This is a genomic window from Geodermatophilus telluris (assembly GCF_900102745.1).
Taxonomy (GTDB): Bacteria; Actinomycetota; Actinomycetes; order Mycobacteriales; family Geodermatophilaceae; genus Geodermatophilus; species Geodermatophilus telluris.
Map to the genome: position 1 here is coordinate 1 of NZ_FMZF01000009.1, position 56,153 is coordinate 56,153.

Consider the following 56,153-nt stretch of genomic DNA (forward strand, 5'->3'; position numbering starts at 1 on the left):
GGTGTGGTGCCGCTCGCACAGCAGCGCGGAGTTCTGCAGGTTGGTCTCGCCGCCGTCGAGCCAGTGCACGAGGTGGTGCACCTCCGCCCACCAGGTCGGCGCGTGGCAGCCGGCGAAGACGCAGCCGCCGTCACGGAGTTCGACGGCGCGGCGGAGGTGGCGGTCGGCCAGGCGCTGTTCGCGGCCGAGGTCGAGCGGTGCGCCGTCGGGGCCGAACACGACGCGGGAGACGGTGCTGTCGCAGGCCAGCCAGCGGGCTCTCGCGGCGGAGATCACCGCGCCGAACCCCATCCGCGCGGCCTCGGGGCCGGTGGCGGTGCCGGCGAGGTCGTCGAGGTCGATGACGACGGCCAGGTGCGCCTTGACGGTGCGCAGCGTGGGCAGGCGGCCGGCGGCCAGGCTGGTGTCGCACAGCTGCACCAGCGCATCGCCGAGCCGCTGCGCGCGGCTGCGCTCGTGCCCGGCGGGGCGGTCGGCCTGCACGAAGGACTCCAGCGCGGCCTGCAGCTTCTCCCCGCCCACCGCGTCGAGCTCGAAGCGCCCACTCAGAGTGCCGTCGGCGTGCTTGGCCAGGCTCAGCCGGCGCCCCTCGGTCGGATCGGGCTCCGGGCCGTCGGGATCGAGCCGGCTCAGGTAGTGCCGCACCGCGTGCACGAAGTCGGTGTGCGGCTGCTCCACGGCCAGCCCGGTGAGCACCGCGTCGACCTCGCCGAGCTCCACGCCCTGCTCGACAGCGGCCGCCAAGCGCTCCGGCGTCAGCGCAGTGGCGGCGACCGCGACCTGCTCGGCCGACACGAGCCCGGCGTCGTGCGCCTCGGCCAGCGCCGGCAGATGCGCCAGCACCCGCCCGTTGCCCACGACCCGGGCGGCCGCGGCGGCCGATAGCCGGCAGTGCCCGCCCAGCCAGGACCGCATCGACTTCAGCCCGTCGCGCTCGGCCGCCTGGGACAGCTCGGCGTCCCGCACCCGGCGGGCCAGGGCGGCGTCGATCCGGTTGCGCTCGGCGACCAGCGCGGCGACGTCCTCCAGCACGTCACCGGTCGACCAGTCACCCGAACACATGTACGAACTCTAGCCGAGCAAGCGACCTGTCGCATCACGTATCCGCAGGTCAGACCCCTGTCCACAGATGTCACGAGCGCCTTGACGGCACCCGGCGGAGATCAGGCCTGGGTCGGGCGGCGGGAGCGGAAGTCGCCACGTCCGGTGTCGCGGCGCCAGTCGTCGAAGGACTCCCCGGTGAGCTCCTCGAGCAGCGCGACGTCGGGCAACAGCGGGCCGAGGACGGCGCGGCGCACCTCGACCGGCAGGGGCGGCCGCGGTGTGCGCCCGGCGTGCAGGGCGGCGAGCAGCGGCCGCGACACCTGCCGCCACACCTGCGGCGGGGCGTACGCGCCGAGCGCCGCGCCGGCACGGGCGACTCGGGCCAGCGCTCGGTAGCGCGGCGTGTCCGCGACGTGGGGCTTCACGTTCTCCGGCGCCACGGTGTGCGCGACCCCCGGCTCGACGCCCAGGGAGTCGCTGACCCGGTCGAGCGTCTCGCGCGGGGTGTCGACCAGCTGGCGGTACCGGAGCAGGAGCACCTGCTCCCGCGGCAGGACGGCGTACAGGTCGCGGAGCTGCTCCCCGTAGCGGCCCAGGCCCCGGTAGTGCCAGAACGGCGCCCAGCCGGCGGCGACCCGGGACTCCTCCAGCGCGACGGCGCGGGCGAAGTCGGCCTCGGGCTCCAGCCCGTCGGCGCGCAGGTGCACCCAGTTCGACCACGCCCGGTCCACCGGGTCGCGCACCACCACGACGACGCGCACCCCCGGGACGTCGGCCGCCAGCCGCCGCTGCGCCGCCCGGTCGTAGAGGTAGAAGGGCGTGCTCTCCCCGCGCACCGTCCCGGGCGGGGCGCCGTCGAACAGCCGCAGCTAGTCCTCGCGGCGCCACACCCACTCCCCCGCGCTGTGCGCGTCACCCGGCCCGCGCTGGCCGCTGCGCGGCGGCGGGCGCCCGTCGGTCAGGTAGTACTTCGGCTCCTTGACCGGCGAGAGGTACAGGCCGGGGTGGGTGGCCAGGGCCGCGTGCAGCGCCGTCGTCCCGGCCTTCGGTGCTCCGGCGATGACGAACTGCGGCAGCCAGTCGGTGTCGTCGGTCAACGGTCCCCTCCTCGTCGCGGGCGGTCCGGGGTGTACACACGGGGCACCCTCCCCCAGCACGAGATCGGAGTCCCCGCGTGACCTCGACAGCGCCGCGCCCGCCGTCGCCCGACCGGTTCTGGGCCGACGCCGAGGTCGTCGTCGAGCCCGAGGACCCGCGCCCGGGCTCGTGGGCCGGCGGGCCGTCGGCGCAGCTCGTCGACGGCACGTGGTGGCTGGCCTACCGGCTGCGCCGCCCGGTCGGCGAGGGGCGCGGCTTCGGCAACGTGGTGGCCCGCTCGGACGACGGCGTGCACTTCGAGCCGGTCGTCGCCGTCGGCAAGGAGCGCTTCGGCGCCGAGTCGCTCGAGCGCCCCGCGCTGGTGCGCACGCCCGAGGGCCGCTGGCGGCTCTACGTCAGCTGCGCCACGCCGGGCACGAAGCACTGGCGGGTCGACCTGCTGGAGGCCGCCACCGTGGAGGGGCTGGCCACCGCGGAGGCGCGCACCGTGCTGCCCGGCAGCGCCACCGCGGCGCCCAAGGACCCGGTGGTCCGCTGGGACGGCGACCAGTGGCACCTGTGGGCGTCGGTGCACCCGCTCGACGACCCCGACGCCACCGACCGGATGACCACCGAGCACGCCGTCAGCCCCGACGGCGTCGACTGGACCTGGCGCGGCACCGCGCTGACCGGCACGCCCGGCAGCTGGGACGCCCGCGGTGTGCGCCTCAGCACCGTCGTCCTCGACGGCTCGCGCACCTGGGCGCTCTACGACGGCCGGGCCACCGCGGCGGAGAACTGGGAGGAGCGCACCGGCCTGGCCGAGCACGACGGCGAGGGCGGCTTCCGCGCCGCGGCCGGCGGCCCCCACCTGCAGAGCCCGCACGCGCCGCACGGGCTGCGCTACGCCGACGTCGTCGCCCTGCCCGGCGGTGGAGCCCGCTGGTTCTACGAGGCCACCCGCGCCGACGGCGCGCACGAGCTGCGCACCGTCGTCCTGCCCGCCTGACGCGTCCGGGCACGGACCCACGGCGGCCTCCCCCGTCCAAACCACACCAAGCCGGTCGACTTGACACACTATGTCGCGCCGGGGTGACATGGGCGGGTGACACCCGCCCTGACGCTCACCCGCCGGTCCGCCGTGGACCTGCTGCGGGTGGCCAGCGCGCTGTGTCCGGCCGCCTGAGCGCCGACCCACCCCACCTCCGCGCCCCCGGGGCGCGCCCTGCTCAGGAGAACCCCCCGTGACCTCCCTGCTGTCCCCTGCCCGTGCCACCACCCGGACGACCACCCGCGCCACCGCCCGCGCCACCTCGGTCACCGCGCTCGCCGCCGCCCTGCTCGCCGCCTCCGACGAGTGGCTGCCCCGCGTCGAGTACCGCGAGGCCGGCCGCTGGACCGGCCTGCTGCCCAGCGCCGATGCCGCCGACCTCGTCGACCCGTCCCTGCACGCCGACCTCGCCGCGGCGCAGGTCTGGCTGCTCACCTGGCTGCCCGGCCAGGGCACGCCGCTGCACGACCACGGCGGCTCGGCCGGCGCCTTCGCCGTCGTCGGCGGGGTGCTCACCGAGGACGTCGTGGGCGGCCGGCCGGGCGCCGTCCGCGAGGCCGCGACCGAGCTCTGGGCCGGGCGGGTGCGCCCCTTCGGCCCGCACCACGTGCACCGGGTGACCAACCGCGGGACGCTGCCCGCCGTGAGCGTGCACGTCTACCGCCCCCGGCTGACCCGGATGACCAGCTACCGCCTCGCGGCCGGCACCCTGCTGCGCACCGCCACCGAGCAGGCCGGCGTCGACTGGTGAGCGGACCGGGACCGCGCCCGCCCGGCGCGAGGAGCGTCGACCAGCTGCTGGCCGAGGCACGCGAGCGGATCACGCGGGTCACCCCGGCGGAGGCGGCCCGCCGGGTGGCCGAGGGCGCGGTGCTCGTCGACATCCGCCCGCAGTGGCAGCGCGCGGCCGACGGCGAGGTGCCCGGCGCGGTCGTCGTCGAGCGCAACCACCTCGAGTGGCGGTTCGACCCGGAGAGCGACGCCCGGCTGCCGCAGGCCACCGGCTACGACGTCGACGTCGTGGTGCTCTGCCAGGAGGGCTACACCTCCAGCCTGGCCGCCGACGCGCTGCGCTCGCTGGGCCTGGCGCGGGCCAGCGACGTCATCGGCGGGCACCGCGCCTGGGTGGCCGACGGGCTGCCCAGCACGGGCGGCACCGGCGGGTAGACCGGTCCGGGGACGGCGGCGCGCGACGGAGGCCGCCGTCGTCCCCGCACCTCAGGTCTTGCTCTTGCCCTGCGCGCTGGAGTGCTCGTGCCGGTCGTCGCCCTTCCGGACGTGCGAGGTCTGCTTCGAGGCGCCGGTGGTCACGCCCGCCTCACTGGGTGACAGGCCCTCCTTCTTCGCCTGCCGGGCGGCGGCTCGCTGGGCGTCGGCGTCGTTGTTCTTGCTCATGCCGGGCGGTTACCCGGCGGCCGCGGCCGCCACGCCGGAGAGCACCGCGTAGGTGCGGCGGGCCATGAGCGCGGCGTCGAGGTCGCGCACCGCGCGGGCCCGGGCCCGGGCGGCGAGGCCGGCGCGCCGGGCGGGGTCGGCGAGCAGCCCGCCGATCGCCTCGGCGAGCGCGCCGGCGTCGTCCACCGGCACGACGACGAGGTCCTCCCCCGCCGTGCGGCGGACCTCCCCGACGTCGGTGCTCACGCAGGGCAGGCTCTCGGCCATCGCCTCGGCGAGGACCAGCGGCCCGGCCTCCACCCGCGAGGACACCACGAACAGGTCGAGGGAGGCGAGGAAGCCGCGGACGTCGTCGACCCAGCCCGGGAACGTGACCGGCAGGCCCGCGGCGGCCGCGCGCAGCGCCTCGCCGTCGCGCCCGGCGCCACCGACGACGGCCTCGAACGGGACGTCGACCCGGCGCAGCGCGGCCAGGAGCACGTCGAACCCCTTCTGCGCGGTCAGCCGCCCGAAGGCGCCGACCCGGGGCACCGCGTTGCCCGCCGGGCCGGCCGGGTCCGGCGGCACGTCGACGCCGTTGGGCACCACGTGCGCCCGCGCCGGGTCGACGCCGAGGTCGCCCACCAGCTGGTCGCGGCCCTCCGTCGACGGGCTGATCACGCCCGCCATCCGCCGGTACAGGCACACCAGCCGGGCGCGCTCCTCCCCCGAGCGCGTGTCGCCGACCAGGTGCAGCACGCCGACCGTGGGCGCCACCTGCTGCGCGGCCGCGACGGCGGCGGCGTTGGAGGCGGGGTCGACCAGGTTGACCACGACGACGTCGGGGCGCTGCGCGGCCAGCGCCGCCCGCGTGGCCGGCGCCGCGTCGGCGTGCCGGGTCAGCGGGACCACGGCGCGCGCGACCGGGAACGCGGCGAACCCCCCGGCCACCGGCTCGGCGCAGACCAGCGACGGCGTCGCGCCGTTCTCCCCCGCCCGGCGCAGGTGGTGGGTGAGCCACACCTCCGCGCCGCCCCACGCGCTGGAGTCGGCGACGAAGGAGACCCTCACGAGGCGGCCAGCTCGAGCGCGGCGCCGGCCACCGCGGCCGGCTCGACGGTCAGCGCGCAGCGGAACTCGATGGGGCAGGCGAGGTGCGGGCAGGGCGCGCAGGCCACGGTCGGCGTCAGCGCCCGGTGCCGCGGGCCGGGGTGCGCCCAGCGGACGGGGTCGCCGGGCAGGAACACGGTGACGCTGCGGGCGCCGACCGCGGCGGCCAGGTGTGCCGAGCCGGTGTCGTTGCCCACCAGGACGGCGCTGTCGCGCAGCAGCGCGGCCAGCGCGCCGAGGCCTGTGGCGCCGGTGAGGTCGACGGCCGGGGCGCGCATCGCGGCGACCACCCGCGCCGAGATGTCCCGCTCCGCGGCCACGCCGGTGATCACCACGGCCAGGCCCTCGGCGGCCAGCGCGTCGCCCACCGCGGCGTAGCGGCCGACCGGCCAGCGGCGGGTGGGCGCGGAGGCGCCGGGGTGCAGCACCGCGTACCGGCCGGGCTCCAGGCCGTGGGCGGCGAGGGCGGCGGCGTGCTCGGCCTCGTCGTCGGCGGTCACGGGGAAGCCCATGCCGGCGTCACCGCCGGGAGCGAGCCCGAGGTGCTCGAGCAGCGCGACGTGCCGCTGCGCCTCGTGCAGGTGCAGCGGGTAGCGCAGGTGCAGCGCCGCCGTGCCGGCCGGCGGGTCCCAGCCGGTGGGCGCGAAGCCGCCGGTGAGCCGGGCGCCGAGCGCGGCGGCGACCCGGTTGGCGGCCGGCCGGTCGCCGTAGGCCTGCAGCGCGAGGTCGAACCCGCGGTCGCGGGCCGCTGCGGTGAACGGTGCCCAGCCGGCGGCGTCGACCGGGCCGTCGGGGACGCCCGGCGCGCCGGGGAACGGCAGCAGCGCGACGGGGACGCCGAGCCGCTCCACCACCGGCGCCATCCGGCCGAAGGTCACCAGGGTCACCTCGACGTCGGGCCGGGCCGCCTGCAGCCGCCGCAGCGCCGGCACCGTGCACAGCAGGTCGCCGAGGCCGACCCGCAGCCGGACCAGCGCGAGACGGCGGACGGCGGGGTCGGCGAGCGGCGGGGTCACCCGCGCCCCCTTCCCGGGCTGTGCCGTGCCCTAACCCGTGGTGCACTACGGGTCCCGCCCCCGAGGAACCGGAGGTCCCCGCGTGCCCCGCCCCGCTCCCGACCTGCACGTGCTGCGCCTGTGCAGCGTCTTCGAACCGCCGGCCGCCCGGCGACGCTCGGGACCGGGGACCCTGCCCGGGGAGCTCGACGCCCGGGCGGCGCGCTTCGACCCCATCGGCGGCATGCAGAACCACACCGCCACGCTCACCCGCTGTCTCGACGCCCGCGGCGTGCGGCAGACGGTCGTCACCGCGCGGCTGGCCGGCCCCCGCGGGACCACGCCGCTCGGCCGCGGCGCCCGCGTCCACCGGACGGGACTGCCGGTGCCGCGGCTGCGCCAGCTGTGGGCGCTGGCCGGGCTCCCGGCGGTGCTGCGGGCCGGGCGGCGGGCGCCGGTCGACGTCGTGCACGCCCACCAGGGCGAGGACCTCGCCACCCTGCTGCTGGCCCGGCTCGCCGCGCGGGTGCACCGCTGCCCGCTCGTGGTCACCCTGCACTGCAGCGTCGGGCACACCCTCACCGGCCGCAGCCCCCGGGTGCGGCTGCTGCGGGCGCTCGGCGGCCGGGTCGAGCGCGGCGCGCTGCGGCGGGCCGACGCGGTCGTCGTCCTCACCGGACGCACCGCCGCCGCCGTGCAGGCCGACGGCGTGCCGGCCGAGCGCGTCTCGACCATCCCCTCGGGCTACGACCCCTCGCTGTTCACCGGGGACGGCGGCGACGTGTTCCCCGCGGTGGCGCGGCCGCGGATCGGCTACGTCGGCCGGCTGGCGCCGCAGAAGAGCCCCGGGACGCTGGTCGAGGCGTTCGGCCGGATGGAGGAGGAGGCCGCCCTGGTCGTCGTCGGCGACGGTCCTGACCGGGCGCTGGTGCACCGGCTGGCGGCCACCGGCCCGGCGGCCGGCCGGATCACCCTGGCCGGTTTCGTCGAGCACGCGCGGGTGCCGGCGGTGCTGGGCTCCCTCGACGTGCTCGTGCTGCCGTCGGCCTACGAGGAGATGGGCTCGGTGCTCACCGAGGCGATGGCCGCGGGCCTCCCGGTGGTCGCCAGCCGGGTCGGCGGCATCCCCGAGGTGGTGCGGCACGGCGAGACCGGCCTGCTCGTGCCGCCCGGCGACGTCGGCGCCCTGGCCGAGGCGCTCGACCGGGTCATCGGCGACCCCGCCCTGCGCGCCCGGCTGGCCGCCGGGGCGCGGGCCCGGGCGGCCGACTACTCCTGGCCGGTGCTGGCCGGCCGGGTGGCCGGCGTCTACGACCGGGTGCTCGGCGCCCCGGCGGTCGAGCGCGCGGCTGCGTGACCGCGCGGGTCGCCGTCCTGGTGCCGGTGCACGACCAGGCGGCCTTCCTGCCGCGCGCGCTGGAGTCGCTGCTCGCCCAGGAGGAGACCGGCTGGGAGGCGGTGGTCGTCGACGACGGCTCGCCCGAGCCGGTCGCCGTCCCTGCCGACCCGCGGCTGCGGCTGGTGCGCACCGCGGACAACCGCGGGCTGGGCGCGGCGCTGAACACCGCGCTGGACGCGACCACCGCACCGGTCGTGGCCCACCTGCCGGCCGACGACGTCTGGTCCCCCGCCCACCTGACCACCCTGCTCGCGGCCCTGGACGGCGGGGCGGTGCTGGCCCGCGCGGGGCTCACCGAGCCCGCCGGCACGCCCTACGCGCAGCTGGTGCAGGTGGCCCACCGGCGCACCGCCGACCGCTGGACCGAGCGCGCCGAGCTGGAGACCGACGACCTCGACCGGCTGATGTGGGCGCGGGTCGCCGCCCGCGGGACGACCGCGGACACCGGCCGGGTCACCTGCACGTGGACGCGGCACCCCGGGCAGCGGTCGCGGGCCATCCGGCCGTCGTCCGACGGCGGGCTGAACGTCTTCCGCAGCCGCTACCGGGTGGCCGGGCCGCTGCGCTTCGCCTCCACCGACGGCGGGGAGGTCGACGAGGTCGCCCGCTACGCGCGGTTCCGCGACCGCACGTACGAGGTCGCCGACGACGGCCTGTCGGTGTTGATCGCCGGCGAGCTCGCGTTCAACCCCGAGCGGGTGCTCGCGCTGGCCGAGCGCGGTCACCGGCTCAGCGGGCTCTGGACGACCGACGGGCTCGGCGACTCGACGGTCGGGCCGCTGCCGTTCGGGCACGTCGCCGACCTCGACCGCGACCGCTGGCAGGACGCCGTCCGGGACCTCGACCCCGACGTCGTCTGGGCGCAGCTCAACTGGCGGGCGGTGCCGCTGGCGCACCGGCTGCGGTCGGCGTTCCCGGACCTGCCGTTCGTCTGGCACTTCAAGGAGGCGCCGCAGCGCAGCGTCGTCCGCGGGGAGTGGCCGCTGCTGGCGGACCTGGTGTGCGGCGCCGACGCCGTGCTGCTGGCCACCGAGGAGGAGCGCGACTGGTTCGCCCTGGCGCTCTCCGGCCGGGTGGACCCCGCCCGGCTCGGCGTCCTCGACGGCGACCTGCCCCCGCGCGAGTGGCTCGACGGGCCGCCGTCCCCGCGGCTGTCGGACGCCGACGGGCAGCCGCACGCCGCCGTCGTCGGCCGGCCCGCGGGGCTGGACCTGGACTGGGTGCTGGCGCTGGCCGAGCGCGGGGTGCACACCCACCTCCACGGCCAGGTGCGCGCGCCGGGGCCCACGGGCTCGTGGACCGGCTGGCTCGACGAGGCGCTGGCCCGCGCGCCCGGGTTCGTGCACGTGCACCCGGCGGTCGGGCCGGAGGACTGGGTGCGCGAGTTGTCGCGGTACGACGCCGGCTGGCTGCACCGCTTCGACTCCGCCAACGGCGGCGACCTGCGGCGGGCGAGCTGGGACGACCTCAACTCCCCCGCCCGGCTGCCGGTGCTGCTCGCCGCCGGGCTGCCGCTGCTGCAGCAGGCCAACCCGGGGGCGCTGGTCTCGGTGGAGCGGGTGCTGCGGCAGGACGGGACGGGGCTGTTCTACCGCTGCGCCGACGACGTGGCCGCCGTGCTGCAGGAGGAGGTCGCGACGCGGGCGGGGCACGCCGCGGCGGTGGCGGCCCGCGAGGGGCACGTCTTCGACGCCCACGCCGACCGCCTCGTCGACCTCTTCCGCTCGATCACGCGGTGCTGAAGGACCCTCTGCCCCGCGCGGCCGGCGGGAGTGTCGGACCCCGGTCCTACCGTCGGCGCGTGGTGGCTGCGCTGCGGTGGGCGGTGACCGACGGGCCGGACGGCGCGTCGGCCGTCGAGCTGCCCGCGGACGCCGCCGCCGCGCGCCGGCTGGCCGAGCAGGCGCGCGGCGGGCTCTGGTGCGCTCGGGCGGCCGGGGGCTGCGGCGGTCGGCTGGTCGTCGGCGGGACGCCACCCGCGCTCCGGCACACCGGCGACGACCCGTGCGCGTTCCGCCGCCGGCCGGCGGCGGCCGGTCCCGCCTACGACCACCTGCGCTACCGGGCCCCGCTCGTGTCCTGGCTCACCGGGCAGGGCCACCGGCCGCGGGTGCTGCGGGTGCCCGACGTGGGTGGACACCCCGGCCTGCGGCTCGTCGTCGAGGCGTCGGGCGCGGTGCTGGAGGTCCAGCTCGCGCCGCTGGACGACACCGCGTGGCGCGCGCGGGACGACCGGGCCCGGCGGTCGGCCCGGTCGGTCACCTGGCTCTACGGCCCCGACGCCGACGCCGCCGCCGCCACCGAGGCCAGCGTGCGCGGCGCCGCCCTGTCGCTGCGCCGCCACGACCGCGGCCTGCTCCTCGGTGTGCGCGGCGCCGGGGACGCGGTGCGCTGGGTGCGCCCGTCCGCCTGCCGGCTCACCGCCGACGGCGTCACCGCGCCCGGCCTCGCCGACGCCCGTGCTGCGCACGCCCGGCACGCCGCCGAGCGGCAGGAGGCGGCGCGGCGCGCGGCCCGCCGCACCGAGCGGGCGCGTCCGGTGGTGGCGGAGGAGCTGCCGCTCTGGCCGCTGGCGTCGACCGCCTGACGCCAGCGCCTGACGCCGGCGTCAGGACGCCGCGCCGGTGGACTGCTCGTCGGGCTCCTGCACCGGCTGCGACTCGGGCCGGGGCTCGGGTCGTGGCTCGGGTCGTGGCTCGGGCTCCGCCGGGACGGGCCGCCGCTGCCCGTGCGGCAGCCGCGCCACCACGGCCGCGGGCAGGTGGACGTGCGGCAGGTGCAGGTGCGGCAGGTGGACGTGCGGCACGTGCGGGCGCGGCAGCCGCACCGGCGGCACGTGCGGGTGCGGCAGGCGCAGGCTCGGCAGGTGCAGCTGGGCCAGCCGGCCCGACGGCGGCGGCCGGCGGGCCAGCACCGCGGCGGCGCGGAGGCGGCGGTTGGCCTCCTCCCGCTCGCGCACCGTCGTCGGCACCGCCCGGTGGTCCCGCTCCCAGCGGGCCGTGTCGGCGCGGGCCAGCACGATCACCAGCGCCGTCGAGGCGGCGAACCCGCCGACGGCGACGACCGCCCACCACCACATGACGCCCTCCCCTGAGCGCCGTGCCGCGGTACCCGCGGCGGATGGCCACAGGGTCCACCCGGGACCGGAACCGGACAAGCCGGAGCAGCGCGCCACACCGGCGACGCGCCGCGGACGCGCCCGGGGCCCGGGGGCGGCGTCAGAACCGGAGGACCGCCTGCAGCGGCGGGGCGGGCAGCCGGCGGGCGGCGAGGTCGGCGAGCAGCGCCGGGCCGTCCTCGAGGGCCACGACGTCGGTGACCAGGTGCCGGCGGACGTCGTCGCCGCGCTCGCGGAGCAGGTCGAGCGTGGCCTCGGCCAGTGCACGGCGCGGCCAGTCGGCGGCCATGCCGCGCGGCACCCGGCTGATCTGCGCGCACACCACCGACAGGCCGTTGTGGTGGAACTCCTCGCCGAGCCGGACCGCCGCGGCGCCGGCCTGGTAGAAGCCGAGGTCGACCACGACGCCCTGCGGCCGCAGCGCCTTGAGCCCGGTGGCCAGGTCGGTGTCGTGACCGCGGCACTGCAGGACCAGGTCGGCGCCGGCGTCGCCGGGGGCGTGCCGCCAGCGGCGCTTGACCTCCGCCCAGTCGCCCGCCGCGACGGTGTCCAGGCCCAGCGCCGCGGCCGCGGCTCGCCGCCCGGGCGCGGACTCGGCGACGACGACGTCGGCGGCGCCGTGCCGGACGGCGAGCAGCGCCGAGAGCAGCCCGATGACGCCGGCGCCGGTGACCAGGACGTGCCGGTCGCGGACGCCGTCGCCGACCCCGCCGCGGGGCCCGGCGAGCTGCGCGGTGGCGTGCAGCAGGCCGTTGACGCAGATCGGGCCCATCTGCGCGAGGTAGACGCCGAGCAGCGGGTCGAGGTCGCCGGGCACCGGGACCACCGGCACCGCCGCCGGGTCCGCGCAGCGGCCGGTGCGGTGCCCGTAGGCCATCGCGACCCGGGTGCCCTCGGCGAGGTCGGGGGTGCGGCTCTCGGTGACCAGGCCGACCTCCATGTAGCCCAGCTGCCGCACCGGGTAGCCCGCGGTCGGGCCGTCGGCGGTGAACGAGCGCCGGTCGGGGTCCCAGGACAGCGCGTGGTGCGGATCGGTGCCGCGCACGATCGCCACCTCCGTGCCGGCGCTCACGCCGCTGTACTCGGTGGCCACCCAGGCCTGCCCGGGCCCCGGCGCGGGCTCGGTGTCGTCGAGCAGCGCCGGCTCCCCCGGCGCGAGGACGCCGAGGGTGCGCACCGGGCGGCCCGCCGGCCCGCCGTCCGTCGCCTCCACCTGCGCGTCCTGCCCCCCGCACGGGCCGGTCAACCCCACGGGTGACCGTCGATCCGGGCCCGCCGGTGGGAGGCTCCCCCGGTGGCACCGGGTGGCGGCTGGGCGGCGACGGCGGCCGGCGCGCTGCTGGTGGCACTGGTCCTGCGGGACGTCGTCCACACGCTGTGGCACCCCAGCGGCCGGCGGGGGCTCAGCCGGCGGCTGATGCAGGTGCTGTGGCGGGCCGGGCGGGCGGCGCGCCGCCGGTCGGGCAGCGGGTTCCTGGGCGGGCCGGTGGCGATGGTGGTCGTCGTCCTCACCTGGGTGCTGCTGCTGGTGCTCGGCTGGACGCTGGTCTACTGGCCGCACGTGCCCGGCGGCTTCGTCTACGGCAGCGGGCTGGACGTCGACCGCGCCGGGCCGCTCGACGCCGTCTACCTCTCGCTGGTGACCCTGGCGACCCTCGGCTTCGGCGACATCGTCCCGGCCAGCCCGTGGCTGCGGCTCGTCGTCCCGCTGCAGGCGCTGGTCGGCTTCGTGCTGCTGACGGCGGCGGTGACCTGGGTGCTGCAGGTCTACCCGGCGCTGAGCCGGCGGCGGGCGCTGGCGCTGCGGCTGGCCCTGCTGGGGCGCGCCGCCCTGCCGGGGGCGGCCGTCGGCGGGGGTCTGCTGCGCGAGCTGGCCGTCGACCTCGTGCAGGTGCGCGTCGACCTCACCCAGCACGCCGAGACGCACTACTTCCGCGACGTCGACCCCGAGACGACGCTGCCGCTGCAGCTGCCGGTGGCGGTGGAGCTGGCCGCGGCGGCCGCGTGCTCGCCCGACGTCCAGGTCCGGACCGCGGCCGCGCTGCTCGACCTCGCGCTCGAGGACCTCACCGGCGTGCTCGACCGGCAGTTCCTGCACCGCGGCGGGACGGTGCGCGACCGGGTGGCCGCCTACGCCGACGACCACGGCCACACCTCGGCGTGACCCTCAGCTGACGAGGGCCTGCGTCGCCGACTCCTTGAGCTTGGCGTTCGCCCAGCGCATCTGCCGCAGCGTGTCGGGGTGGCAGCGCCTGGCCAGCTCGAACAGGGCGCGCTTGCGCGCGCCCTGCGCGGCCTGGGCCAGCAGCTCCCAGTCCAGCGAGACGCCGGCGGCCTCGCGGTGCACGTGCCGCAGGTCGGCGAGCAGCAGCAGGCCGGGCTCGGACCGGTGCCGCAGCAGGTCCGCCGTGGTCTGCCGGATCGTCTCCAGGACCCCCGGGTCGTGCGGCGGCTCGGGGTCGAGGTCGACGCCGAAGTCGGCGCCGACCCGGGCCAGCTCGGTGACGTGCCGCTGCGACCAGCGGGCGACGTCCCGGGCGACGTGGAAGACCTCGTGGTCGCCCGCGTGCCGGTCGGAGACGGCGAGCAGCGTGCGCGTCAGGTGGACCTCCGCGCGGTGCAGCTCCTCGATCGCCAGTCCCAGCTTCACCGCGTCCCCCCGGTGGTCTCCTCCGCGAGCGCGGCGTCCCCGCCGCGGGTGGGCGGCACGTCGGCGGCCACGGGCCGGGACGCGGTGGTCGTCGGCGCCGGGGACGGCGTGCCGTCGGAGGCCGCCAGCCGGGTCACCGCGGCGGCCGCCGTCTTGAAGATCGGCTGCTTGGACACCGGGTCCCAGTCGGTCGGGGTCAGCTCGTTGGCGGCCCGGCCCCGCTCCCGCGCGTCGGGATCGTCCCAGTAGCCGTAGTGGAAGGGCAGGAAGAGCACGCCGGGCCGGATGCCGCAGACCCGCAGCCGCGCCTCGACCCGCCCGCGCGGCGTGCAGACCTCCAGCAGGTCGCCCTCGCCCCAGCCGCGGTCGGCGGCGTCCGAGGGTGACATCTCCACCCACACCTCCGGGGCGGCGGCCTGCAGCTGGGGCGCGCGGCCGGTCTTGGTGCGGGTGTGGAACTGGTAGATGGTCCGGCCGGTGACCAGCTGGAACGGGAACTCCTGGCCGGGCAGCTCGTGCGGGGGCACGTACTCGGCCGCCTTGAGGACCGCCCGTCCCTCGGGGTTGAGGGCCCGGTACTCGCTCTCCTCCAGCGGCGCGCCGGTGACCAGGTCGCGGCCGTAGCTCTCGCAGTGGTCGGGGGCGGCGAAGAACCGGCCGCCCTCGTACAGCCGCTCGGTGCCCTCGGGCGCCTCCTCGGTGACCGGCCACTGGATGCCGTTGCGCTCCCGCAGCTTCGCGTAGGACAGCCCGCTGTAGTCGCAGGGCCGGCCGCGGCTGCACTCCTTCCAGCCCTCGAACGCGCCCTCGGCGTCCGACCACGTCACCAGCGGGGCGCCGTCCTGGTCCTGCAGTCCCAGCCGGTGGGCGAACTCGATCAGGATGTCGAGGTCGGCGCGGGCCTCGCCGGGCGGGTCGACGGCCTTCTCCGACAGGTGCACGGTGCGGTCGACGTTGGTGAAGGTGCCCGTCTTCTCACCCCACGTGGCGGCGGGCAGGACGACGTCGGCGAGCTGCGCGGTCTCGGTGAGGAAGAGGTCCTGGACGACGAGGAACAGCCGCTCCTGGGCGAGGATCTCCCGGATCCGGCCGAGTTCGGGCAGCGAGACCGCCGGGTTGGTGGCGGTGACGTAGAGGAAGCGCAGCGAGCCCTCCTCGGCGTGCCGGAACATCTGCATCGCGTGCGTGGGCGGCGAGTAGTGCGGGATGGAGAAGGGGTCGAGGTTCCACACCCGCGCGAGGTCGGCGACCTGCTGGTCGTTGGACCAGTTGCGGAAGCCGGCCAGGTCGCCGTCGGCACCGGCCTCGCGGGTGTTCTCCGCGGTGGGCTGGCCGTTCATCTGCAGGATCCCGCACCCGGGCTTGCCGAGCATGCCGCGCACCAGGTTGAGGTTGTTGACCTGGACGGCGGCCGCGGTGGCCTGGTGGGACTGGTAGAAGCCCTGCAGCACGGTGGACAGCAGCCGCTCGGCGGTGCCGAGCACCCGGGCGGCCTCCCGCACCTGCGCAGCCGGGACGTCGCACACCTGCTCGGCGACCTCCGGCGGGTAGTCACGCACCCGGGCCTCCAGCTCCGCGAAGCCCACGGTGTGCGCGTCGACGTACTCCCGGTCGACCCAGCCGTTGCCGATGACCTCGTGCAGCAGCGCGTTCATGAGCACGACGTTGGTGCCCGGCCGCGGCGCCAGGTGCACCGTGGCGGCCCGCGCCACCGGCGTCTCCCGCGGGTCGACGCAGACCACCTGCGGCGGGTTCGGGCCGGCCAGCCGGTCCAGCACGCGGGTCCACAGCACCGACTGCGTCTCGGCCATGTTGTGCCCGAACAGCGCGATCACGTCGCAGTGGTCGACGTCGGTGTAGGAGCCGGGCTGGCCGTCGGAGCCGAAGCTCTCCTTGAGCGCCGCGGCCGCCGTTGCGGTGCACAGCCGGGTGTTGCCGTCGACGTGGTTGGTGCCGATGCCGCCGTGGGCGATCAGGCCGAGCGTGTAGTACTCCTCCAGGAACAGCTGCCCGGAGGTGTAGAAGCCGACCGCGCTGGGCCCCTGCTCGTCGAGCAGCTCCCGGCACCGGCCGGCGACGGCGCCCATCGCGGTGTCCCAGTCGGTCTCCACCAGCTCGCCGCCGCGGCGGATCAGCGGCCGCGTGAGCCGGTCCGGCGAGTTGTTGGCCTGCCAGCCGTAGAGGTCCTTCGGGCCCAGCCGGCCGTGGTTGACCCGGTCCTCGGCGCGGCCGCGGACGCCGACGATGCGGCCGTCCTTGACCGCGATGTCCAGGCCGTCGCCGTTGCTGTGCAGGATCGTCGCCGACGGCACCCAGCGGTCGACGTCCTCGGCGCTCAGCCCGTCGGCCAGGTAGGAGTCGACGCGCACCGGCCAGGTCTCCCCCGGCCCGTACGGCGTCCGCGTCCCCCACGGCTCGGCGATCCGGTCCCTCCGCACCACGTCCGCCTCCTCGCTCGGCCCCGGCCGGTACGACAGTTGCCGGATGTCAACGGTCCCGGGGACCGGGGCCCGTACCCGGCCGCTGACGTGCGCAACCGCCACCGGTACCAGGACTGCCCGGCCCCGGTACCGGGTAGCGCGCCGGGGCCCGAGGTCCTCCGGCCGCCCACGAGACACCGGACACTTGCTCTCCGTCAAGTGTTGCATCCGGCAACGGCCTGGGTACCGGTGCCCCGGCCCCAGCAGCGGGCCTCCCCGATCCGTCTCCCCCGGAGGTCCCGTGGACGTCGTCGACACCCCCACCCCCGAGCTGCAGACCATGCCGCTCGGGCTCTACGACCTGGTCACGTACTCGATCGTGGCCGCGGGCTTCGCCCTGCTCGCCTACTTCCTGTACTCGTGGACCAGCCGGGAGGAGGTGGGCGTCCGGTACCGGCCCGCGGTCCTGGCCGGGCTGTGCATCGCCGCGGTGGCCACGCTGTCCTACCTGGTGCTCTTCATCCGGTGGGACAGCGGCTTCACCCTCTCCGGCGGGGTGTTCGTGCCGGAGGCGGAGTCGGCGCGCGCGACGATCTACCCCCGCTACGTCGACTGGACCGTCACCGTCCCGCTGCTGACCGCCGAGCTGCTCGCGGTCTGCTCGCTGGCCGGCGCCCGCGCCCGCAACCTGCGCTTCTCGACGATGGCGGCGGCGTTCCTCATGATCCTGACCGGGTTCCTCGGCTCCCAGGTGCTGGCCGAGGGCCGCGACCGGACGGCGCTGGTCGTCTGGGGGCTGATCAGCACCGCGTTCTACGCCTACCTCTACGTCGCGCTGATCGGTGCGGTGCGCGCGTCGCTGCCCTCCATGAGCACCGAGGCCGGCCGCAGCCTGCGCAACGCCGCGATCGTGCTGCTGGGCACCTTCGGCGTGTACCCGCTGGTCTACGCCGTCCCGGTGTTCGTCGACGTCACCCCGGCGTGGCTGGCCGGCATGCAGGTCGCCTACTCCGCCGCCGACGTGCTGGCCAAGGTGGGCTTCGGCGTGCTGGTGCACAAGGTGGCCAAGATGCGGACCGCGGAGGACGTCGCCGCCGGGATCGACACCCACCCGGAGTCGGTGTGGGTGAGCCACGTCCACCACAGCGAGGCCGTGCTGCCCGCGACGCAGCGCGAGCGCACGCGCTTCGTGGACAACGCCGTCGACCCGGCACCGGAGTTCGCCGACCACCCGCGGCGCCCGCACGAGCACCACGAGGTCGAGCACGTGCGCGGGCTCGGCGCCGAGGACGGCCGCGTGCCGGACGCCGACGCCCGCCGCGGGGCCACCCGGGCGCCGTCCGCGCGGGCCTGAGCGTGCGGTCGCCCCTGGAGCTCCGGACGGCGGACCGGGCCGGTACCCCGTTCGCCGTCCCGGCCCGGGCCGCGACCGCCGTCTCGCTGGCCGCCGCGGGTGCGGTGGTCCTCGTCGAGGTCACCGCCGGCTGGGGGGACCTGGCCTGGCTGCCCCTCGTCGCCGGGCTGCTGCTGGGAGTTCCGCACGGCGCCGTCGACCACCTGGTGCCGGCCTACCGGTTGCGCTGGGGGCCGGCCCGGCTGGCCGCGTTCGCGCTGGGCTACGCCGTCGTCGCCGCGGCCGCCTGGCTGGTGTTCCGGGCCGCGCCGGGCCCCGCCCTCGCCGTGTTCGTGCTGCTGTCGGCGTGGCACTTCGGCACCGGCGAGACCGCCTTCGCCGACCTGCGCGCGGATCGGCCCGTGCGGCGGGCCGCGCTGCCCGGCGCGGTGCTCGGCGGCCTGGTGCTGCTGGTGCCCCTCGTGCGCGGGGCGGAGCAGGCGGCGCCGGTGGTCGCCGCGGTGGTGCCCGGCAGCGACGGCAGGCTCCCGCCGGGCGTGGGTGCGGTGGTGCTCGCCGTGGTGCTGCCCGCCGCGGCCGCCCTGGCCGTCGCCCTGCTGCTGGAGGCCCGCTGGGCGGAGGCGGCCGAGGTCGGCGCGCTCGCCGTGCTGGTGCTCACCGCCCCGCCGCTGGCGGCCTTCGGGGTGTACTTCGGCTGCTGGCACTCGGTGCGCCACACCGCCCGCGTGCTGGCCGAGGACCCGGCCAACGCCCCCGACCTGGTCGCGGGCCGGCTGGGTGCCCCCCTGCGCCGGTTCGCCGTCGCGGCCGCGCTGCCCACGGTCGCGGTGCTCGCCGTCCTCGGGCTGCTGTGGTCGGCCGCCGGCGGCTGGCGCGGCCTGCTCGCCACCGACCTGCCGCTGCTGGCCGCGCTGACCGTGCCGCACGCCCTGGTCGTCGCCTGGCTCGACCGCGCGGCTCCCGGCCCGGCCCGGCCCCGCGCCCGGGGCGGCCACGTGGCACGGTGACGGCGTGGTGAACGTCCTGTCGATCCAGTCGCACGTCGCCTACGGGCACGTGGGCAACTCCTCGGCCGTCTTCCCGCTGCAGCGCCTCGGCGTCGAGGTGTGGCCGGTGCACACCGTGCAGTTCTCCAACCACACCGGCTACGGCGCCTGGACCGGGCGGGTCTTCGACGGGCAGGCCGTCGAGGAGGTCGTCGACGGCATCGCCGACCGCGGCGTGCTGGGCACCGCCGACGCCGTCCTGTCGGGGTACCTGGGCTCGGCCGACATCGGGCACGCCGTGGTCGGCACGGTCGGCCGGGTGCGCGCGGCCAACCCCGACGCCGTCTACTGCTGCGACCCGGTCATCGGCGACGTCGGCCGCGGCGTGTTCGTCCGGCCCGGCATCGAGGAGCTCATGCGGGAGGTCGCCGTCCCGGCCGCCGACCTGGTGACCCCCAACCACTACGAGCTCGACCTGCTCGCGCAGACGACGACCCGGACGCTGGACGAGGTCAAGGGCGCCGTCGCGGCGGTGCAGGGGCTGGGCCCGCGGGTGGTGCTGACCACGTCGCTGGTGGCCGAGGACACCCCGGACGACGCCGTGGACCTGCTCGCCTCCGAGGGCGGCCGGCACTTCCGGGTGCGCACGCCGCGGCTGTCGGTGGCGGTCAACGGCGCCGGGGACGCGATCGCCGCGCTGTTCCTGGCGCACTGGCTCGACACCCGCTCGGCCGGCGAGGCCCTGGGCCGGGCCGCGGCCAGCGTGTGGGGGCTGCTGCGGCGCACCGAGGAGGCCGGCTCGCGGGAGGTCCTGCTCGTGGCCGCCCAGGACGAGTTCGTGTCGCCGTCGCGGAGCTTCCCCGTCGAGGAGGTGTGAGCTCCGTCCTCCACCCGGCGGCCCCGGGAGGAGGACCGCAGCATGGTCGGGTGAGCGTCTTCCGGACCAAGCCCGTCGAACGCCTCGGTGACGAGGGCGAGGGACCCAGCGCCGCCGGTGTGGGCCACCTGCGCAAGCGGCTGTCGGCCCGCCACCTCGTCGGCTTCGGCATCGGCGTGGTCATCGGCACCGGGATCTTCACCCTCACCGGGGTCGCCGCCCGCGACATCGCGGGGCCGGCGGTGGTGGTCTCCTTCGTCATCGCCGGCGTCGTCGCCCTGCTGGCCGCGCTCTGCTACGCCGAGCTCGCCTCCTCCGCTCCGACCGCGGGCAGCGCCTACTCCTACGCCTACGCCACGGCCGGCGAGGTGGTCGCCTGGGTGATCGGCTGGGACCTGTTCCTGGAGTTCGCGCTGGGCGCGGCGGTGGTCGCGCGCGGCTGGTCGGGCTACGTCGGCAACCTGCTCGACCTCCCGCCCTCGCTGTTCGGCGAGGAGGCGCCGGTCAACGTCGGGGCCGCGCTCATCGTGGTGGTGCTGACCGCGGTGGCGGTGCTGGGCATCCGCGAGTCGGCCCGGGTCACCGCGCTGCTCGTCGTGGTCAAGGTCGCCGTCTGCGTGTTCGTGATCGTGGCCGGCGCCTGGTTCGTGCGCGGCGCCAACCTCACCCCGTTCGTGCCCGAGGGCCGGCCGGCCGAGGGCAGCGGCGGGCTGGCCCAGCCGCTCGTCCAGGCCGTCGCCGGCATCGACCCGGTGGCGTTCGGCATCGGCGGCGTGCTCACCGCCGCGGCCGTCGTCTTCTTCTCCTACACCGGCTTCGAGGCCGTGGCGAACCTGTCGGAGGAGACCCGCCGCCCCGGCCGCGACCTGCCGCTGGGCCTGTTCGGCACCCTGGGCCTGGCCACCGTCCTCTACGTCGGCGTCTCCCTGGTGGTGGTCGGGATGGTGCCCTACGACCGGATCGACCCGGGGGCGCCGATCGCCGACGCCTTCGACCAGGTGGGCCTCGGCTGGGCGTCGGCCCTGATCTCGCTGGCCGCCGTCGCCGGGCTCACCTCGGTGATCCTCGTCGACCTGATCACCGTCGGGCGGATCGGCTTCGCGATGGGCCGCGACGGGCTGCTGCCGCAGTCGGTCGCGCGGGTGAGCCCCCGCACCGGGACGCCGGCGCGGGTGACCCTGCTGTTCGCCGTCCTCGTCCTGGCGATGGCGACGTTCGTGCCGCTGAACGCCCTGGCCGACCTGGTGAGCATCGGCACGCTGTTCGCCTTCCTGCTGGTGTCGCTCGCCGTCGTCGTGCTGCGCCGCACCCGCCCGGACATGCCCCGCCCGTTCCGGGTGCCGCTGTCCCCCGCGGTGCCGCTGCTGTCGGCGCTGGCCTGCCTGTACCTGATGCTCAACCTGAGCATCGAGACGTGGCTGCGCTTCCTCGCCTGGCTGGCCGTCGGGCTCGTCGTCTACGGGGTGTACGGCTACCGCCACTCCCGCCTGCGGGACACCGTCCGCTCCTGACCGGGCGGGGGGACGACGCGCCGTGCGGCGGTCAGCGCCGCGCCGGATCCCGTCGCAGGAGGGGCTGGTTGCGGGGAGGATGGGCACCATGACCGCAGGGGAGCGCGGGGAGCGGGCCGCGGAACGGGCCGAGGCGGCCGGCCGGCGCAGCCGCGAGCTCGCCGAGCGGCTGGCCCGGCTGAGCGCCGGCACGCTGCCCACGGAGCGCGACGCCCAGCGCGCCCGGGAGGCGGCCGAGGAGTCGGCGCAGCTGGCCGAGGAGGCCCGGCAGCGCGCGGCCACCGGCCACCGGCCACGAGAACGCCGCCCGTGCCCACGAGGAGGCGGCACGGGTGCACGAGGCGGCCGCCGACCGCGGGCTGGGGGACCCGGCCGACCACCGCCGGCGGGCGGACGGGCACCGCCGGGGAGCCGAGGCCGACCGCCGTGATGCCGAGGCGGACCGCCGCGGGGCCGACCGCCGCGAGACCGACGACCTCGAGAGCACCGAGGAGGCACCCGGTGTCCTCGACTGACCCCGCCCCCGGTACCGGCCCCTGGCCCGAGGTCCCCGCCGACCGGGTCGTCGACACCCTGGCCGACCTGTCGGTCGCCCACGAGGAGCTGCGCGTCGCCGAGGAGGAGCTGCTCGCGCAGCAGGAGGAGATCGCCCGGCTGGTCGAGCGCTACGACGCCGAGCGCCGGTGGCGCGCGCACCTGACCGCCGTCCTGCCGGTCGGGCTGTTCGTCACCGACGGCGCGGGCAAGGTGGTCGAGGCCAACCCGGCGGTCGCCGGACTGCTGGGCGTGGCCCTGCCGCGCCTGCTCGGCAAGCCGTTCACCGTGTTCCTCGCGCCGCGCGACGTGCCGGGCTTCCGGACGGCGGTGCGCGAGCTCGCCGCCGGCGTGACCGCCGAGCACCGGACGGCGGTCACCGTGCACGGCCGCGACGGCGCCCGCGCAGAGGCGGTGCTGTCCGGGGTCGCCGAGGCGACCGGCACCGGCCCGGTCCCGGCGCGCCTGCAGTGGGTGCTCACCACCGACCCGGAGGACGCCGCCCTCCTCGAGCCGCTGCCGGAGCCCGAGCCGGCGTCCCCGGGCGACGACGCGGCCCCCATCGGCATCGCCGAGGCGCTCGCCGAGCTCACCCGGCTCGCCTCCGCCGGCGCGGACCGCCGCCAGCTGCTGGGCCGCATGGCCACCCTCGCCCAGCGCGTGGTCCCCTCGTCCTGCTGGGTGAGCGTCACCATCGGCTCCCCGAGGGACCCGAAGTACATCGGCACCGACTCCACCGCGGCCCAGGAGGCCGACGGCCGCCAGATGCAGGCCGACGAGGGCCCGTGCCTGGACGCCTACACCAGCGGCGAGGTGGTCGTCAGCGGCGAGCTGCGCACCGACCCCCGCTGGCCGGTCCTGGCCCGGCTGGCCGTGGCGGGTCCGGTCCGCAGCGTGCTGGCCGTCCCGGTGGCGCTGGGCGGGGCGCCCACCGGCGTCCTCAACGTCTACTCACCGCGGGTCGACGCGTTCGGGCCGGCCGACCGGCGGGTGGCCGAACTGGTCGCCCTGGCCGCGGCCGCGGTGCTGCAGGAGGTGGCCGAGCGCGAGTCGCTGCGCCGGCTGACCTCCAACCTCGAGCAGGCGCTCGCCTCGCGCGCGGTCATCGACCAGGCCAAGGGGGTGCTCATGAGCCGGCTCGGTGTCGACGCCGACGACGCGTGGGCGCGCCTGGTGACCCTGTCCAACCGGCTCAACGTCAAGGTGCGCGACCTGGCCCGGCTGGTCGTCGAGGGCCACGCGGACGAGGTCATCGCCGCCGCGGCGCACTGACCCCGGCCGGGGTCAGCCGTCGGCCGGGTCCATCAGGACGACGGCACCGCTGCGCCGGCCGGGAGCGGGCGCGAACTCGCTGATCGTCACCCGCACCCGGACGGGGCGGCCGCGGCGGTTGACGGCCCCCAGCTCCACCGTCTCGTGGGCCGGGCCGTCACCGCCCACCTGCCGGCGCAGCATGGGGTGCAGCTGCGACACCGGCAGGCCGATGTCGAGGTTGAGCAGGTACTGCCCGACGGCCTCGTCCTCGCGCACGCCCCAGAGGTCCTCGGCCGCGGCGTTCCAGGCGAGCACCTGGAGCTCCGAGTCCACGACGACGACGCCGGCGCGGAAGCTCGACAGCACGCCGGCCATGAACTGGTTGAGGGTGGCGACCTCGTCGGTGCTGGCGCGCAGCTCCTCGTTGGTGGAGTGGAGCTCGTCGTTCATCGACTGGAGCTCCTCGTTCATCGTCTCCAGTTCCTCGTTGGTCGACTGGAGCTCCTCGTTGGTGGTCTCCAGCTCCTCGACCGTCGACTGCAGCTCCTCGTTGGTGGTCTCCAGCTCCTCGTTGGTCGACTGCAGCTCCTCGTAGGCGGTCTCCAGCTGCCGGTTGGCCGACTCCAGCTCGCGCTGCAGCCGCCGGTAGAGGGTGACGTCCTCGAAGGTGACCGTGGTGCCCAGCGGGCTGCCGTCCTCCCGGGTCAGCGGCACCACCTGGACGTCGTAGACGAGCGTCTCGGTGCCGGGCTGGTGGCGCTCGACGCCGCGCAGCCAGACGCCGCGCCGGCTGGACACCGCCTCGGCGACCGCGCCGCGCAGCTCCGCCGGCCGGTAGGAGACCTCGAGGTCCTGGAAGGGGCGGCCCACGTCGCGCTCGTCGACCCGGAACAGCCGCTGCGCCTGGTGGTTGACCACCGCCAGCCGGCCGCCGGCGTCGAGGACCAGCTGGGCGACCGGCGCCGAGAGCACCGCCTCCCGGCGCAGCCGGGCCAGGTCGCCGTGCCCGGGGTCGCCGTCGGCCTGGACCGGCGCCGGCACCGCCCTCCGCTCGGCGGCGGGGCCGCCGTCCCGCTTGCGGAAGAACCGGCGGGTGAGGTCCACCGGGGCGAACAGCTGCGCGTGGGACAACAGCATCTCGGCCTTGCCGAGGAACAGCACGCCGTGGCGGTTGAGCGCGAAGTGCAGCCGGCTGAGGATCCGGTTCTGCGTCTCGGCGTTGAAGTACATGAGGGTGTTGCGGCACAGCAGCAGGTCGACGTGCGAGATCGGGGCGTCCTGCACCAGGTCGTTGCGGCCGAAGATCACCGAGCGGCGCAGGTCCTTGCGGAAGGCGAACCGGCTGCCCTCCTGGGTGAAGTACCGCTCGGTCTCCGTGGGCGTGAGGCCGGCCATCTCTCGCTCGGTGAACAGGGCCTGCCGCGCCTGGGCCAGCGCCTCCTGGTCGACGTCGGTGGCGTAGATCTTCACCCGCTCGCGGACCTCGTCCACGCCGAGCGCCTCGGCCAGCAGCATGGCCAGGCTGTAGGCCTCCTGCCCGCTGGCGCACCCGGCGCTCCACAGCCGGATCTGCGGGCCGGCGGCGGCGAGCAGGTCGGGCAGCACGCGCTCGCGCAGGTGCTCCCACGACGGGCGGTCCCGGAAGAAGCCGGTGACGTTAATGAGGACGGTGTTGAACAGCGGGGCGAACTCGTCGGGGTGGACCTCGAGGAAGTCCTGGTAGTCGGCGACCGACGCGATGCCCACCTCGGTCATCCGCCGCCGCACGCGCCGGACCAGGCTCGGCCGCTTGTAGCCGGTGAAGTCGAAGCCGCGCCGCTCGCGCAGGTAGACCAGCAGCGCCTCGAAGTCCGGGTCCAGGCCGGCCAAGGCGTCGGTGTCGGGGGCCCCGTCCCGACCTCCCGGCTCCTCGACGAGGTCGTCGTCGGTCAGGTCGTCGGCCGGGTCGTCGGTCAGGTCGTCGGCCGGGTCGTCGGTCAGGTCGTCGTCGGCGCGCGGCCGCGGGTGCTCGGTCACGGGTCAGGACCCGGTCGCCCGCTCGGCCCCGGCGTCGCCGAGGGCTTCGTCGGCGATGTCGGGCACCGCCTCCCCGTTGAGCGCCCCGCGCTCGAGCAGCCCCCGGAGCAGGGCGGCGGCCTCCTGCGCCTCGTCGTGCCGGCGGCGGAATGCCTCGGCGCTGTGCCGGTGGCCGCGCTCGGCGGCCCGGTCGCCCATGCGCCGGCTCAGCGCCGCCCGCTCCTCGAGCCCGCGCAGCGCCATCCACAGCGCGCTCTCCAGGGCCTGCGCCTGCTCGGCGACCAGCGCCTCCGGGGACCACGCGTGCCCGACCCGGCAGCGGAAGCGCTCCATGCCCCCCTCGGCGATGGTGAACAGGGCGCCGTGGCAGGTCGGGCAGCCGTAGCCGGACGGGGCGCCGGGCCGGTCGTCGTCGTCCATGGCGTGCGCGTCGAGCTGGGCCATCTCCGTCTCCGTGTCCATCAGCGCCGTCGGCGGCGGCGCGACGGCGACGTCGACCCGCTGCCGCACCAGCCGGTCCAGCAGTTCCGGCAGCTCGCCGAGGGCGGCCACGTGGTCGGCCCGGCCGACCTCGGCCGCGTGCAGCGGCATGCTCGGGTAGAGCGCGTCCTCGGGGTCCTGGGCGACGGCGACCCCGCCGCGGGAGCGGATCGCGATGGTGCCGGCGGTGCCGTCGTCGAGCGCCCCGGAGAGCACCACGCCGACCACCCGGGGCCCGCGCGCCTGGGCGGCCGACCGGAACAGCACGTCGACCGCCGGGCGGTGGCCGTTCTCCCGCGGCCCGCGGGAGAGCACGACGCGGTCGCCGACGACCACCAGGTGCCGGTCGGGCACTGCCACGGTCACCGTGCCGGGGACCAGCGGCAGGCCGTCCTCGGCCGCCCGGACCGGCAGCCGGGACACCCGCCCGAGGACCGACGCCAGCGCGCTGCGGCCGCTGGCGGGCATGTGCAGCGCCACCAGGACGGCGGCGGGCAGGTCCTCGGGCAGCCGCGCGCAGAGCTCCCGCAGCGCCTCCACCCCGCCGGCCGAGGCGCCGACCACCACCAGGTCGCGGGTTGCCACGGCGCCTCCGTCCCCCTGCGCCGGTCCCCCGAGAGCCCGGCGACGCGTCGCCCCCACACTAGGGCTCCGGGACCGGTTCCGTTCCGTCCGCCGACGGCCCGCGAGGATGGGGCCGTGGACCTCAACGCCGACCTCGGGGAGTCCTTCGGCGCGTGGACGCTCGGGGACGACGCGGAGATGCTGCCCCTGGTGACGAGCGCCAACGTCGCCTGCGGGTTCCACGCCGGCGACCCGGTGACCCTGCGGCGGGTGTGCGAGGGGGCGGCCGCCGCGGGGGTGAGTGTCGGGGCGCAGGTGTCCTACCGGGACCTCGCCGGGTTCGGCCGCCGCTTCCTCGACGCCGCCCCCGACGAGCTCACCGCCGACGTCCTCTACCAGCTCGGCGCGCTGGAGGCCTTCGCCCGCGTCGCCGGCACGCGGGTGCGCTACGTCAAGCCGCACGGCGCGCTCTACAACGCGATCGTCGCGCACGAGGAGCAGGCGGCCGCGGTGGTGCGCGCGGTGGTCGAGTACGACCGCACGCTGCCGGTGCTGGGCCTGCCCGGGTCGGCGTGGCTGCGACTGGCGGGCGAGGCCGGCCTGACCGTCGTCGCCGAGGCGTTCGCCGACCGGGCGTACACGCCGGAGGGGACGCTGGTGCCGCGCCGGCTGCCCGGCGCGGTGCTGCACGACCCCGACGAGATCGCCCGCCGCTGCGTGGCGATGGCCACCGGGGAGCCGGTCGCCGCCGTCGACGGCAGCCTCCTCGTGCTGGCGCCGGCGTCGATCTGCGTGCACGGCGACACCCCGGGCGCGGTGGCGATCGCCCGGCAGGTGCGGGCGGCGCTGACACGGGCCGGCGTGGCGCTGGCCCCGTTCGCGTGATGCGGGTGCTGCCGAGCGGGTCCTCGGCGCTGCTGGTGGAGCTCGACGACCTCGACGCCGTCCTCGGGTTCACCGCCGCGCTGCTCGACCGCGCGCTGCCCGGCGTCGCCGACGTCGTCCCGGCCGCGCGGACGGTCCTGGTGGTGACCGACGGCGACCCCGCCGGCGTGCGGGCGGACCTCGAGCGGCTGCCGTGGCGGCCGGGGCGGCGCGGCTCGGGCGAGCGGGTGGAGCTGCCGGTGCACTACGACGGCGCCGACCTGGCCGCCGTCGCCGAGCTGCTGGGCACCGACCCCGACGGCCTGGTCGCGGCGCACGCCGGGCGGGAGTGGACGGTGGCCTTCTGCGGCTTCGCGCCCGGCTTCGGCTACTGCACCCCCGACACCGACCCGTGGGACGTCCCCCGGCTGACCAGCCCGCGCACCCGGGTGCCCGCCGGCGCGGTGGGGCTGGCCGGCGGGTTCACCGGCGTCTACCCGCGCGAGTCGCCGGGCGGCTGGCAGCTGGTCGGCCGCACCGACGTGGCGGTGTTCGACCTCGCCCGGGACCCGGCGGCGCTGCTGCGGCCGGGGGTGCGGGTGCGGTTCGTGCCGTGCTGACCGTGCTGGCGCCCGGGCCGCTCACCACGGTGCAGGACCGCGGCCGGCCCGGGCTGGGCGGCATCGGGGTGGGCCGGTCGGGGGCGGCCGACCGCGCGTCGGCGGCGCTGGCCAACCGGCTGGTGGGCGACGACGTCTCCGCGGCGGTGCTGGAGTGCACCCTCGGCGGGCTGGTGGTGCGCGCGGAGACCGACCTGCTGGCCGTCACCACGGGGGCGCGCTGCCCGGGCAGCCCGGTGCACTGCGCGCCGGGGCTGCTGCGGGCGGGCACGGTGCTGGACCTGGGCACGCCGCCGTCCGGGCTGCGGACCTACCTCGCCGTGCGCGGCGGGGTCGACGTCGCGCCGGTGCTCGGCTCGCGGTCCACCGACGTGCTGTCCGGCCTCGGGCCGGCTCCGCTGCGGGCCGGTGACGTGCTTCCGGTGGGTGCGCCGTCGGGCCGGCTGCCGGGGGTGGACGTCGCGCCGGTGGCCGACCCGCCGGCCGGGCCGCTGACCGTGCGGCTGCTGCCCGGGCCGCGGGCCGACTGGCTGACCGCGGCGGCGCTGCGCCTGCTCGGGTCCGCGCCGTGGACGGTCACCGCCGACAGCAACCGGGTGGGCCTGCGGCTGGCCGGGCCCGCGCTGGAGCGGCGGGTGTCCGGCGAGCTGCCGAGCGAGGGGCTGGTGCGCGGCGCGCTGCAGGTGCCGCCGTCGGGCGCACCGGTGCTGTTCCTCGCCGACGCGCCCGTGACCGGCGGCTACCCGGTGGCCGGGTACGTGGCCGACGACGACGTCGACCGCTGCGCGCAGCTGCGCCCCGGCCAGGAGCTACGCCTGCGCTCCTGACGCCCGGGGTCGCCCCCGCCGCCGGCACCCGGCAGGGTGGGGACGACGGCAGCCGTCAGCGGGAGCGGGAGAGGTCGATGGGCGTCAGGGACAGCGCGGAGTGGCAGGCACTGGCCGAGCACCACCGGGAGGTGGGCGACCGGCACCTGCGGGACCTGTTCGCCGAGGACCCCGACCGCGGCACCGAGCTCACCGTGACCGCCGGGGACCTCTACCTCGACTACTCGAAGAACCGGCTCACCCGCGAGACCGTCCGCCTGCTCGCCGCGCTGGCCGAGAGCGTGGGCCTGCGCGAGCGCACCGAGGCGATGTTCCGCGGCGAGCACGTCAACACCACCGAGGACCGCGCGGTGCTGCACGTGGCGCTGCGCGACCCGGCGAGCAGCGGCCTCGACGTCGACGGCCACGACGTCCGGCAGGAGGTGCACGAGGTCCTCGGCCGGATGGCGGAGTTCGCCGACCGGGTGCGCGGCGGCGCCTGGACCGGGCACACCGGCGAGCGGATCCGCGCGGTGGTCAACATCGGCATCGGCGGCTCCGACCTCGGCCCGGCCATGGCCTACCTGGCGCTGCGGGACTACTCCGACCGGTCGCTGACCTTCCGCTTCGTCTCGAACATCGACCCGACCGACCTCGCCGAGGCCACCCGCGACCTCGACCCGGCCAGCACGCTGTTCATCGTGGCGTCGAAGACCTTCACCACCCAGGAGACGCTGACCAACGCCACCGAGGCGCGCCGCTGGCTGCTCGAGGGACTGGGCGGGGACGACGCGGCGGTCGCGAAGCACTTCGTCGCCGTCTCGACCAACGCGGAGAAGGTGGCCGCGTTCGGCATCGACACCGCGAACATGTTCGGCTTCTGGGACTGGGTGGGCGGCCGCTACTCGTTCACCTCCGCCATCGGCCTGTCGCTGATGGTGGCCATCGGGCCGGAGCGGTACCGCGAGCTGCTCGACGGGTTCCACGCGATGGACGAGCACTTCCGCACCGCGCCCTACGAGGAGAACCTCCCGGCGCTGCTCGGGCTGATCTCGCTCTGGTACACCGACTTCTTCGGCGCGCAGAGCCAGGCGGTGCTGCCCTACTCGCAGTACCTGGCGCGGTTCCCCGCCTACCTGCAGCAGCTGTGCATGGAGTCCAACGGCAAGTCGGTCACCCTCGACGGCTCCCCGGTCGACGTCGCCACCGGCGAGATCGTGTGGGGCGAGCCGGGCACCAACGGCCAGCACGCCTTCTACCAGCTGCTGCACCAGGGCACGGTGCTGGTGCCGGCCGACTTCATCGGGTTCGCGCGCCCCAACCACGATCTCGACGGCATGCACGACCTGTTCCTGGCCAACTTCCTCGCCCAGCCGCGCGCGCTGGCCTTCGGCCGCACCGCCGAGGAGGTGGCCGCAGAGGGGACGGCGGCCGCCGTCGTCCCGCACCGGGTGATGCCGGGCAACCGGCCGTCGAACGCGATCGTCGCGCCGGAGCTGACGCCGTCGGTGCTGGGCCAGCTGGTGGCCGCCTACGAGCACCGGGTCTTCACCCAGGGCGTGGTGTGGGGCATCAACTCCTTCGACCAGTGGGGCGTGGAGCTGGGCAAGGTGATGGCCAACCAGCTCGCGCCCAAGCTGCAGAGCGCGTCCGCGCCCGAGTACGACTCCGACTCCTCGACCGACGCCCTGGTCCGCCTCCTCCGCGAGGGCCGCGGCCGCCCCGCCTGAGGTCCGCACTCGGGCGACGGTGTGCGCTGGCGCCTCGTTCGTGACCCGGGAAGGGGGCCTCCGCGCACACCGTCGCCCGCGGTCAGCCCTGCTCGCGGAGCTCGTCCAGGATCGGGCCGGCCACCTTGAACGCGTGGTTCGCCGCGGGGACGCCGGCGTAGACGGCGGAGTGCTGGATGACCTCGGCGATCTCCTCGTCGGACAGCCCGTTGTTCCTCGCGGCGCGCACGTGCAGCGCGAACTCGTCCCAGTGCCGCAGCGCGATCGTGATCGACAGCGTCATCAGGCTGCGGTCGCGCCGCGAGAGCCCGGGCCGCTGCCAGACGTCGCCCCACGCGACCCGGGTGATGAAGTCCTGGAACCCGGCGGTGAACGGTGTGCTGCTCGCCACCGCGCGGTCCACCCACGCGTCGCCGAGCACCTCGCGCCGGGTGCGCGTGCCCGCGTCGCGGCGGGCGTCGTCAGTGGAGAGATCGGGCTCGCTCACGCGTGGCCCCCGGCGGCGTCGAGGTGACCGAGCAGCGCGCCGGTCACCTCCAGCGGCTGCTCCAGGTTCGGCAGGTGCGCCCCCGGGCTCACCGACACCAGCGTCGCCCCGGCGATCCCGTCGGCGACGAGCTGCTGGTGCGGCGGGGGCAGCGCCGGGTCCTCGGCGCCCGAGACCACGAGCGTCGGCGCGGTGATCCGGGCGAGGTCCTCGCGCAGGTCCACCGCGGCCACCACCTCGCAGCACAGCGCGTAGCCCTCGTCGTCCGCGGCGGCGATCATCGCCTCCAGCCGGGCCACCAGCTCGGGGTGCGCGGCCGCGTACCCGGGCGTCAGCCAGCGCTGCACCACGGTCGGCGCCAGCGGCGCGGTGCCCCCGGAACGGGCGGCGACGGCCCGGTCGAGGAACCCCTGCGGGTCCGGCTTCGCCGAGGAGGCGAGGATCGCCAGCTGCCCGACCCGGTCGGGCTCCCGCGCGGCCAGCCGCAGCGCCGTCATCCCGCCCAGCGACAGGCCCGCCACGTGCGCCCGGCGCGCGCCGAGCCGGTCCAGCAAGGCGACGACGTCGTCCACCAGGTCGTCGAGGGAGTACGGCCCGGCCGGGGCCGGCGACTCGCCGTGCCCGCGGGTGTCGTAGGTGACCACCCGGTAGCGCTCGGCCAGCGCCGGCACCTGCGGGTCCCACATGCCGCGGGTGGCCCCCAGCGAGTTGGACAGGACGACGACCGGCGCGTCGGCCGGCCCGTCCTCCGTGTAGGACACCTCGACGGCGGTCATCCGCGCTCTCCCTCGGTCAGTCGGTCGTGCTCGGCCAGCGCCGCGTCCACCTGCGCGCCGGCCTCCCCCGTGTCGGGCGCGGCGGCGGCGAGCACCGCGGCGGCGTCCACGTCGGTCCGCGCGGCCACGACCTCGGCCAGCGCCCGCCCGCTCTCGCGGGCCTCCCGGGTGGCGTCGGCGGCGGCGTCGTGCGCCGCCGCGCGGCCCAGCGACGGCGTCAGCGCCTCGGCCAGCGCGCCGGCCAGCGAGCCCTCCCCCGCCGCCGCCACCGTCGCGGCCATCCGGTCGACCTCGGGCCGCAGCCCGCGCAGGCTCTCCGCCAGCCACGACGCCGCCGACCCGACGCCCACCAGCAGCTCCGTCAGCGTCGGCCACTCGGAGTGCCACGCCCCGGCGGCGCGCTCGTGCTCCTGCTCCATCGCGCCCAGCAGCGTGGCCACCAGGCCGGGTGCCCGCCGCGCGCAGGCCCGCGCCGAGATCGCCGCCACCGGGTTGCGCTTGTGCGGCATGGCGGAGGACCCCCCGCGCCCCTCGCCCACCTCGGCGACCTCGGCCACCTCCGACTGGGCCAGCAGCACCACGTCGAGCGCCACGGTGGCCACCACGCCGGCCGCCGCGCCCAGCGCCCCCGCCAGGTCGGCCACGGGCAGCCGCACGGTGGCCCAGGGGACGGCGGTGCTGGCCAGCCCGAGCTCGGCGGCCAGCGCCTCGCGCACCGCCACCCCGGTGCCGGACGACGCCGCGAGCGTGCCGACCGCGCCGCCGTACTGCACCGGCAGCGTGGCCACCACCTCGGCCAGCCGCAGCCGCGCGCCGTCCAGCCCGGCCAGCCAGCCGGCCGCCTTGAGCCCGAACGTCGTCGGCAGCGCCTGCTGCATCAGCGTGCGGCCCACGACCACGTCGTCCCGGTGGGTGCGGGCCAGCTCGGCGCACCGCGCGGCCGCGGCCGCCAGGTCGGCGTCCACCGCCTGCACCGCCGACCGCGCCAGCAGCACCAGCGCGGTGTCGAGCACGTCCTGGCTGGTGGCGCCCACGTGGACGGCGGCGGCGTCGCGCTCGCCGACGGCGTCCTGCAGCGCCCGCACCAGCGGCGGCACCGGGTTGCCGGCGTCGGCGGCCCGGGCGACGACGGTCGCGAGGTCCAGCCGCGAGGGGTCGGCGCAGGCGGCGGCCACCGCGTCCGCCGCGGTCGCGGTCACCAGGCCCGACGCGGCGGCGGCCCGCGCCAGGGCGGCCTCGACCCCGAGCAGCGCGCGGATCCACGCCTCGTCGGAGACGGCCGCCGCCGCACCGCCGCGGGCGAAGGTGCCGGCGAACAGACCTGCCACGACGTCCTCCCTGCCGCCGGAGACCCGCGCTCAGACCGCGAAGAAGACCGTCTCGCGATCACCCTGCAGGTGCACGTCGAAGCGGTAGCCGTCCTCGGCCGGGGTCGCCAGCAGCGTGGCGCGGCGGTCCTCGGGCAGCGACCGCAGGACGGCGTCCTCGGCGTTGGCCTCGGTCTCGTCGGCGAGGTAGACGCGGGTGACCACGCGGTCGAGCAGCCCGCGGGCGAACACCGAGACGTCGACGTGCGGCGCCTGCAGCCCGCCCCGGCCGTCGGGCAGCCGCCCGGGCCGCAGCGTGTGCACGGCGAACTCCCCGGACAGCGTGGAGGCGCGCGCGTAGCCGCGGAAGCCCGGGTACGACGACGGCCCGCGCGGGTCCTCCGGTGAGGGGAAGCGGCCGTCGGGGTCGGCCTGCCAGGTCTCGACCATCGCGTCGGTGACCACGTCACCCGCGCCGTCGAGCACCCGGCCGCGGAGCCAGAAGCCGCCCGGCGTGCCCTCCGCGGCCGCCCACGCGCCGTCGGCCCAGGTCAGGCCGATGGCCAGGTAGGGACCGACCGTGGCGCTGGGGGTGGTGCCCAGCCGCAGCGGCTCGGTGAGGAAGCCGGAGCCGCGCCGGCCGGAGCGCGGCTGGAGGGGGCCGGCCGGGTCCGGCGGGACGTCCAGGGGGTCCGGCACGCTTCCGCTCACGCCACGTCTCCGTCGTCGTCGGTCTCGAACGGGGTCTGCTCCGAGCCGCGCAGCACGACGTCCCACTCGAAGGCCAGCGCCCAGTCGTCCTGGGTGCGCTCGAGGGAGAACCGGCTGACCGCGCGGTGCCGGGCCGCGGCCGGGATGGAGTTGTAGATCGGGTCCTGCCCGAACAGCGGGTCGTCGGGGAAGTACATCTGGGTGACCAGGCGCTGGGTGAAGGCCCGGCCGAACAGGCTGAAGTGGATGTGCGCCGGCCGCCAGGCGTTGTGGTGGTTGCTCCACGGGTACGCGCCGGGCTTGACGGTGAGGAACTCGTAGCGGCCCAGGCTGTCGGTGACCACCCGGCCCAGCCCGTCGAAGTGCGGGTCCAGCGGTGCCGGCCAGTTGTCGACGACGTGCCGGTAGCGGCCGGCCGCGTTGGCCTGCCACACCTCCACCAGCGCGCCGGGCACCGGGCGGCCGTCGCTGTCGAGCACCCGGCCGTGCACCAGGATCCGCTGGCCGATCGCCTCCCCGCCGTTGCGCAGGGTCAGGTCGGCGTCCCCCGGGCGCACCCGGTCCTCGCCGAGCACCGGACCGGTGACCTCGGTGAGCCGGTGCGGCAGGTCGACCGGCGTCCGCAGCGGTGCCCGCAGTGCCGTGCTCCGGTACCCGGGGAACCCGACGGGCGTGCGCTGCGCGGCGTCCTCGCGGAGGTAGCGCGGCAGCCTCAGCCCGCGCTCGGATGTGGTCCCGGTCATGTCCGGCAACGTACGTCCGGCACACTGGCGCCCCAAGCTCCGCTTTCCGTCCAGAGGAAGGGACCGCCGTGGCCGGAGGCAGCACCAGCCCGGGGCGCTCGGTCACCGCGCGGGCCCTCGCCGTCCTCGACGCCTTCGACGCGGACTCGCCCCGGCTGACCCTCACCGAGATCGCGGGGCGCTCGGGCACCCCGCTGACCACCGCGCACCGGCTGCTCGCCGAGCTGACCGCCTGGGGCGCGCTGTCCCGGCGGGCCGACGGCCGCTACGAGATCGGCCGCAAGCTCTGGGACCTCGGCCTGCTCGCCCCCGTCCAGCTGGAGCTGCGCCAGCTCGCCGCGCCCTTCCTCCTCGACGTGCACACCGCCACCCGCGACACCGTGCACCTGGCCGTCCGCGAGGGCACGCAGGCGCTCTACGTGGAGCGGATCTCCGGCCGCGAGTCGGTGCCGGTGGTCAGCCAGGTGGGCAGCCGGCTGCCGCTGCACGCCACGGGTGTGGGCAAGGTGCTGCTGGCCTCGGCGCCCGACGAGGTGGTGGCCCAGGTGCTCGCCGCGCCCGAGCGGGCCACCCCGTACACCGTCGTGGACCCGGCGCGGATCTCGCGCGAGCTGGCCGACGTCCGCCGCCGCGGCTGGGCGCGCACCGCCGAGGAGATGTCGCTGGGCACCGCCTCGGTCGCGGTCCCGGTGCGGGTGGAGCGGGCGGAGGGCGGGCCGGTGGTGGCCGCGGCGCTCGGCATCGTCGTCCCCACCCACCGGCGCGACCTCGCCCGCTTGGTGCCGGTGCTGGAGGTGGCCGCCCGGGGCATCGGCCGCGCGCTCGCCCGCACGACTCCCTTCCGCTGAGCGGGAGCGTGCGGTGTCCACCGGGGCGTAGCCGGGGTCACACTCGACCGCATGCGCACCCAGGTGGGGATCATCGGTGCAGGTCCGGCGGGCCTGCTGCTGTCGCGGCTGCTCGCCCTGCAGGGCATCGACTCGGTGGTGCTGGAGAACCGGTCCCGCGAGTACGTCGAGGCCCGCGTCCGCGCCGGGATCCTCGAGCAGAACACCGTCGACGTGCTGACCGAGGCCGGCATGGGTGACCGGCTGCACCGCGAGGGCCTCGAGCACCGCGGCATCCACCTGCAGTACCCCGGCGTGCGCCACCAGCTCGACTTCCCCGCTCTGTGCGGCCGCCGGGTGTGGGTCTACGGGCAGACCGAGGTGGTCAAGGACCTCGTCGCCGCCCAGCTCGCCGGCGGCCCGCCGCTGCTGTTCGACGTCTCCGACGTGGCGGTCGAGGACGTCGACACCGACAGCCCGCGCATCCGGTTCACCGACGCCGACGGCGTGGCCCGGGTGCTCGAGTGCGACGTCGTGGCCGGCACCGACGGCTTCCACGGCCCCTCGCGCGCCGTCGTCGCCGAGGGCGGCAGCGGCCAGCAGCTGTGGGAGCGCACCTACCCCTACGCGTGGCTGGGCATCCTGGCCGACGCGCCCCCGGCCACCGACGAGCTGATCTACGCCTGGCACCCCGACGGGTTCGCGCTGTACTCGATGCGCTCGCCGTCGGTGTCGCGGCTGTACCTGCAGGTCGACCCGTCGGAGCGGATCGAGGACTGGTCCGACGACCGGATCTGGGAGGGCCTGGCCACCCGGTTCGCGCTCGACGGCTGGGAGCTGTCCACGGGGCGGATCACCGAGAAGTCGATCCTGCCGATGCGCTCGTTCGTCAGCGCGCCGATGCGCCGAGGCCGGCTGTTCCTCGCCGGCGACGCCGCGCACATCGTGCCGCCCACCGGCGCCAAGGGCCTCAACCTCGCCGTGGCCGACGTCGTCCTGCTGTCGCGGGCGCTGGTGCGGCTGCTGCAGGACAAGGAGACCGACCTCGCCGACGCCTACTCCGACACGGCGCTGCGCCGGGTCTGGCGGGCCACCCACTTCTCCTGGTGGATGACCTCGATGCTGCACACCAGCGGCGACGCCTTCGACGCCCAGCTGCAGCTCTCCCAGCTGCGCCGGGTCTGCTCGTCGGAGGCCGCCGCCCGCGAGCTCGCCGAGAACTACACCGGCCTGCCCTACTAGAGCTGTGCCGGAAGTTCCGGCAACCCTGGGTCGTATAAGCCGTAATGACGCGGGCAGATCCAAACGAAGTCCCCCGAGGATGTCATCCGCCGTCGTAGACCGCCCCAGCCTTGACTGACGTCCTCTTCGTTCAAGAAGGTCGCCAAGGCGCGCAAGGCCGCACCCTCAGCAACGCTAATCTTAGTGCCCGATCCTCCCCCTAACGCATCGCGCGAGTCCCCTAACTCGTTCACCTCGCCCGCAAGATCCTTCATCATCGCCAAGTGGCGATTGACGCGCTCGGCGTCATCAGCGTCAAACACGTCACTAATCGCGGTCGACGCAAAGGGGACGAGCAGCTTCAGTGTTTTTGCGACAAGCAGTCCGTAGGGCGCGATTTGCTGGACCCATTCGTTTGGGCGGTGCACCTCATAAGTCGCAGCCGGCCACGAATGCTCGCCCCCTGGATGTTCACACCAAAGAGTCAGGGAGAAAGTCGTCTTCCACCAATTGGTAATTGATGTCTGCTGAGTCTCCTCCATCGTAAACAACCGGGGACACTCTCCCGACTCGCTTGCGATGGCTTTCAGAACCACGCGAATCTGCCGAGCAGCATCGGCCGCATAGGCCTCGAGTCGACCCAGTCCTGCAAGGACGCGAGCGTGATCAATATGCAGCTTGTCCAACGAGTCTTGCAGTGAAACTCGTGGCGCTTCAAACCCTGTAAGCAGTCGCGTGACATCTTGCGACTCCAAGCACTCCTGGCAATCGATGGTAGCCCGCTGCCGTTCGCGATATCGCTGAAGCGTTCGAAAGGAGAACTGACCGCCACAAGGGTGTCGGCCATTCGTGCCAGGACATGGGATCAACAATTGGTACTGCAGGCCGGGCCAGCGAGCTGCAATTAAGTCTTCGATCCCGTCACGGAGCACGCTGAAAAAGTAATCCGGCGAGGGGGCGCGGACGTCGAGAAGCAAGGTCCGTTCCGCAGTAATCTCCAGCAATGCTTCGGATGCGTAGGCTTGGTGCCGGAAGAACACCCCCTTTCGCCAGTGTACGCCGGCCGAAAACCGGTTATTGCGCACCGTGAGCCATGCGATCAGACCCGGAGCCTCCTCGTTCATGACGCACACAAGGGAGAGTCTCCTGTTCGCGTCACCATCTTGCATCCACGGGATCTCAGGCCGCTCGTATGGCACCAACTGACCAATAAGGCTCGCGTGAGTGTTCGGCAGCCTATACGAGACATCAAATTTCTCCATCAAACGCAGAAAATATGGATAATAGCGTTCAGGATAGTCATCCTCGGCGCTTTGCCAAATTTCGCGCAGACGCGTGTGATCCAGGATGCCGCCCGCCTCGCGCGTTCCAACATCCTCGAGCACGTAACCGATTGCCTTGGTGAGCCACTCTGGTTGCAGGACAACTATGTCTTTCAAGCCAGCATCATCGCCGTAATGCACGATATGACCCAGGTCGTGCAGCAATGCCGCCAAGGCGGTCGTTTCATCGATACCGAGACCGTGTTTGATGGCGACAGTACTGAACTCGAAGTGCGAGATCTGCGGCTCTGGGAGTCCCAGAATCTCCTGTCGCGCCAAAGCCCACTTACGACTCAGGAGCTCGCCCATCTGGGGCAGAAGGGAAGACTCCTGCGCAAGGCTTGAGCGGAGCTCCTGCAGTCCGGAACCACTCTTGCTGTCAATCGCATGATTCCCGACAATGATCGTCGGAAATCGACTCCGCAAACTGTTGTAATCCAACTCCGGGCGCCTGATGTCGCTATGAGTTGCGACGATGAGGACCTTGGCGTCCTCGCCTACACGAAGGCGGATGCGCCGCACCCAATCCTCGACCTCATTTGCCTCGCGACCTTGGCGGGGATTCCACACCACAAGATACATGCAGCGGCGGCTGAAGAAAAACTGGTGAGTAATTCTATATATCTCCTGGCCGCCAAAATCCCAGGCGTTGAGGACGATCTGGCTTCCAACTAGGGATGGGTGATCGAGTTCCAGACGCCGGATCTCTATCCCATGCGTCGTCGAGCGACCTTCAATGAAGGACTCCCCTCTCATCCTTGCCAAGAGTGAGGATTTGCCCACCTCCCCCTCACCTACGAGCAGCAACTTCGCCTCATACTGAGGCTCGCCATCGTCAAGGCTTCGGAGATAAGTGAGGAGATTAGTGATCCCCGACGCAATAAGACTTGGAAGAGGATCCTTGAATGGATTCCCTTCCAGAAGAAGACCTCCGCCGCGATTCAGATCCAATCGACCTAACGAGCGAGGAAGAACTGTCAGCTGATTGCCTCGCAGATGAAGCGACTTCAGCGCCGTCAAGGAGCCCACCCTCTCGGGCAACGACTCCAGCCGATTTGATGACACCCCAAGATGCTGCAACTTGCGGAGGCCGACAATTTCCTCTGGCAGAGCCTTCAGCCGGTTGGCGTCTAGGTGCAGCTCGCGCAGGTTGACGAGGCGACCGATCGACGCGGGGAGTTCCGTTAGCAGGTTGCTGCGAAGATCCAACTCGCGAAGCGCAACCAGATCACCGATCTCCGGAGGAATCGCGCGCAGTCCCCTGCCGGCGAGACGAAGCGAGGTCCCACGCGTCTGCGCAACTCGCGCAATCTCGTCTCGGGCCTGGTCGAAGTACCGCGCGTCCTGACTCAACATCATCCCCCGGTGCGGTCACACTACGGCGGCCTCAAGCCAGCCTAGGTCTTCAACCCTATTCTGAAGTTCTCAACCTGGCGCAGCCAGCGAAGCGTGTCACGCCAAGGTCGCCGCACAGAACGCGTACGAGCTCCTTGCGAGCTAGCTCAAAGACTCGTCAGGTCGCGCGAGGTGGGCACGCACCATCTCGGCAGTGCCCGGCGCCAGCGGCAGCTGCGGCAGGACGCCGGTGACCTCGGCGGGCTCGAGGCCCTGCTCGGCCAGCGCGGCGAGCAGCCGCGGGGCGTCCTCGGCCGGCACCGGCGCAGGCAGCCCGGCCTCCCGGACGGCGGCCAGCGCGAGGAACAGCGCACCGGAGAGGTCCTCGGGCTCGGGCGCCGGGGGCGGGGCGGCCGCCTCGCGGGCGGCGGCCTCCGCGGCGCGCACCAGGGACAGCGGCAGCCCCTCGGCCTCCACCTCGAGCAGCGGCGCGGTGCCCAGCGCGGCCAGCACCAGGTGCTCGGCGTCGGTGCGCAGCGGCTGCTCCCACTCCCCCGCGCGGACGACGTCGGCGAGCTCGGCCCCGTCCTCGCCGAGGTCGTCGAGCAGCTCGGCCCACTGCCCCGGGCGGGTGCGGCGGGCGCGGTCGGCGGCGAGCACGCAGGTCTCGTGCACGAACGGCTCGATCACCTCGCGGTCGAACCGGTCGGCGACGACGGTGCCGTCGGCGTCGACGGCGTTGAGCGCGTCCTGGAAGCTGCCGGGCCGGGCGTCACCGAGCTCGAGCCGGCCGTCCTCCTCCCCCGACAGCGCCTGGCCGGTGGCGGCGCGGTCGCCGATGGTGGAGCCGGTGGCCACCAGCCGCCCGCGCAGCCGCAGGTGGTGCGGCCGGTCGGAGAGGCCGACGCTCCACGCGCACGCCTCGGCGATGAGCGCGGCGCGCCGCTCGCGCAGCACCTCGCGGCCCAGCAGGCCGAACCAATCGGGCTCGAACCCCAGGTTCTCGAACACGGTGCCCGCCTACCCCCGGCGGGCGGGCACCGGAACCCGCTGCAGGTCCGCGGCGACGACGAGGTCGCCGGCGAACTCGGCGCGGGCCTCCTCCTCGAGGCGGCGCTGGTCGGGGTAGCGCTGGGAGAAGTGGCTGAGCACCAGCGTCCGCACCCCGGCCTCGGCGGCCACCCGCGCGGCCTGCCGGGCGGTGAGGTGGCCGTACCGCTCGGCGAGCGCGGCGTCCTCGGCCAGGAAGGTCGCCTCGACCACCAGCAGGTCGGCGCTCTCGGCCAGCGCCGCGACGCCGTCGCACAGGCGGGTGTCCATGACGAAGGCGAACCGCTGGCCCGGCCGCGGCTCGCTGACGTCGGCCAGCCGCACCGTCCGCTCCCCCACCCGCAGCACGCCGGCGCGCTGCAGCCGGCCCACGTCGGCCCCGGCGATGCCGGCCGCGGCCAGCCGGTCGGGCAGCATCCGCCGCCCGTCGGGCTCGACCAGGCGGTAGCCGAAGGACTCGACCGGGTGGTCGAGCCGGCGCGCCTCCCAGGTGCCCACCGGGTCCTCGGCGAGCACCCCCTCCCCGGTCACCGGGCCGGCCCGGACGTCGGCCCGGTCGGCGAAGGCGCTGGCGTGCCGCAGCCGGTCGTAGAACACCTGCCCCGAGGCCGGGTAGTGGGTGGCCACGGGGTGCGCGACGCCGTCGAGCGACACCCGCTGCAGGACCCCGGGCAGGCCCAGGCAGTGGTCGCCGTGGAAGTGGCTGACGAACACCCGGTGGACGGCGCTGCTGGGGACGCCGGCCAGCAGCAGCTGCCGCTGCGTGCCCTCGCCCGGGTCGAACAGGAAGCCGCGGCCGTCCCAGCGCAGCAGGTAGCCGTTGTGGTTGCGGGTGCGCGTCGGCACCTGGCTGGCGGTGCCGAGCACGACCAGCTCCCGTGCCGCCACGGCCGCGACCGTACCGGCGGCCGGCGGGAGCGACCTGTCCGCCGCGTGGTCGTGCTCTGCCCACAGGTGTGGTCAGAGCACGACTGCGCGCCGGAGCAGGACCTGCCTCAGCCGAAGAGATCGGACAGGAAGGACTCCTTGCGCCTGCGGTGCCCCGAGGAGCCGTGCGAGGAGCCGTGCCCGCTGCCGCGGACCGCGCCCAGCACCTCGTTGACCACCGCGCCCAGGCCCGCGCCGGCGGCGGCCGGGTACTGCGCCGCGGACGGCTGGCCGTACGCCGGCTGCCCGTGCTGGGGAGCGCCGTGCTGGGGCGGCGCGGTCTGCGACCGGGACGGCGCGCCGTGCCAGGAGTTCTCCGCGTCGACCAGCCGCTCGAGCTCGCCGCGGTCGAGGAAGATCCCCCGACACTCGGTGCACTGGTCGACGTGCACGCCGTTGCGCTCGTAGGTGCGCATCACGCCCTGGCACTTGGGACAGACGAGGTCCATGCCGCACGGTACGACGCGCGGACACCTCCCTGCTCCGCCTCGGCCGTGCCACAGTCCCCGGCCGTGAGGACCCGCACGGTGACCCTCCGCTTCGGCAGCGCCGCCCGGGCGAGCGCCACCCACACCAACCTCTCCGCGGTGCGCAGCGACGGCCCGGTGCTCTGGGTGGCCGGGGACGAGACCGCCACCGTCGAGCGGCTCGTGGCCGACGACCCGGCCGCCCCGAGCCGCTACGGCGACCAGACCGGCTTCCCGCTGGCCGACCTCGTCCCCCTGCCCGGCGGCACCGGCCCGGGCGTCGAGGAGGAGGCCGACATCGAGGGCCTCGCCCGCAGCGGCGACGCGCTCTGGGTGGTCGGCTCGCACAGCCTGCGCCGCCGCCGGATCCGCGACGAGCACGACGGCGAGCGGGCGCTGCGCCGGCTGGCCCGGGTGACCGGCCAGCCGCGGCGACAGCTGATCGCCCGGGTCCCGGTGGTGGAGGTCGGCGGGCTCCCGACCCTGGTCGAGGACGACGGCACGCAGTGCGCGGCGGCCTTCGGCGCACGCGGCAAGGACCTGCGCGACCTGCTCGCCGACGACGAGCACCTGGCGCCGTTCCTGCCCATCCCGGGCAAGGACAACGGTCTCGACGTCGAGGGCATCGCCGTCTCCGGCGACCGGGTGTACCTCGGCCTGCGCGGCCCGGTGCTGCGCGGCTGGGCGCTGGTGCTCGAGCTGTGTCCCGAGGTCGACGCCCACGACCCCACCCGGCTGCGCCTGCGCCGGTTCCCCGACGGCCGCCGCTACCGCAAGCACGTGCTGCGGATGGCCGGTCTCGGCGTGCGCGACCTGTGCCCGCAGGGCGAGGACCTGCTCGTGCTCGCCGGCCCGACGATGGACCTCGACGGCCCCGTGTACGTCTACCGCTGGCACGGCGCGTGCTCGGTGGAGGAGCCGACCGTCGTCCGCGGCGACCGGCTCACCCGTGAGCTGACCCTCCCGTACGGCGACGGCGACGACCACCCCGAGGGCATCGGCCTGCTCGGCCCGGCGGCCGACGGGCTGCTCCTCGTCGTCCACGACAGCCCCGCGCCCGGACGGCTGACGGCCGACGGCGGCGTGCTGGCCGACGTGGTGGCGCTGCCCTGAGCCAGCCCGCCGCACGCGTCGGGCGCCCGGCGCGTGGAACACCGGCGGTTAGTGTGTCGGTGCCCGCGACACCCCGACCGTCCTTACTGACCGGTAACCCGTGTGGGATCGTCGGGGGCACACGTCGAGACGGCACCGGTGCCGTCAGGAGAGAGGTCCCATGCGGTTGCAGCTTTCCCCGGAGATGGAGGCCTTCCGGGATGAGATGCGCACCTTCTTCACCACCCAGGTGCCCGCGGAGATCCGCGACACCCTCGCGGCCCGGCGCCACCTGAGCCGCGAGCAGTACGTCCAGGCGCAGCGGGTCCTCAACGCCGCCGGCCTGGCCGTACCGCACTGGCCGGTCGAGTGGGGCGGCCGGGACTGGACCCCGCTGCAGCGCCACGTCTGGCGCGAGGAGATGCAGCTGGCCAACGTCCCCGAGCCGCTCGCCTTCAACACCAGCATGATCGGCCCGGTCATCGCCGCGTTCGGCAACCAGGAGCAGAAGGAGCGCTTCCTGGCCAAGACGGCGAACCTCGACATCTGGTGGTGCCAGGGCTTTTCCGAGCCCGACGCCGGCTCCGACCTCGCGTCGCTGCGCACCACCGCCGTCCGCGACGGCGACGACTGGGTGGTCAACGGGCAGAAGACCTGGACCACCCTCGGCCAGCACGCCGACTGGATCTTCTGCCTGGTCCGCACCGACCCGACGGCGGAGAAGAAGCAGCGCGGCATCTCGATGCTCGTCTTCCCGATGGACACCCCCGGCGTGACGCTGCGGCCGATCCAGCTGCTCGACGGCGGCCACGAGGTCAACGAGGTCTTCTTCGAGGACGTCCGCGTGCCCGCGGAGAACCTCATCGGCGAGGAGAACCGCGGCTGGGACTACGCCAAGTTCCTCCTCGGCAACGAGCGCGTGGGCATCGCCCGCGTCGGTGCCACCAAGAAGCTGATCAGCCAGGCCAAGCAGTACGCCCGCGAGGTCACCGTCGACGGCACCCCGCTGTCGGAGGACCCGCGGCTGACCGCACGGATCGCCGAGCTGGAGAACGAGCTCGTGGCGCTGGAGCTCACCGCGCTGCGCGTGGTGGCCAACTCCGCCGACGGCAAGCCGCACCCGGCGTCGTCGGTGCTCAAGCTGCGCGGTTCGGAGCTGCAGCAGGCCGCCACCGAGCTGATCGTCGACATCGCCGGGCCGCTCTCGCTGGCCTCCTTCGCCGACGGCGGCTCCGAGGTCCCCGACTGGGCCCGCGTGGCCACGCCGGAGTACCTGAACTACCGCAAGGTCTCCATCTACGGAGGCAGCAACGAGGTCCAGCGGACCATCATCGCCGGCACGATCCTGGGGCTGTGAGGTAACCCGTGGACTTCCAGTACGACAGCGAGCAGAACGACCTGCGCGAGGCCGTCCGCGGCCTGCTGCAGCGGGCCTACGGCGACGCCGAGGTGCGCCGCCAGACGGTCGCCACCGACCCCGGCTTCGACGAGAAGACCTGGGCCCGGCTGGCCGAGATGGGGGTGCTCGGGCTGCCCTTCGCCGAGGAGGACGGCGGCATGGGCGCCGGCCCGATCGAGGTCGGCATCGTCGCCGAGGAGATGGGCCGGGTCATCGCGCCCGAGCCGTTCGTCGAGTCCGTGGTGCTGGCCGGCGGCCTGGTCGCGGCCGTGGGGACCGCCGCCCAGCGGCAGGCGGTCCTCGGGCCGCTGTCCGAGGGCGCGACCGTGCTCGCGGTCGCGCACGCCGAGCCCCGCGCCCGGTGGAGCACCGGCGCGCGCGGCGTCACCGCCACCCAGGAGGGCGGCAGCTGGCGGCTGACCGGCGTCAAGGAGCCGGTCCTGGCCGGCGCCCGCGCCGACGTCCTGGTGGTCAGCGCCGCCGTCGACGGCGGCACCGCGCTGTTCCTCGTCCAGGGCGACGCCGAGGGGCTGACCCGCACCGGCTACGCCACCCACGACGGCACCCGCGCGGCGAACGTGACGTTCGCGGGCACCCCGGCCGAGCTGCTCGGCGAGGGCACCGCCGACCGGTCCGCCGACGTCGAACGGGCGCAGTCGCTGGCTCGCATCGCCTACGCCAACGAGGCGGTCGGGGCGATGGAGACCGCGCTGCGGACCACCGCGGAGTACCTCAAGACCCGCAAGCAGTTCGGGGTCACGCTCAACCGGTTCCAGGCGCTGACCTTCCGGGCGGCGGACATGTACGTGTCGGTCGAGCTGGCCCGCAGCACCGCGCTGTGGGCGAGCATGGTGGCCGACACCGGTGGGGACGTCGTCGCCGCCGCCGACCGCGCCCGGCTGCAGACCAGCCGCGCCGGCCGGCACGTCGGCAAGGAGGCCATCCAGCTGCACGGCGGCATCGGGGTCACCGCGGAGTACTCGGTCGGGCACTACACCAGCCGGCTGACCGCGATCGACCACGTGCTCGGCGACGGCGACTGGGCGGCCGCCCGCCTCGCCGCGAAGGTGGACGGCTACCCGACGGTCGACCCGCTGGGCGCGCCCTACACCACCGCGCAGGGCTGAGCGCACCGCTCCACCGACACGGCCGGCGTCCCCCCGGGGGCGCCGGCCGTGCGCGTCCCGGGCCCGGTGCGATCCGTGTCACGTTCCGGTACCGGGGGCACTGCGTGCCATCGCGGCCTGCCACGATGCAGCACCGGGGTCGGGCCGTCCGCCTCCCCGCTGCACCACGCCAGGACCCGCCGGCGCCCGCCGCCGGCCCCGAGCTGTGATGGAGTGCGCGTGCTCATCGGTGTGCCCGCAGAGACCCGACGCAACGAGACGCGCGTCGCCGCGACACCCACCAGCGTCGGCCGGCTGTGCGCGCTGGGCCACGAGGTGCTCGTCGAGTCCGGCGCCGGCGCCCGCGCCGACTTCCCCGACGAGGCCTACGTCGCCGCCGGGGCGCGGATGGGCTCCGCGGCGCAGGCGTGGGGCGCCGACGTCGTCCTGCACGTCAACGCCCCCACCCTCGACGAGGTCGAGCTGCTGCGCCCGGACGGGGTGCTGGTCAGCCTGCTGTCCCCGGCGCTGGCGCCCGAGCTGCTCGACGCCCTGGTCGCCCGCGGCGTCACCGCGCTGGCGATGGACGCCGTCCCCCGCATCTCCCGGGCGCAGTCGCTCGACGTGCTCAGCTCGATGGCCAACATCGCCGGCTACCGGGCCGTCGTGGAGGCCGCGCACGCCTTCGGCCGGTTCTTCACCGGCCAGGTGACCGCCGCGGGCAAGGTGCCGCCGGCGAAGGTGTTCGTGGCCGGCGCCGGCGTCGCGGGGCTGGCCGCGATCGGCACGGCGAGCAGCCTCGGCGCCGTCGTGCGGGCCACCGACGTCCGCCCCGAGGTGGCCGAGCAGGTGCGCTCGCTGGGCGGCGAGTACGTCGGCGTCCCGGCCGACGACGTCGAGCAGGCCGGTGGCGGCACCGGCTACGCGTCGGTCACCTCCGAGGACTTCAACGCGCGGGCTGCCGTGATGTACGCCGAGCAGGCCCGCGACGTCGACGTGGTGATCACCACCGCGCTGATCCCCGGGCGTCCGGCGCCCCGGCTGCTCACCGAGGACATGGTGGCCAGCATGAAGCCGGGGTCGGTGGTGGTGGACATGGCCGCCGCCCAGGGCGGCAACGTGGCGGGGTCGGTGCCCGACGAGGTGGTCACGACGCCGAACGGCGTCACGATCATCGGCTACACCGACCTGCCCGCCCGGCTGCCGGCCCAGGCCAGCCAGCTGTTCGCCACGAACCTGGTCAACCTGCTCGTGCTGCTCACCCCGGGCAAGGACGGTCGGCTGGTGCTCGACCTCGACGACGTCGTCGTGCGCGGCATGACCGTGGCGCGGGGCGGGGAGCGGCTGTGGCCCCCGCCGCCGGTGCAGGTCTCCGCCGCCCCCGCCGCCGCACCGTCCCCGGCACCGCTGCCGCCACCGGCGAAGCAGCCCCCGCCACCCGGGCGGCGCGCCGCGCTCGTGGGCCTGGCGGCCGCGCTGCTGTTCGTGCTGGCCGCCTTCTCCCCCGACCAGCTGATCGGCAACCTGACGGTGTTCGCCCTCGCCGTCGTCGTCGGCTTCTACGTCATCGGGCACGTGCACCACGCGCTGCACACGCCGCTGATGAGCGTCACCAACGCGATCTCCGGGATCATCGTGGTCGGCGCCCTGCTGCAGCTCGGGCACGTCAGCACGGTGGTGACCGTGCTGGCCTTCCTGGCCGTGCTGCTGGCCAGCATCAACGTCTTCGGTGGCTTCGCGGTGACCCGCCGCATGCTCGGCATGTTCCGGAGGGCCTGACCGTGAGTGCCAGCACCGCCGCGTCCGCGGCCTACATCGTCGCCGGCCTGCTGTTCGTGCTGAGCCTGGCCGGCCTGTCGCGACACGAGACGGCCAAGGCCGGCAACGCCTACGGCATCGCCGGCATGGCCATCGCGCTGGTCGCCACCGTCGGGCTGGCCTGGCGCGACGGCGACGTGCTCGCCGTCGGGCTGATCGCCGCCGCCATGGCCATCGGCGCGGCGATCGGGCTGTGGCGGGCGCGGATCGTCGAGATGACCGGCATGCCCGAGCTCATCGCGCTGCTGCACAGCTTCGTCGGCCTGGCCGCGGTGCTGGTCGGGTGGAACGGCTACCTGTCGGTGGAGGGCGCTGCGGCATCCGGGGCCGGCGAGGCCGAGGAGCTGGGCCTGCCGGTGGGCATCCACTCCGCCGAGGTGGCCATCGGCGTGTTCATCGGCGCGGTCACCTTCACCGGCTCGATCGTCGCCTTCCTCAAGCTGTCCGGGCGGATCACGAGCAACCCGCTGGTGCTGCCGGGGAAGAACGCGCTCAACGTCGGCGCGCTCGCCGCCTTCGCCGTCCTCACCGTCGTGTTCGTCGTGTCGCCGGGCCTGGCGGTGCTGTCGGGGCTGACCGTGCTGGCGCTCGCGCTGGGCTGGCACCTGGTCGCCTCGATCGGCGGCGGCGACATGCCGGTGGTCGTCTCGATGCTCAACAGCTACTCGGGCTGGGCGGCCGCGGCGTCGGGCTTCCTGCTCGACAACGACCTGCTGATCATCACCGGCGCGCTGGTGGGCTCCTCGGGTGCCTACCTCTCCTACATCATGTGCCAGGCGATGAACCGCTCGTTCCTGTCGGTCATCGCCGGTGGCTTCGGCAACGAGGGCAGCACGGCGGCCTCCGGGGACGTCGAGGGCGAGCACACGGAGGTCACCGCCGAGGAGGTCGCGCAACTGCTGCGCGACGCCGACTCGGTGGTCATCACCCCCGGTTACGGCATGGCGGTGGCGCACGCGCAGAACGCCGTCGCCGAGCTGACCCGGACGCTCACCGACAAGGGCGTCGAGGTCCGCTTCGGCATCCACCCGGTCGCCGGCCGCCTGCCCGGGCACATGAACGTGCTGCTGGCCGAGGCGAGGGTCCCCTACGACGTCGTCCTGGAGATGGACGAGATCAACGACGACCTCGCCACGACCGACGTCGTCCTGGTCATCGGCGCCAACGACACGGTGAACCCGGCCGCGGCCGAGGACCCCGCCAGCCCCATTGCCGGCATGCCGGTGCTGCACGTGTGGGAGGCCGGGCACGTCGTGGTGTTCAAGCGGTCGATGAGCACCGGGTACGCCGGCGTGCAGAACCCGCTGTTCTTCCGGGACAACACCCGGATGCTCTTCGGCGACGCCCGCGAGCGGGTGGAGGACATCCTCCGCGCGCTGTAGGCCGCTGCGGTTGCGCTCCCGGCGGCGGGGGCGCGACGGTTGCCGTCGTGGACCCCTTCCGCCTCGGCATGCCGAAGATCCCCGGCTTCACCGAGCTGCTGACCGCGCTGCAGGCGCAGACCGAGGCGCTCGCGCAGCTGCCGCGCACGCTGACCGAGCTCAACGGCGCGGTCCGCGAGCTGATCGCGGCGACGTCGACGGCGACGTCGGCGATCTCCTCGGCGCAGCGCACCGCCGAGCGGCTGGAGACGCTGGTCGGGGAGCTGGAGGAGCCGGTGCGGGCGCTCAAGCCCGGGCTGGAGCGGGTGGGCCGGGTGCTCGACGACCCGGCGGTGGACGCGGTGCCCGACATCATCCGCACCATCGACGAGGACCTCATGCCGATGATCGCCACGATCCGCCAGGCGCAGTCGCGGGTCGCCGGGGTGACCGGCATCCTGCGCCGCCGCGCCCGTCCCGAGGGTGAGGCCGACGACCTCGGCTAGGGCTCCCCGTCCGCGACCGCTCGTGTCCCTGGAGGCGGCTCTGCGGACGGTGACGGGATCCGAGGTGCTGCCCGAGCCGCCGTCACGGCTCGCGAGGAGCCCGGTCCCGGCCGTGATCTCGCTCGTCACGGGCAGACACCGCGGGTCGCGCGCCGTGAGACTGACGGGATGGCCAGGTCGTCCCCGCGCATCCCCGGGTTCTCCAGCGATGACGCCCGCGCCCGGTTCCTGGCGGTGTACGACCGGGTCCTGCACCGGCTCTGGCCGGTACCGGTGCAGGCCGAGGACATCGCGACCAGCGCGGGCACCGTCCGCATCTACCGGGCCGGCCCCGACGGGGAGGATCCGTACGTCCTGCTGCCGATGGGTGGTTGGAACGCGCTGGCCTGGCACCGGTGGATGGGGCGCTTCGGTGGCCGTTCGGTCATCGCGGTGGACCCGTTCGGGGAAGCCGGGCACTCGGTGCAGACCCGGCCGGTGACCAGCCGCGACGGGCAGGCCGGGTGGGTCGAGGAGCTGCTCGCCGGCATCGGCGCCCAGCGGGCGCACCTGGTGGGGGCGTCCTGGGGTGGCTACCTCGCCGTCGAGCACGAGTTGCGCCACCCCGGCCGGGTCGCGGCGATCACCCTCGTCGAGCCGGCCGGGCTGAGCACACTGCCGTGGCGGTTCTGGCTGTGGCTGGTCCCCAGCGGCCTGGCCGCCCTGCTGCTACCGGCTCCGCTGCGCCGGTGGGCAGCCCGCCGGCTGCCCAACGCCACCCTGGCCGAGGACGAGCTCCTCACGGTGGTGCGCGCCTCGCTGAGGTACCGGCGCCCGGACAACCAGACGGTGGTGTTCACCGATCAGGAGCTTGCCGGCGTCCACGTGCCGGTGCAGGCGCTCTTCGGTAGCCGCAGCCCGCTGCGTCCCGTCGGCGTCGACCGGCTGCGCGCCGCGGTGCCGGGCTGGCGGGTCGAGGTCGTTGCCGGTGCCGGTCACACCCTGGTCATGGATGCCGAGGACCAGGTGATCGACCGCGTCCTCGCCTTCCCCCGGCCAGCCCCCGCCGGAGAGGGGTCCTGACCGCCAGCGAGCAGAGGTCCGACGCGCTGCGGCAGGACGCCCCGCCCGGGAGGGACGGTCCTCGCCACCACACGGCCCTGGACGGGCCGCTCAGGGACACCGGCGTCACCGGGCGCGCAGATCCTCCCCAGGACAGACCTAGGCGGGCGGAGCGAAGAACTCGAGCGGGAGGCCATCGGGGTCCCGGAACGAGAGGCCGAGGCCGTAGCCGGCCTCCACGATGCCGCCGTGGCGGATCCCGAGCTCGTCGAGGCGGGCGGCCCACTGCGCCAGCTCGGCCTTGTCGGCGCACGCGAAGGAGAGGTGGTCGAGGCCCGGTCGACGCTCGTCGAACGGGACGTCGTCGCGGCCGTCCGGGAACTGGTGCAGGCCGACGAGCGTGTCGCCCAGCGCCCACACGACGTGCCGGAACGGACCGGTGTCCTCGTCCAGGACCGGCTCAGCGCCGAACAACTGCCGGTACCAGGGCACGCTCCGCTCGAGGTCGGTGACCGTGAGCGCGACGTGGGCGATGCGGGGGAACGACATGGTGGAGCCTCTCCAGGCTGGAACCTCCCCGGCGAAGGTCGTCCTGCATCGTGTGGAGTCCAGGTCGACGCGTCAAGGGCCGCGTCCCCCGGACCCAGCAGCCCCTCCGCCTGGACCTGCTGCTCGACCGCAGACGGCTCCGGTTGTCCTCGGGTCGGGTCGTGCGACCGCCCTGGCGACCGGAGCCCAACGGCAGGCCACCGACCAGGCGACTGACGCGCCCGGTGTCCCTGCGTGGGCCGCTCCAGGACACTCGACGGACCGACGGATCCTCCGTACGGACACTCCTGGCGACGCGCCGCACGCTCTGCGGCGGAGGGGAGCCCTGGTGTCGAGGATCTCGAGGGTGTGGGTGGCCACCACGCTGATGGCGTCCGGGGGCCTTCTGTACGCCGCGTCCTGGCAGCGCTGGGCCGGTGCGTGCCCATGGCGCGGAAACCAGGAGATCCAGCGGTGCGAGACCCGGATGGACCACCTCTACGACTTCCTCCCACCCCAGGAGCCGTGGACGCCCGTGGGGCCGGCCGCACAGCTGGCCGGTGCGTCGCTGCTCGTCCTGGCGATCGCGCTCCTGCCCCTGCCCTGGGCTCTGACCGGACGAAGGCCGGAGCTTCCTTCCGTCGTGGTCCTCCTCGCGACCGTGCTGAGCGTGACGGGCGTCGGACTAGCGGCCCTGCGCTCGGGTCTCGAGGGCGCCGTGGTCGGCCCCGTGGGCTCGAGCGTCACCATCTGGCTGTGGGTCTTGGTACCGCCGCTCCTGTTCGCGGGCGTTGCGGTGTCCTCCCGCGGCTGGGCGAGCCGTGTGGCGGCGGTGCTGCTGATCCTGGCGTCACCGCTCGTCGCCTTCTTCACCTACGCGATCGGTCCCTGGGACGCCCAGCCGTGGTGGGAGGCGATCTCGGGTCTGCTGACGTGCGGAGCGGGGGCGTGCGTGCTCGTGGAGGCGATACGTCGACCGACCCGGCGTCGAGACGCAGCTGCCGAGACGGCAGTCGTGAGCCGGGTCCAGACGCGCCCGTGGTGGGCCGCTCGAGGACACCGGACGGAGTCACGGCACGGGTGATCCGGAGGCCGACCTCGGCTGGGCTCGCTCCAGGACGAAGGCGAAGGGGACGTCCAGGCCGCGCGCGTCCATGAGCCCGAGCAGCACGTCCGGGGCGACCTGCCGGAAGACGTCGACCACCGGCAGCCGGTCGTAGACCAGCGCGGCGGTGGGCACGCCCCGGTGCTCGACGGTCCGCAGCCGCGCCGCGGGGCGCCGGGTGGTGAGCAGCGGCCGGACCGCGGCGAAGGCCAGGCGGGCCGCGCGGCTGCGGGCCACGCCCGGGGCGCGCACCACCAGGCCCAGCGGCGCGACCGCCGGCTGCACCGGCCGCGGCCGGCCGGCGCGGTCGCGGAAGAGCAGCGGGTGCACCGTGTCGGCGTCGACCACCTCCTTGCCCCACCAGCGGTACGCGGTGAGCAGGCCGTCCAGGGGCGAGCCGGTGGGCAGCTCGGCGCCGCGCCAGCGGCCGGTCAGCGCGGCGACGGCGACGCCGGGCAGCCGGTCGGCGAAGGCCAGGAGGTCGGCCGCGGCGACCCCGCCGCGGTGGCGATCCAGCCACCGGACCGCCTCGGCGCTCACCGCGAGCCCCAGTGCGGCGGGTGCTCCAGGCCGGCGGGCAGGCGGGTGGCGGCGTCCCCGCGGGCGGCGGCCACCTGCGGCCGCGTGAGGAACAGGGCGCCGGAGAGGTCGGCGCCGCGCACGTCGGCGGCGCGCAGGTCCGCGCCGAGCAGGTCGGTGCGGTGGAGGTCCGTGCCCCGCAGGTCGGCACCGATCAGGTACGCCCCGCGGAGGCCGGCAGCCCGCAGCCGGGTGCGCCGCAGGTCCGCGCCGACGAGGTCGGCACCCCGCCGGTCCCGCCCCCGCGGCCGCACGCCCGAGCGCGCCAGCTCGCTCACCGAGGTCAGCAGCGCGCCGGCCTCCTGCCGCAGCGCGGCCGTGTCGACGGCGGCCAGCTCCGGCGGCGCCCCGGCGGTCAGCGCCTCGGTGCGGTCGCGGGCGGCGGCGAGCTCCCGGCGCAGCGGCGCGGCCTCGGCGAGGGCCAGCGCCTCGGTGAGGTACCAGAGCAGTTCGTGCAGCTGCCGCTGGACGCCGAAGGCCGCGAACACCGCCGCCGCCCGCTCCCGGTCCGCCCGCCAGTCCGCGGCGCCGCCGAAGGTCACCTGCACGGTCTGCTGGCCGGCGCCGAAGCAGTCGAACACCGTGCAGCCGGGGAAGCCGCGCTCGCGCAGCTGCGCGTGGATGCCGCAGCGGTCGTCGCCGGCCAGGTGCGGGCAGGCGTGCCCGGCCGGCTTGTCGATCGCGAAGTCGGCCGAGGCGGCGAACGCCGGTGCCACGCAGCACAGCCCGGCGCAGCGGGCGCAGTCGGCCCGCAGCCGCGCGCGGGCGTCGGCAGCGGGGTCGGCGGCAGCGGTCACGGGGGCCCATGATGCCCGGGTGGACGTGCTCAGCAGCCGGGTCCTGCTCCGCACCGCCGACCCGGTGCGGTCGCAGGCGTTCTACCGCGACGTCCTGGGCCTGGCGGTGTACCGCGAGTTCGGCCCGCCGGAGCACCCCGGCGTCGTCTTCTTCCTGGGCAACGGCCTGCTCGAGGTCTCCGGTGGCGGGAGCACGCCGCCGCGCGGCCTCGCGCTGTGGGTGCAGGTGCGCGACCTCGCCGCGGAGGTCGCGCGGCTGGCGGAGGCCGGCGTCCCGGTCGTCGAGGAGCCCCGGCGGCAGCCCTGGGGCCTGCTCGAGGCGGTGCTCGCCGACCCCGACGGCGTGCAGCTCGTGCTGGTCGAGGTGCCCGCCGACCACCCGCTGCGCCGCGACCAGCGCTAGGCGGTCCCGGCCGGCGGGGAGGGGTCGGTGGGCGAGCGGCGCAGCACGTCCCCGAAGGACTGCTCCAGCCGCGCCCAGGTCCGGCTCCACTCCTCGATCGGCTCGAGCACCCGCTCGAAGACGGCGAGCTGCTCGTCGAAGGCCTGCAGCTGCCCGATCAGGCCGGCGATGAGCTGCCGCTGCCCCCGCACCTGCGAGGCCACCGCCCCCACCTGCGCCGCCGACATCGCCCCGGGCGGGGAGGGCAGCCGGGGCAGCGACAGCCCCGCCGGGACGGCACCGGAGGCCAGCCCCCGCGCCCGGTCGGTGAAGCCGCGCAGCTGGGTGACGAACTCCTCGACCGACCGGCTGACCAGGTTGCCCTGCCCCGACCTCGCGGCGTCGTCCTGCTCGCTCATGGCCCCAGTCTGGCCGCGCCGTCCCGTCCCCGCTCAGCTCCCCGTCAGCGCCCGCAGCGTCTCGGCGTTGCGGACGGCGTGCCCGTGCCCGTCGTTGTTGAAGTAGGCGTACACGTCGCGCCCGGAGGCCGCCCACTCCCCCACCCGGTCGGCCCACCAGCGCAGGTCGTCGTCGGAGTAGGAGCCCGCGTACAGCCAGGTGTCGTCGGGGCCGTGCAGCCGGACGTAGACGAACGGCGCGGTGGCCCGCAGCACGCAGGGCAGGCCGGCGCCGCTGGTCACGCAGTAGGCCGCGCCGTGCCGCTCGAGCAGCGCGAAGACCTCCTCGACGTGCCAGCTCGGGTGGCGGAACTCCACGGCGACCTGCACCCACCCGGGCAGCAGGGACAGGAAGTACTCCAGCCGGGCGTCGTCGCGGGCCGCGGCCGGGTGCAGCTGCACCAGCAGCACGGCCCGCCGTCCGTCCAGCTCGTGCCAGGCCGCCGTGATCCGCTCGACCCAGGCCTCCGGGGCGTAGAGCCGCTTGGCGTGGGTCAGGCCGCGCGGCGCCTTGACCGACAGCCGGAAGTGCTCGGGCAGCCGGTCGCGCCACCCGGCGAAGGTCGCCGTCCGCGGCCAGCGGTAGAAGCTGGCGTTGAGCTCCACGGTGCCGAACCGGCGCACGTAGTGGGCCAGCCGCTCGCGGGACGGCGTCCCCGGCGGGTAGAGGACGCCGTCCCAGTGGTCGTAGCTCCAGCCCGAGGTGCCGACGTGGACGGTCACGGCCCGGCGACCGCCCGCGGCCGCCTCAGGGCAGCCGCCAGACCGTCGTGCGGCGGGTGCCCGGCCCCTCGGTCTCGGGGACGTCGAGCACGGTCACCGGCTCGAGCCGCTCGTGGGGCAGGTAGGGCCGGCCGGGGTCGCCGACGAGCACCTCGACGCCGCGGGCGCGCGCCCGGTCGAGGAAGGGCAGCACCCGCTCGGTCATCTCCCGGTCGTAGCAGACGTCGCCGGCCAGGACGACGTCGACGGCGGGCGGCTCCCGGTCGAGGACGTCGCCGGTCACGCCGATGCCGGTGACGCCGTTGAGCCCGGCGTTGACGCCGACGGCCGCCCGGGAGAACGGGTCGACGTCGCTGGCCAGCACCGACCGGGCGCCGGCGAGGACGGCCGCGACGGCCACCAGCCCGCTGCCGGAGCCGAGGTCGAGCACCGCGCGGCCGGCCACGAGGGCGGGGTCGTCGAGGACGGCGCGGGCCAGCGCCTGCCCGCCCGGCCAGGCCGCCGCCCAGAACGGCGGGGCGTCACCCGCGCCGAGGGGCGCGTCCTCCATCGCCTCCCACAGGGCGACGACGTCGTCGGCGACGTGCAGCCGCACCTCCGGGACGAGCGAGGGCCGGCGCACCTGCGTGTGCGCGCGGACGAATCCCGCGGGCACCACGCGGGTGGCCGGCCCTCGCTGTGTCGTCACGCCCCCAGTGTCGCTGCGTGCCGGAACGGCTCCGGTGCAGGGGCCCGCGCCGAGCGGAGCGAGGGGGGCACCGGGGTCCTTCTAGTACCAGCCGGTCGACTGCGAGTGCGCCCAGGCCGCGCAGGGCGTGCCGTAGCGCTGCTCGATGTAGATCAGGCCCGCGTCGATCTGCCGGTAGCCGTCGGAGGTCTTGGCGATGCCGGTGCCGGCCCAGGTCGAGTCGAGGAACTGCGGGATGCCGTAGGCGGTGCTGCTGGGGTTCTGCGCGTTGGGGTTCCAGCCGCTCTCCTTGCCCCACAGGTTCTCCAGGCAGCCGAACTGCTGGCTGCTGCCGACCTTGCTCAGCGCGTAGTCCTTGAAGGAGCCGTGGCTCGCCGGCGCGGGGGCGGGGGCGGGGGCCTCCTCGGCCGCGGCCTCCTCGGCCGCGGCCTCCTCGGCGGCGGCCTGCTCGGCGGCGGCGCGGGCGGCCTCCTGCTCGGCGGCGACGCGGGCGGCCTCCTGCTCGGCGGCGATGCGGGCGGCCTCCTGCTCGGCGGCGACCCGGGCGGCCTCCTCGGCGGCCTGCCGGTCGAGCTCGGCCTGGTCGGCGGCGGCCTGGACCTGCGCGGCGTTCGCCTCCTCGGCGCTGCGCTCGCTGCGCGAGGCGGCGAGGTCCTCCAGCGGCGCGAGGTCGCCGGCCTGCGGCGCGGCCTCGGTGCCGGCGGCCTGCTGGCCGACGATGCCGAGCTGGGCGGCCACGCTCACGGCGGCGCCGGCGTCCTCGGTGCCGGCCGAGGCGGCCGGGCCGCTGGTGCTGACGACGCCGACGACGAGGGCGCCGGCCGCGGCGGTGGCCAGCAGCAGGGCGGGGCGGCGGGGACCCAGCGGCGGGCTGCTGCGGCGGGCGCGGGTCCGGGCGGGGAGGCCGAACCGGCGGCGGGCCGGGGTCTCCGCCTCGGCGGCCGGGAGCTCGAGGGTGGCAGGCGTGTGCGGGGTGTGGCTGGGCATGAGGGGGTGGGTGCTCCGAGGGAGAGTGCGCGCGCGGCAGCCCGGATCACGGGCGGGTGCCGGCGTGCGGCGGTCTACGGGTCCCCGGCGGCGCGGGTCACGGCGCCGGGTCAGCGGGGCAGGTGTCGGCCGGCCTCAGGAGGCGCGGGACGCGCGCCGGCTGCACCTGCGGGCCGCGGCGGCCCGGAGGCGGGGCATGCGGGGACACTCCGTTCCTTCCGTGAGCCGCCTACCGAGTTAGCTGACGGGTTCGGGCGGGAAGAAGCCCTACGCGCTGCGCTCGGCAGGCGATTCACCCCAGGACTGCGGTGGGTCCCCGGCTCGCGACCGCGGTGCGGACACGACTCGGCGGCGCCCGGCCAGGCTCCCCGGTCGGGGACGAGACGACCAGCCGGACGCCGACGACCGTACGGGCCGTTACACGTCCGTGACAACACCGCGACGGCAGAGATCTCCGTGACGCGTGTTACGGGCGGGGCGTCCCCGGCGGCCCGCCCCGCGTGTCGGCGCTGGTCAGGACGCCGCCGCGACCTCTCCCCGACCGGTGTCACGCAACCGGGTGACGTCCGCCGCACC

Annotated in this window: 58 protein-coding genes and 1 riboswitch (1 of these 59 running past the window's edge); of the genes, 29 read left to right on the top strand and 29 right to left on the bottom strand. The window is 75.5% G+C overall.

Translation table 11 applies throughout. The annotated features are described in order from the left end of the window. The 3 genes from BLQ97_RS22115 to BLQ97_RS24100 all read right to left on the bottom strand — a co-directional run. On the bottom strand, positions 1-1,062 hold a 1,062-nt coding region (locus BLQ97_RS22115), incomplete at its 3' end, for an HNH endonuclease signature motif containing protein (protein WP_091369467.1). Between the two features lie 101 nt (positions 1,063-1,163). Beyond that, complete coding sequence (locus BLQ97_RS22120; RefSeq protein WP_245692638.1) at positions 1,164-1,880, bottom strand: sulfotransferase; 717 nt, start codon at positions 1,878-1,880, stop codon at positions 1,164-1,166. Between the two features lie 33 nt (positions 1,881-1,913). Further along, positions 1,914-2,141: a sulfotransferase gene (locus BLQ97_RS24100; protein WP_245692640.1), complete on the bottom strand. Its 228-nt coding sequence runs from the start codon at positions 2,139-2,141 to the stop codon at positions 1,914-1,916. Positions 2,142-2,218: 77 nt separating this feature from the next. On the opposite strand from BLQ97_RS24100, the gene BLQ97_RS22125 reads away from it, so the two are divergent. From BLQ97_RS22125 to BLQ97_RS22135, 4 genes are all read left to right on the top strand, one after another. Next, positions 2,219-3,130, top strand: coding sequence for a glycoside hydrolase family protein (locus BLQ97_RS22125; protein WP_091369188.1), 912 nt, complete (start codon positions 2,219-2,221; stop codon positions 3,128-3,130). 96 nt (positions 3,131-3,226) lie between these two features. Then, positions 3,227-3,307, top strand: coding sequence for a putative leader peptide (locus BLQ97_RS24475; protein ID WP_425402624.1), 81 nt, complete (start codon positions 3,227-3,229; stop codon positions 3,305-3,307). Between the two features lie 58 nt (positions 3,308-3,365). Beyond that, complete coding sequence (locus BLQ97_RS22130; protein ID WP_217637323.1) at positions 3,366-3,923, top strand: cysteine dioxygenase; 558 nt, start codon at positions 3,366-3,368, stop codon at positions 3,921-3,923. Then, entirely contained in the window at positions 3,920-4,339 is a 420-nt protein-coding gene (locus BLQ97_RS22135; RefSeq protein ID WP_217637324.1) for a rhodanese-like domain-containing protein, read from the top strand. The genes BLQ97_RS22130 and BLQ97_RS22135 overlap by 4 nt, the downstream gene beginning before the upstream one ends. Before the next feature lie 51 nt (positions 4,340-4,390). Here the strand turns inward: BLQ97_RS22135 and BLQ97_RS23540 are convergent, their stop codons facing one another. Genes BLQ97_RS23540 through BLQ97_RS22145 form a run of 3 tightly spaced genes read right to left on the bottom strand, consistent with a single transcriptional unit; the run spans position 4,391 to position 6,672 of the window. Then, positions 4,391-4,567: a hypothetical protein gene (locus BLQ97_RS23540; protein ID WP_175471881.1), complete on the bottom strand. Its 177-nt coding sequence runs from the start codon at positions 4,565-4,567 to the stop codon at positions 4,391-4,393. Between the two features lie 9 nt (positions 4,568-4,576). Next, positions 4,577-5,617 carry a glycosyltransferase gene (locus tag BLQ97_RS22140; protein WP_091369190.1) on the bottom strand — a complete coding sequence of 347 codons (1,041 nt, stop codon included), beginning with the start codon at positions 5,615-5,617 and terminating at the stop codon, positions 4,577-4,579. Beyond that, positions 5,614-6,672: a glycosyltransferase family 9 protein gene (locus BLQ97_RS22145; protein ID WP_091369192.1), complete on the bottom strand. Its 1,059-nt coding sequence runs from the start codon at positions 6,670-6,672 to the stop codon at positions 5,614-5,616. Before BLQ97_RS22145 ends, BLQ97_RS22140 begins: the two co-directional genes overlap by 4 nt. Positions 6,673-6,754: 82 nt before the next feature. Between BLQ97_RS22145 and BLQ97_RS22150 the strand changes: the two genes are divergently transcribed. The 3 genes from BLQ97_RS22150 to BLQ97_RS22160 are packed head-to-tail and all read left to right on the top strand — an operon-like array spanning position 6,755 to position 10,637. Beyond that, positions 6,755-8,008 carry a glycosyltransferase gene (locus tag BLQ97_RS22150; protein ID WP_091369196.1) on the top strand — a complete coding sequence of 418 codons (1,254 nt, stop codon included), beginning with the start codon at positions 6,755-6,757 and terminating at the stop codon, positions 8,006-8,008. Then, positions 8,005-9,792: a glycosyltransferase gene (locus BLQ97_RS22155; protein ID WP_091369199.1), complete on the top strand. Its 1,788-nt coding sequence runs from the start codon at positions 8,005-8,007 to the stop codon at positions 9,790-9,792. The genes BLQ97_RS22150 and BLQ97_RS22155 overlap by 4 nt, the downstream gene beginning before the upstream one ends. A 59-nt stretch (positions 9,793-9,851) precedes the next feature. Then, on the top strand, positions 9,852-10,637 hold the full coding sequence (locus BLQ97_RS22160) for a hypothetical protein (protein ID WP_091369202.1): 786 nt from the start codon (positions 9,852-9,854) through the stop codon (positions 10,635-10,637). Between the two features lie 21 nt (positions 10,638-10,658). Here BLQ97_RS22160 and BLQ97_RS22165 read toward each other — a convergent pair whose 3' ends face one another. Together BLQ97_RS22165 and BLQ97_RS22170 are read right to left on the bottom strand one after the other, a co-directional pair. Further along, positions 10,659-11,129: a hypothetical protein gene (locus BLQ97_RS22165; RefSeq protein WP_091369205.1), complete on the bottom strand. Its 471-nt coding sequence runs from the start codon at positions 11,127-11,129 to the stop codon at positions 10,659-10,661. 139 nt (positions 11,130-11,268) lie between these two features. Beyond that, on the bottom strand, positions 11,269-12,381 hold the full coding sequence (locus tag BLQ97_RS22170; protein ID WP_091369207.1) for a zinc-dependent alcohol dehydrogenase: 1,113 nt from the start codon (positions 12,379-12,381) through the stop codon (positions 11,269-11,271). 81 nt (positions 12,382-12,462) lie between these two features. Here BLQ97_RS22170 and BLQ97_RS22175 point away from each other — a divergent pair, with 81 nt between their 5' ends. Further along, a complete protein-coding gene (locus tag BLQ97_RS22175; RefSeq protein WP_217637325.1) occupies positions 12,463-13,332 on the top strand; it encodes a potassium channel family protein in 870 nt (289 codons plus the stop codon). A 3-nt stretch (positions 13,333-13,335) separates the two neighbouring features. Here BLQ97_RS22175 and BLQ97_RS22180 read toward each other — a convergent pair whose 3' ends face one another. Then, positions 13,336-13,818, bottom strand: a complete 483-nt coding sequence (locus BLQ97_RS22180; RefSeq protein WP_091369210.1) for a hypothetical protein — start codon at positions 13,816-13,818, stop codon at positions 13,336-13,338. After that, positions 13,815-16,259 (bottom strand): molybdopterin oxidoreductase family protein, encoded by a 2,445-nt coding sequence (locus tag BLQ97_RS22185; protein WP_091369211.1) that lies wholly within the window; start codon positions 16,257-16,259, stop codon positions 13,815-13,817. The genes BLQ97_RS22180 and BLQ97_RS22185 overlap by 4 nt, the downstream gene beginning before the upstream one ends. Positions 16,260-16,539: 280 nt before the next feature. Between BLQ97_RS22185 and BLQ97_RS22190 the strand changes: the two genes are divergently transcribed. The 6 genes from BLQ97_RS22190 to BLQ97_RS22215 all read left to right on the top strand — a co-directional run bounded on the left by BLQ97_RS22190 (position 16,540) and on the right by BLQ97_RS22215 (position 22,772). Continuing rightward, complete coding sequence (locus BLQ97_RS22190) at positions 16,540-17,592, top strand: bacteriorhodopsin (protein WP_245692644.1); 1,053 nt, start codon at positions 16,540-16,542, stop codon at positions 17,590-17,592. Between the two features lie 2 nt (positions 17,593-17,594). Beyond that, the gene (locus BLQ97_RS22195) at positions 17,595-18,599 is read left to right on the top strand and encodes a Brp/Blh family beta-carotene 15,15'-dioxygenase (protein WP_175471882.1); all 1,005 of its coding nucleotides are present in this window, start codon (positions 17,595-17,597) and stop codon (positions 18,597-18,599) included. A 4-nt stretch (positions 18,600-18,603) separates the two neighbouring features. After that, entirely contained in the window at positions 18,604-19,455 is an 852-nt protein-coding gene (pdxY, locus tag BLQ97_RS22200) for a pyridoxal kinase PdxY (RefSeq protein ID WP_217637326.1), read from the top strand. Positions 19,456-19,505: 50 nt separating this feature from the next. Further along, the gene (locus BLQ97_RS22205) at positions 19,506-20,966 is read left to right on the top strand and encodes an amino acid permease (RefSeq protein WP_091369222.1); all 1,461 of its coding nucleotides are present in this window, start codon (positions 19,506-19,508) and stop codon (positions 20,964-20,966) included. A gap of 332 nt (positions 20,967-21,298) precedes the next feature. Further along, the gene (locus tag BLQ97_RS23545) at positions 21,299-21,481 is read left to right on the top strand and encodes a hypothetical protein (RefSeq protein ID WP_091369224.1); all 183 of its coding nucleotides are present in this window, start codon (positions 21,299-21,301) and stop codon (positions 21,479-21,481) included. Continuing rightward, on the top strand, positions 21,468-22,772 hold the full coding sequence (locus BLQ97_RS22215; protein WP_175471883.1) for an ANTAR domain-containing protein: 1,305 nt from the start codon (positions 21,468-21,470) through the stop codon (positions 22,770-22,772). The genes BLQ97_RS23545 and BLQ97_RS22215 overlap by 14 nt, the downstream gene beginning before the upstream one ends. A gap of 12 nt (positions 22,773-22,784) precedes the next feature. On the opposite strand, the gene BLQ97_RS22220 is transcribed toward BLQ97_RS22215, so the two are convergent. Beyond that, the gene (locus BLQ97_RS22220; protein ID WP_217637327.1) at positions 22,785-24,770 is read right to left on the bottom strand and encodes a CheR family methyltransferase; all 1,986 of its coding nucleotides are present in this window, start codon (positions 24,768-24,770) and stop codon (positions 22,785-22,787) included. A 3-nt stretch (positions 24,771-24,773) separates the two neighbouring features. Beyond that, positions 24,774-25,835, bottom strand: a complete 1,062-nt coding sequence (locus tag BLQ97_RS22225) for a chemotaxis protein CheB (RefSeq protein WP_175471884.1) — start codon at positions 25,833-25,835, stop codon at positions 24,774-24,776. Positions 25,836-25,949: 114 nt separating this feature from the next. On the opposite strand from BLQ97_RS22225, the gene BLQ97_RS22230 reads away from it, so the two are divergent. The 4 genes from BLQ97_RS22230 (at position 25,950) to pgi (ending at position 29,834) form a co-directional block, all read left to right on the top strand. Then, entirely contained in the window at positions 25,950-26,699 is a 750-nt protein-coding gene (locus BLQ97_RS22230; protein ID WP_091369478.1) for a LamB/YcsF family protein, read from the top strand. Next, positions 26,699-27,298, top strand: a complete 600-nt coding sequence (locus BLQ97_RS22235; RefSeq protein ID WP_091369480.1) for a 5-oxoprolinase subunit B family protein — start codon at positions 26,699-26,701, stop codon at positions 27,296-27,298. The genes BLQ97_RS22230 and BLQ97_RS22235 overlap by 1 nt, the downstream gene beginning before the upstream one ends. Continuing rightward, positions 27,292-28,125, top strand: coding sequence for a 5-oxoprolinase subunit C family protein (locus BLQ97_RS22240; RefSeq protein ID WP_091369233.1), 834 nt, complete (start codon positions 27,292-27,294; stop codon positions 28,123-28,125). Before BLQ97_RS22235 ends, BLQ97_RS22240 begins: the two co-directional genes overlap by 7 nt. Before the next feature lie 77 nt (positions 28,126-28,202). Next, positions 28,203-29,834, top strand: a complete 1,632-nt coding sequence (gene pgi, locus BLQ97_RS22245) for a glucose-6-phosphate isomerase (RefSeq protein ID WP_091369234.1) — start codon at positions 28,203-28,205, stop codon at positions 29,832-29,834. A gap of 82 nt (positions 29,835-29,916) precedes the next feature. Here pgi and pcaC read toward each other — a convergent pair whose 3' ends face one another. From pcaC to pcaH, 5 genes are read right to left on the bottom strand one after another with little or no spacing between them, the layout of a single operon-like run. After that, the gene (gene pcaC, locus BLQ97_RS22250) at positions 29,917-30,321 is read right to left on the bottom strand and encodes a 4-carboxymuconolactone decarboxylase (RefSeq protein ID WP_091369237.1); all 405 of its coding nucleotides are present in this window, start codon (positions 30,319-30,321) and stop codon (positions 29,917-29,919) included. Then, the gene (pcaD, locus tag BLQ97_RS22255) at positions 30,318-31,097 is read right to left on the bottom strand and encodes a 3-oxoadipate enol-lactonase (protein WP_091369239.1); all 780 of its coding nucleotides are present in this window, start codon (positions 31,095-31,097) and stop codon (positions 30,318-30,320) included. The genes pcaC and pcaD overlap by 4 nt, the downstream gene beginning before the upstream one ends. Continuing rightward, on the bottom strand, positions 31,094-32,425 hold the full coding sequence (gene pcaB, locus BLQ97_RS22260) for a 3-carboxy-cis,cis-muconate cycloisomerase (protein ID WP_245692645.1): 1,332 nt from the start codon (positions 32,423-32,425) through the stop codon (positions 31,094-31,096). Before pcaB ends, pcaD begins: the two co-directional genes overlap by 4 nt. A gap of 30 nt (positions 32,426-32,455) precedes the next feature. Further along, positions 32,456-33,115, bottom strand: a complete 660-nt coding sequence (pcaG, locus tag BLQ97_RS22265; RefSeq protein WP_245692648.1) for a protocatechuate 3,4-dioxygenase subunit alpha — start codon at positions 33,113-33,115, stop codon at positions 32,456-32,458. Further along, positions 33,112-33,858 (bottom strand): protocatechuate 3,4-dioxygenase subunit beta, encoded by a 747-nt coding sequence (gene pcaH, locus BLQ97_RS22270; protein ID WP_091369241.1) that lies wholly within the window; start codon positions 33,856-33,858, stop codon positions 33,112-33,114. Before pcaH ends, pcaG begins: the two co-directional genes overlap by 4 nt. A 68-nt stretch (positions 33,859-33,926) precedes the next feature. Between pcaH and BLQ97_RS22275 the strand changes: the two genes are divergently transcribed. Both BLQ97_RS22275 and BLQ97_RS22280 read left to right on the top strand, forming a co-directional pair. Beyond that, a complete protein-coding gene (locus BLQ97_RS22275; protein WP_091369243.1) occupies positions 33,927-34,706 on the top strand; it encodes an IclR family transcriptional regulator in 780 nt (259 codons plus the stop codon). Positions 34,707-34,757: 51 nt separating this feature from the next. After that, positions 34,758-35,927: a 4-hydroxybenzoate 3-monooxygenase gene (locus BLQ97_RS22280; RefSeq protein ID WP_091369246.1), complete on the top strand. Its 1,170-nt coding sequence runs from the start codon at positions 34,758-34,760 to the stop codon at positions 35,925-35,927. Here the strand turns inward: BLQ97_RS22280 and BLQ97_RS22285 are convergent. The 4 genes from BLQ97_RS22285 to BLQ97_RS22300 all read right to left on the bottom strand — a co-directional run bounded on the left by BLQ97_RS22285 (position 35,924) and on the right by BLQ97_RS22300 (position 40,989). Beyond that, a complete protein-coding gene (locus BLQ97_RS22285; RefSeq protein WP_175471885.1) occupies positions 35,924-38,584 on the bottom strand; it encodes a COR domain-containing protein in 2,661 nt (886 codons plus the stop codon). The two genes, BLQ97_RS22280 and BLQ97_RS22285, sit on opposite strands and share 4 nt — an antisense overlap. 141 nt (positions 38,585-38,725) lie before the next feature. After that, positions 38,726-39,574 carry a hypothetical protein gene (locus BLQ97_RS22290; protein WP_245692651.1) on the bottom strand — a complete coding sequence of 283 codons (849 nt, stop codon included), beginning with the start codon at positions 39,572-39,574 and terminating at the stop codon, positions 38,726-38,728. Between the two features lie 9 nt (positions 39,575-39,583). After that, entirely contained in the window at positions 39,584-40,501 is a 918-nt protein-coding gene (locus BLQ97_RS22295; RefSeq protein ID WP_091369251.1) for a ribonuclease Z, read from the bottom strand. A gap of 107 nt (positions 40,502-40,608) precedes the next feature. Next, positions 40,609-40,989 (bottom strand): TFIIB-type zinc ribbon-containing protein, encoded by a 381-nt coding sequence (locus BLQ97_RS22300; protein WP_091369253.1) that lies wholly within the window; start codon positions 40,987-40,989, stop codon positions 40,609-40,611. Positions 40,990-41,052: 63 nt separating this feature from the next. Between BLQ97_RS22300 and BLQ97_RS22305 the strand changes: the two genes are divergently transcribed. From BLQ97_RS22305 to BLQ97_RS22335, 7 genes are all read left to right on the top strand, one after another. Then, on the top strand, positions 41,053-42,120 hold the full coding sequence (locus BLQ97_RS22305; protein ID WP_091369255.1) for a DUF3616 domain-containing protein: 1,068 nt from the start codon (positions 41,053-41,055) through the stop codon (positions 42,118-42,120). A gap of 160 nt (positions 42,121-42,280) precedes the next feature. Next, positions 42,281-43,456: an acyl-CoA dehydrogenase family protein gene (locus tag BLQ97_RS22310; RefSeq protein ID WP_091369257.1), complete on the top strand. Its 1,176-nt coding sequence runs from the start codon at positions 42,281-42,283 to the stop codon at positions 43,454-43,456. Positions 43,457-43,464: 8 nt separating this feature from the next. Continuing rightward, complete coding sequence (locus BLQ97_RS22315) at positions 43,465-44,625, top strand: acyl-CoA dehydrogenase family protein (protein ID WP_091369258.1); 1,161 nt, start codon at positions 43,465-43,467, stop codon at positions 44,623-44,625. 231 nt (positions 44,626-44,856) lie between these two features. After that, positions 44,857-46,383, top strand: coding sequence for a Re/Si-specific NAD(P)(+) transhydrogenase subunit alpha (locus BLQ97_RS22320; protein ID WP_245692653.1), 1,527 nt, complete (start codon positions 44,857-44,859; stop codon positions 46,381-46,383). A 2-nt stretch (positions 46,384-46,385) separates the two neighbouring features. After that, positions 46,386-47,804 (top strand): Re/Si-specific NAD(P)(+) transhydrogenase subunit beta, encoded by a 1,419-nt coding sequence (gene pntB, locus BLQ97_RS22325; RefSeq protein WP_091369263.1) that lies wholly within the window; start codon positions 46,386-46,388, stop codon positions 47,802-47,804. A gap of 47 nt (positions 47,805-47,851) precedes the next feature. Further along, positions 47,852-48,289, top strand: coding sequence for a hypothetical protein (locus tag BLQ97_RS22330; RefSeq protein WP_091369266.1), 438 nt, complete (start codon positions 47,852-47,854; stop codon positions 48,287-48,289). 168 nt (positions 48,290-48,457) lie between these two features. Continuing rightward, the gene (locus BLQ97_RS22335) at positions 48,458-49,351 is read left to right on the top strand and encodes an alpha/beta fold hydrolase (protein ID WP_139173788.1); all 894 of its coding nucleotides are present in this window, start codon (positions 48,458-48,460) and stop codon (positions 49,349-49,351) included. A gap of 138 nt (positions 49,352-49,489) precedes the next feature. Here BLQ97_RS22335 and BLQ97_RS22340 read toward each other — a convergent pair whose 3' ends face one another. Further along, positions 49,490-49,879, bottom strand: coding sequence for a VOC family protein (locus BLQ97_RS22340; RefSeq protein ID WP_091369270.1), 390 nt, complete (start codon positions 49,877-49,879; stop codon positions 49,490-49,492). A 352-nt stretch (positions 49,880-50,231) separates the two neighbouring features. Between BLQ97_RS22340 and BLQ97_RS22345 the strand changes: the two genes are divergently transcribed. Continuing rightward, positions 50,232-50,942 (top strand): hypothetical protein, encoded by a 711-nt coding sequence (locus BLQ97_RS22345; protein WP_139173789.1) that lies wholly within the window; start codon positions 50,232-50,234, stop codon positions 50,940-50,942. Here BLQ97_RS22345 and BLQ97_RS22350 read toward each other — a convergent pair. Continuing rightward, on the bottom strand, positions 50,928-51,503 hold the full coding sequence (locus BLQ97_RS22350; RefSeq protein WP_091369275.1) for a DUF4334 domain-containing protein: 576 nt from the start codon (positions 51,501-51,503) through the stop codon (positions 50,928-50,930). The two genes, BLQ97_RS22345 and BLQ97_RS22350, sit on opposite strands and share 15 nt — an antisense overlap. After that, the gene (locus BLQ97_RS22355) at positions 51,500-52,339 is read right to left on the bottom strand and encodes a pentapeptide repeat-containing protein (protein ID WP_091369278.1); all 840 of its coding nucleotides are present in this window, start codon (positions 52,337-52,339) and stop codon (positions 51,500-51,502) included. Before BLQ97_RS22355 ends, BLQ97_RS22350 begins: the two co-directional genes overlap by 4 nt. A gap of 19 nt (positions 52,340-52,358) precedes the next feature. Between BLQ97_RS22355 and BLQ97_RS22360 the strand changes: the two genes are divergently transcribed. After that, on the top strand, positions 52,359-52,742 hold the full coding sequence (locus tag BLQ97_RS22360) for a VOC family protein (RefSeq protein WP_091369280.1): 384 nt from the start codon (positions 52,359-52,361) through the stop codon (positions 52,740-52,742). On the opposite strand, the gene BLQ97_RS22365 is transcribed toward BLQ97_RS22360, so the two are convergent. The 5 genes from BLQ97_RS22365 to BLQ97_RS22385 form a co-directional block, all read right to left on the bottom strand. Then, a complete protein-coding gene (locus BLQ97_RS22365; RefSeq protein ID WP_091369282.1) occupies positions 52,739-53,140 on the bottom strand; it encodes a hypothetical protein in 402 nt (133 codons plus the stop codon). The genes BLQ97_RS22360 and BLQ97_RS22365 overlap by 4 nt on opposite strands. Positions 53,141-53,173: 33 nt before the next feature. Further along, on the bottom strand, positions 53,174-53,902 hold the full coding sequence (locus BLQ97_RS22370; protein ID WP_091369284.1) for a DUF72 domain-containing protein: 729 nt from the start codon (positions 53,900-53,902) through the stop codon (positions 53,174-53,176). A gap of 25 nt (positions 53,903-53,927) precedes the next feature. After that, positions 53,928-54,590: a class I SAM-dependent methyltransferase gene (locus BLQ97_RS22375; RefSeq protein WP_245692655.1), complete on the bottom strand. Its 663-nt coding sequence runs from the start codon at positions 54,588-54,590 to the stop codon at positions 53,928-53,930. Positions 54,591-54,671: 81 nt separating this feature from the next. Continuing rightward, on the bottom strand, positions 54,672-55,577 hold the full coding sequence (locus BLQ97_RS22380; RefSeq protein ID WP_091369288.1) for an aggregation-promoting factor C-terminal-like domain-containing protein: 906 nt from the start codon (positions 55,575-55,577) through the stop codon (positions 54,672-54,674). A 212-nt stretch (positions 55,578-55,789) separates the two neighbouring features. After that, a riboswitch (cyclic di-AMP (ydaO/yuaA leader) is annotated at positions 55,790-55,928 on the bottom strand. Between the two features lie 162 nt (positions 55,929-56,090). Next, a protein-coding gene (locus BLQ97_RS22385; protein WP_091369290.1) for a hypothetical protein crosses the window boundary here: on the bottom strand, positions 56,091-56,153 show its 3' portion. It continues 882 nt past the right edge of the window; only the last 63 of its 945 coding nucleotides appear in the window; its start codon lies beyond the right edge, outside the window; the stop codon is at positions 56,091-56,093.

Excerpts from the sequence above, each read along its gene's own strand:
- BLQ97_RS23540 (WP_175471881.1), bottom strand. The coding sequence starts at position 4,567 with ATGAGCAAGAACAACGACGCCGACGCCCAGCGAGCCGCCGCCCGGCAG.
- BLQ97_RS22165 (WP_091369205.1), bottom strand. The coding sequence starts at position 11,129 with ATGTGGTGGTGGGCGGTCGTCGCCGTCGGCGGGTTCGCCGCCTCGACG.
- BLQ97_RS22235 (WP_091369480.1), top strand. The coding sequence starts at position 26,699 with ATGCGGGTGCTGCCGAGCGGGTCCTCGGCGCTGCTGGTGGAGCTCGAC.
- pgi (WP_091369234.1), top strand. The coding sequence starts at position 28,203 with ATGGGCGTCAGGGACAGCGCGGAGTGGCAGGCACTGGCCGAGCACCAC.
- pcaD (WP_091369239.1), bottom strand. The coding sequence starts at position 31,097 with ATGACCGCCGTCGAGGTGTCCTACACGGAGGACGGGCCGGCCGACGCG.
- pcaH (WP_091369241.1), bottom strand. The coding sequence starts at position 33,858 with ATGACCGGGACCACATCCGAGCGCGGGCTGAGGCTGCCGCGCTACCTC.
- BLQ97_RS22280 (WP_091369246.1), top strand. The coding sequence starts at position 34,758 with ATGCGCACCCAGGTGGGGATCATCGGTGCAGGTCCGGCGGGCCTGCTG.
- BLQ97_RS22285 (WP_175471885.1), bottom strand. The coding sequence starts at position 38,584 with ATGTTGAGTCAGGACGCGCGGTACTTCGACCAGGCCCGAGACGAGATT.
- BLQ97_RS22300 (WP_091369253.1), bottom strand. The coding sequence starts at position 40,989 with ATGGACCTCGTCTGTCCCAAGTGCCAGGGCGTGATGCGCACCTACGAG.
- BLQ97_RS22310 (WP_091369257.1), top strand. The coding sequence starts at position 42,281 with ATGCGGTTGCAGCTTTCCCCGGAGATGGAGGCCTTCCGGGATGAGATG.
- BLQ97_RS22335 (WP_139173788.1), top strand. The coding sequence starts at position 48,458 with ATGGCCAGGTCGTCCCCGCGCATCCCCGGGTTCTCCAGCGATGACGCC.
- BLQ97_RS22340 (WP_091369270.1), bottom strand. The coding sequence starts at position 49,879 with ATGTCGTTCCCCCGCATCGCCCACGTCGCGCTCACGGTCACCGACCTC.
- BLQ97_RS22365 (WP_091369282.1), bottom strand. The coding sequence starts at position 53,140 with ATGAGCGAGCAGGACGACGCCGCGAGGTCGGGGCAGGGCAACCTGGTC.
- BLQ97_RS22380 (WP_091369288.1), bottom strand. The coding sequence starts at position 55,577 with ATGCCCAGCCACACCCCGCACACGCCTGCCACCCTCGAGCTCCCGGCC.